Source organism: Pandoraea communis, assembly GCF_902459745.1.
In the GTDB taxonomy this organism is placed as follows: Bacteria; Pseudomonadota; Gammaproteobacteria; order Burkholderiales; family Burkholderiaceae; genus Pandoraea; species Pandoraea communis.
The window spans coordinates 170,047-225,183 of record NZ_CABPSJ010000005.1 but is presented as its reverse complement, the minus strand read 5'-3'; the positions used below and the strand labels follow the sequence as shown (position 1 = coordinate 225,183).

Here is a 55,137-nt window from a genome sequence, read left to right as displayed (position 1 = left end):
CGCTTGTCGGTCAGACGCGTGAGGCCGCCGGTGCCCGGCAGCACGCCCAACAGCGGCACCTCCGGCAGCGCGACGGACGACGAGCGATCATCGACCAGATAGATCTCGTCGCAAGCAAGCGCCAGCTCGTAGCCGCCGCCTGCGCATGCGCCGTTCACGGCGGCGAGGAACTTCAGGCCGGAGTGGCGGCTGGAATCCTCGAGGCCGTTGCGCGTTTCGTTCGTAAATTTGCAGAAGTTGACCTTCCACGCATGCGAGGACAGACCCAGCATGAAGATGTTGGCGCCCGAGCAGAACACGCGGTCCTTGGCGCTCGTCACCACCACCGTCTTCACTTCCGGATGCTCGAAGCGGATGCGTTGAACAGCATCGTGCAGTTCGATATCCACGCCGAGATCGTACGAATTGAGCTTGAGCTTGTAGCCCTCGCGAATGCCGCCGTCTTCCGCGATGTCGATCGCGAGGGTGGCAACCGGGCCTTCGAAGCTCAGTTTCCAGTGCTTGTACTGCGTGGGGTCCGTACGGTAGTCGACGCGGGGTTTGCCGAACATGATTGCCTCCAACACGAATAATGATCTTGTTGAATTGCAATATAGTGCAGCACACCCCAACCGTCAATCGTTTATTTGATAAAAAATGAATTATTTTGCAGATTCAAGGATCTCAGTCTGACGACAGCTGCACTGCAAGGCGTCCGCGCAGTTGCAGATAGGCGTCGGCCAGTGCACGGCCGCCGGTGTCGAAGCTCATGTCGGCCTTGGCGTAGAAGTCCTGCCGGCCCGCCAGAATGCGCTTGAGGTCGTCCATAGCTTCCGCATTGCCCGACATCGGACGCAGATCGCCCTGCGCCACCACTCGTTTCATGTGTTCTTCGGGCGACGCCTGCAACCACACCGTATAGCAGTGCGTCAGCAGGAAATTGAAGGTGGCGGCATCGCTCACGATACCGCCGGGCGACGCGATCACGGCACGCGGATGCTCCGCCACCACGGCTTCCAGCGCGCGCAATTCGTAGCGCCGGTACGCAGAGGCACCATACAACGAATAGATTTCCGTCGGCGGGCAGCCCGCCAGTTGCTCGATCACGCGATTGAGTTCGACGAACGGCACATGCATGTCGTCGGCGAGCATGCGGCCCAGCGTCGACTTGCCCGCGCCACGCAGGCCGATGAGCGCAATGCGCCCGCGCCGGTCCGGGTCGCGCTCGCTGCCGGCAAATAACTCACTCAATGCCTGACGCGCGCGCGTGAGCGCCTCGCCGTCGCGCCCGTGGAGGATCTCGCGGATGAGCAGCCACTCCGCCGACGACGTGGTCTCGTCGCCCACGATTTCCGCCAATGTGCAATTTAGTGCCTGCGCGAGCTGACGTAGAAACAGCACGGACGCATTGCCCACCCCCGACTCCAGATTGGCCACATGACGCTCGGAGACAGCCGCATCCAGCGCCAGCGCCTTGCGCGTCAGGCCCCGCCGAGCGCGCAGCGTGCGCACTCGCTCGCCCAGCGCGACCAGGAACGGGTCTTTCTCCCCGGCGCCCCGCCCCGTCGGCACCCCATCGGCTTGCGCACTCTTATTCATCAGGCGAGATCCTCGAAGCAGGTAACATGTAATATATTGCTTGACAGAGAAATTTGCATGCTCTAATTTTCACCATGCGTCGATAAAAAAGCAAACGCGGGCCAGACATTCTGCGCACCGCCATTGATCGGCGTCATATCAACAGACAGTGCGCAGACCGCGCTGCGCGAGCGACAGCGCATTGCACAGGCAATGCCGGCCCCGAACGATTCAGGCCCGCCACTGCCGCCGCGACCGGTACAGCGACTGCGACGTCCCCAGGAGACATGGATGGATGTGCCCCAATTTCAGGCGCTGATCGCCGAACTCACCCGGCAACTCGACGGCCGCGCCGTCGACGCCCCCCTCGCCGATTGGCTCAACGCGCACTACGGTGCCGGTTCTCCGGGTTATGAAGCGCTGGCCGACGCCTGCCGCACCGGTGTTGCCGAGGGCTGGCTGTGCAATCGCGAAGGCGGTGGCATTCGCTACGGGCGCGTCATCAAACCCACGCCCGACACGCACGGCTTTTCCGTCGACGTGGTGGACATGGCCGATCTGGCCGGCCCGCACCATGGGCATCCCCATGGCGAAATCGATCTGATCGTGCCGCTCACGCCGGGCGCGACCTTCGACGGGCATCCGGCGGGCTGGTGTGTCTACGGTCCCGGCTCGGCGCATCGGCCGACGGTCGCCAACGGACGCGCGCTCGTTCTGTATCTGCTGCCCGAAGGCGCTATCGAGTTCACGCGCAGCGCCTGATACGGCGTGCGCACGTTCCCCTGCTGGATTCACATCGGTTCATGGTCATGAGTACCCCTGCCTTGCTGGAAAACTACGTCGCCGGCCAATGGGTGGCCGGCGCCTCGCGCACGTCGAACACGAGTGAGCGCACCGCACTCATCGATCCCGTCACCGGCGAGACACTCGCCTACGTGTCGAGCGCGGGCCTCGATCTCGACGCGGCATTCACCTTCGCACGCGAGACAGCCGGCCCCGCACTCCGCGCCTTGTCGTATGGCGAACGCGCGCAACGGCTCTCGCAAATCGCCGCCACCTTGCAGACAAAGCGCGACGACTACTACGCCATCGCCACTGCCAATTCGGGAACGGTCGCCACCGACTCCGCCGTCGATATCGACGGGGCCATCTACACGCTGTCGACCTACGCAAAGCTCGGCGCCGCACTCGGCGACGCGCATACGCTGCTCGACGGCGCCGCCGTGCCGCTGGCCAAAGACGCATCGTTCGCGGTGCGTCACGTGTTCCGCCCAACGCCCGGCGTGGCGCTGTTCATCAACGCGTTCAACTTCCCCGCATGGGGACTTTGGGAGAAGGCGGCCGGCGCCCTGCTCGCGGGCGTGCCTGTCATCGTCAAGCCTGCGACGTCGACGGCCTGGCTGACGCAGCTCATGGTTGCCGACGTCGTCGCCGCAGGCATTCTTCCCCCGGGCAGCCTGTCGGTGATCTGCGGGAGCGCCGCCGGGCTGCTCGACCGGATCGGGCCGTTCGACGTGGTCTCCTTCACCGGCTCCGCCGACACCGCAGCCACGCTGCGCGCGCATCCGGCGTTCACGCAACGCTCGGCGCGCATCAACGTGGAAGCCGACAGTCTGAACAGCGCCATCCTGTTGCCCGACGCCGCACCGGGCACCACCGCCTTCGACCAGTTCGTGCGCGAAGTCGCGCGCGAGATGACCGTCAAGTCGGGCCAGAAATGCACGGCCATTCGCCGCGCGATGGTGAGCGTCGAACACTTCGATGCGGCCGCCGCCGCCATTGCCGAGCGTCTCGCCAAAACGGTCGTGGGCAACCCGCGCAACGAGACCGTGAAGATGGGGTCGCTCGTGAGCGCCGCGCAGAAGCGCGCCGTGCTCGACGGCATCGCCCATTTGCAGGCAGAAGCGGAAACGCTTTACGACGGCAATCGCGATGCCGTCTTCGTCGACGCCGGCCCGGACAGCGCCTGCGTCGCCCCGGTGCTGCTCGGCTTGCGCGATGGCGCGGCGGGCAAGCGCGTACACGACACGGAAGTCTTCGGTCCCGTGGCGACGCTCGTCGGTTATCGCGATCTCGATGAGGCCGTAGTCCTCGCCAAGCGCGGGCAAGGCTCGCTCGTCGTCTCGCTCTATAGCAACGACGCCATCGCCATGCGCGCGCCTGCCCTTGCACTGGCCGACGCCCATGGCCGCGTGCACGCAGTCGATCCGTCGGTCGGGAAAACGCAGACCGGACACGGCAACGTCATGCCGCAGTCGCTGCATGGCGGCCCCGGCCGTGCGGGAGGCGGCGAAGAACTGGGCGGCCTGCGCGCGTTGCGCTTCTATCACGTGCGCACGGCCGTGCAAGGCCCTGCGGCACTGGTCGAAGCGCTGACGCAGGACGCTGTCGAATTTCCGAAGTCTTAACCTATCACGTCAGTAGCCATCGCAAGCCGTCGCAGTCAAGGTGATTCAAACAGGCGCCGTCAGAGCGCCATAAAGCACTCACGCCACGCGTGCGCCGTTCATTTGTGAGCGGTGCGTCGCGCGGTGATCCACCGGAGGCAACATGCAAGCCGTACTCACCCCACCGCCGGCGAACTTCAACTTCGCTGCGCATCTGGAGGCGCTCAATCGCGGGCGCGCTGCCAAGACTGCTTATCTCGACGACACGCGTACGCTCACCTACGGCGAACTGGCGGAGCAAAGCCGGCGGTTCGCGACCGGACTCGTCCGCGCGGGCATCCATCGCGAGGAGCGCATCCTGCTCGTCATGCTCGACACCGTCGACTTGCCGGTTGCGTTCCTCGGCGCGCTGTACGCCGGTGTCGTGCCCGTGGTCGTCAACACGTTGCTCACGGACGACGATTACGCATTCATGATCGCGCATAGCAAGGCGCAACTCGTGATCGCGTCCGGCGCGCTCATGCCGACGGTGCAGGCAGCGCTCGGGAAAGTGCCTTCGCCCCCGCCGTGTGTCGTCTCGCAACCGATTGCCGCCGAGGCAGACGCCGCGACCGTCTTGCCGACGTTCGACGCGCTTGTCGACGGCCCGCCAAGCGCACTGCCGGCCGAGACCGCGGGCGACGACATTGCGTTCTGGCTGTACTCGTCGGGCTCGACCGGCAAACCCAAAGGCACGGTGCATACGCATGCCAACCTTTACTGGACGGCCGAGACCTATGGCCGCCACGTACTCGGCATCCGAGAGGACGATATCGCCTTTTCCGCGGCGAAACTCTTCTTCGCGTACGGGCTGGGCAACGGGCTGACGTTTCCGCTGTCGGTCGGCGCCACGGTCGTGCTGATGGCAGAACGCCCGACCGCGCAAGCCGTAGCGCAACGGCTTTGCCAACATCGCCCAACGATCTTCTACGGCGTGCCGACGCTCTACGCCAACCTGCTCGCATCGCCGCACCTGCCCGCGCGCGAAGACGTCGCGTTGCGTTTGTGCACCTCGGCGGGCGAAGCGCTGCCGCGCGAAATCGGCGAGCGGTTCACGGCGCATTTCGGTGCGGAGATTCTCGACGGCATCGGCTCGACCGAAATGCTGCACATCTTCCTGTCGAACCGCGCGGGACAAGTCGCCTACGGCACGACCGGCGAGCCGGTGCCGGGCTACGCCGTGGCGTTGCGCGACGAGAACGGCCAGCCTGTGCCCGATGGCGAGATCGGCGACCTGTACATCAAAGGGCCGAGCGCGGCGCTCATGTACTGGTGCAATCGCGAGAAGTCGCGCTCGACGTTCCTCGGCGACTGGCTCAAGAGCGGCGACAAATACCAGCGTCTGCCCAATGGGTATTACGTCTATGCCGGGCGCAGCGACGATATGCTCAAGGTAAGCGGCCAGTACGTCTCGCCCATCGAAGTGGAGATGGTGTTGATGCAGCACGACGCCGTGCTCGAAGCCGGGGTCGTGGGACGCGACGACAATGGCCTGACCAAGACGCAGGCATTCGTCGTCCTCAAGCCGGGCGTCACGGCGACCGAGGCGATGGCGACCGAGTTGAAAGCCTTCGTCAAGGCCCGGCTGGCACCGCACAAATATCCTCGCGAGCTGGTGTTCGTCGACGATCTTCCGAAGACGGCCACCGGCAAGGTGCAGCGCTTCAAGCTGCGCGAATTGCTTTAGGAGATGACAAGACGATGTCGGACGTACAGTTCGCCCGGATCGAGACGGCCTCGCACGGCCCGCTCTCGCTGGAGTATCGATGGATCAACCGCGAGCGCACGCACGCCCCGCTGCTGGTGTTTCTGCACGAGGGGCTCGGTTCCGTTGCGATGTGGAAGGACTGGCCGCAGCAGTTGTGCGACGCGGGCGGATATCGCGGCCTCGTGTATTCGCGCAACGGCTATGGCCGCTCCACGCCGCGCGCGCATGACGAGAAGTGGCCGGTGGATTTCATGCACCGTCAGGCGCGCGAGGTGCTGCCCGCGTTTCTCGATGCGGTCGGTGTCGGCCCCGAGCAGGCCGATCGCGTGTGGCTCGTCGGGCATAGCGACGGCGGTTCGATCTCGCTGCTGTTCTCGGCCGCGTTCCCGGACCGGCTCGCCGGTGCCGTGGTGCTCGCGCCGCACCTCTTCGTCGAGGATCTGTCGGTCGAGAGTATTGCGAAAACGAAGACCGTGTACGAGACGACCGATCTGCCCGCGAAGCTCGGCCGCTATCACGACGACGTCGAGTCGGCGTTCTGGGGCTGGAACGATATCTGGCTGAACCCGGCGTTTCGCGAATGGAATCTGGTAGGCGCAGTGGCAAGCATCTCGAAGCCGTTGCTCGCCATTCAGGGCGAAGACGACGAGTACGGCACGATGGCGCAGATGGACAGCATTGCTGCACATGTGCCGCATGCGAAGGTGGTGAAGCTGCCGGCGTGCGGACATTCGCCGCATCGCGATGCGCCGGCGCCGCTGGGTGAGGCCATCATCGCCTTCATTGGCGCTCACGCAGACCGTCAGGCAGCATGACGCGTGCGGGCGCCCCGCTTCGCAAGTTCGCGAGAAGCGCCCGCTGACAACGCGGCTCAGATCACGCGCACACCGGGGGTGCCCGGACGCATCGCACCGACGATGCCCGCTTCGTCGAAGCCGTCGGCACGGAACACCGCCAGCACATCATCGACCGCACCGGGCGCGCAGGACACCAGCAAGCCGCCTGCCGTCTGCGGATCGCACAGCAGATCGCGGTCACGCGCCGTCAGACGCTCGCCCATTTCCACGGACGCCCCATAGGACGCCCAGTTACGCCCGGACGCCCCCGTGATGCACCCGTTGTCGGCCAATTCCCGCACACCGTCGAACAGCGGCACATCGGACATGCGCAGATACGCCGCCAGATTCGCGCCGCGGCACATCTCCAGCGTGTGCCCGAGCAGACCGAAGCCGGTCACATCCGTGAGCGCATGCACGCCCGGCAACGCGGCGAGCGCCGGGCCGACGCGATTCAGGCGCGTCGTGGCGTCGATCATGCGGCGATAGCCCGCCTCGTCCAGTTGATTCTTCTTGAGCGCCGCCGACATGACGCCGACGCCGAGTGGCTTGCCGAGGACCAGCACATCCCCCGCCTGTGCGTCCGAGTTGCGCTTCAGACGCTTCGGATGCACCACGCCAAGGGCCGCGAGGCCATAGATCGGCTCGACCGAATCGATGCTGTGCCCGCCCGCAATCGGAATGCCCGCCTCGGCGCAGATCGACTCGCCACCGCGCAGAATCTCGCGAATCGTCTCGCGCGGCAGCACGTTGATCGGCATGCCGACGATGGCCAGCGCAAAGATCGGCTTGCCGCCCATCGCGTAAATATCGGACAGCGCGTTGGTCGCGGCGATACGGCCGAAATCGAATGGGTCGTCGACGATCGGCATGAAGAAGTCCGTCGTCGCGATGATGGCTTGCTCGTCGTTGAGCTGGTAGACCGCGGCATCGTCAGACGTCTCCGTGCCGACGAGTAGCGCTGCCGGCGCCGGCAGCGGCGCTTCGTTACGGGCGAGCAGTTCGGAAAGCACGCCCGGCGCGATCTTGCAGCCGCAGCCGCCACCGTGCGAGAGCGAAGTCAGACGCGGCGCGGCCGGTGCGGCGCCTGCTTGAGTTGCATCGATTGCGGTCATGGTCGTTGGTGTTCGTTGGGAATGGCCGGGAACCTGTCGCAAGGCGTACCGCAGTACCGCTCAAGGCGTCGTTGATACGCTCCGCTCCCGGAATGACAACAGTTTGCCAAAAGTCGACGTATTATGAAGCAGCTTTGGCGCATCGATAGGTTTCGGTCTGGTCGATAGACGTCTGTCGATGCCGCCATACTACCGATTCACATCGTCCCTGCATCGCGGGACGCCATTGCTGCCGTATTGCGGCACGCTATCGCAACGCCCTAACCACCATGCGCCGTGAGCGCTGACGCCAAAAGGGGATCTCATCATGCAACGCCGCCGTTTCCTCTCGCTGGGTGCCTGCGCCCTGCCCGCCTCTGTCCTGTCGACTTCGCTGCTGTCCGCCCATGCGCAGGCAGCACCCTCACGCACACCGGCAGGCACGCCGTCGGCCGGCCCCGGCGAAGGCTGGCGTACCTTCGAACTGACGACGCAGGTCGACCTGCCGGCCGGTAACGGTAACGGCCCGGCAAACGTCTGGCTGCCGGTGGCGGCCTCGCCGTCCGGAGGCTACCAGCGCGCGCTCGGCGCACGCTGGGAGGCGCCGGGGGCCAACGCCGAGCTGCGCACGGTGCGCGGCGCGTCAGGCATCGATGTGCCGATGCTGGCTGTAGTCTGGCCCGATGGCGCAACACAAGCCCCGCGCACGGTCACGCTGGTGAACACCTTCGCCACGCGCGACCGGCATGTGGATCTGGCGCAGCCGCCCTCGGCCAATGCGCCACGCGAAGCGCCCGAAGTGCTGCGTCAATATCTCCGCCCGACGGCGCTTCAGCCGACCGACGGTCTCGTGCGCGAGACGGCCGAGAAGATCACACGCGGCGAAAAGGGTGACGTGGAGAAAGCGCGCGCCATCTATCAGTGGATCGTCGAGAACTGCCGCCGCGAAGGTTCGGTGCGCGGCTGCGGCACCGGCGACGTGCGCTACATGCTCACCACCGGCAACCTCGCGGGCAAGTGTGCCGATATCAATGCGCTCTTCACTGCGCTCGCACGCTCGGTCGGCATTCCCGCACGCGACGCCTACGGGGTGCGCGTTGCGGCGTCGAATCATGGCTTCAACAGCCTGGGCAAGGCAGGCGACGTCACGCGTGCGCAGCATTGCCGCGCCGAGTTCTACGCCGCCGGCTACGGCTGGGTGCCCGTCGACCCGGCAGACGTGCGCAAGGTCGTACTCGAGGAAGTGCCGGGCGGCCTGCCGGTCGACGACCTGCGCGTGCGGGCGGCGCGTGCGATGCTCTTCGGGCAGTGGGAGATGAACTGGGTCGCGTTCAATCACGGCGCTGACGTGCCGCTGCCGGGCGCGCGAGCCGCGCAAGACAACACCGTCCCGTTCCTGATGTATCCGAACGGCGAAGTGGCGCGTGCCCAGCTCGACAGTCTCAATCCTGACACCTTCCGCTATCGCATGAACGCCCGCGAGATCACGGCCTGATACGAACCCTACGACCTCCGAAACATCACACGAAGGAGCGCATCGCCATGCAGCGCCGCCATTTTCTTCACACCCTCGGGGCTCTCGGGACAGCCGGCGCGCTAGGCGGCACCGGGGCACAGGCGTTGGCGGCCGGTCCGGCCAAGGGGGCGGCGGAAGTCGATGACAGCACGCTCGCCGGCACCTCCGGCGGCACGCTGTCGGCATGGCGCGGCACCACACCGGCGTTCTCGCTCGACGGACTCGATGGCAAGCCGTACGCGTTGTCGGAATGGCGCGGGCGCGTGGTCATCCTCAACTTCTGGGCAACGTGGTGCGGCCCCTGTCGCGAAGAAATTCCGGCGATGGGCGCGGTGGCGCGTCAATACCGTCAGCGAGGCCTCGCGCTGGTCGCGGTCAATTACAAAGAGCCGCTCGCCACAGTCAAGCCGTTCATCGACAAACTGCCTATCGACGGCACCGTTCTGCTCGATGCCGACGGCGCGGTCTACAAGCGCTTCGGATCGCTCGGCTTGCCCGCCACGTATCTCATCGATCGGGCGGGCAACGCGCGCTTCTGGCGCATGGGCGAACTGGAATGGAGCGACGTGGGCCTGCACGGCCACATCGAGGCGCTGCTCACGCAAAAGGGTGGCGCGACGGCCTGACGCTCCCCCACGCTGCGGCGCAGCCCGCATCGTTCGTCACTCGGCGGCGAGCGTCTGTGCCGTTTCATTGACGTGATCCAGCAGTCGCGCCGCCGGTCCGGCGAGCACGCCTTCGCGATGCGCGCAATACAGCGGTGCGCGCGGCGCCGGGGCGAGCGGCCGATAGACGATGCCCTCGACCTGCACGCGCATGAGCGAGGCGGGCACCACCGACACCCCCAGCCCGGCCGCCACGAGCGAGAGCGTCGTGAGCAGGCGCGGTGCTTCCTGTTCGATGTTCGGGCTGAAGCCCGCGCCGTGGCACGCCGCGATGATGGCGTCGTATAACCCTTGCCCGGTGCGACGGCGATAGAGAATCAACTTCTCCGCCGCGATGGATGTCATCGGCACGGCCGCCTTGCCGGCGCGCCCCGTAAGCGCCAGCGGGTGCGCCGAGGGCACCGCAAGCACCATCGACTCTTCGAGCACCGGCACGAAGACGATCTGCCCGATATCGCCCTGCGGCTGCCGAATGAACGCGACGTCCAGATGACCGTCTCGCAGACCGTCGAGCAATTCGCTCGTGCTGCTCTCGTCGAGCATCAACGACACCGACGGGGCATCGCGCCGGAACGCGCGAATCACCGTCGGCACGAACGGATGCAGCGCCGCCGAACTGGTGAAACCCACAGACAACCGCCCTTTGACACCCGCCGCGACACGGCGCACGTCGTCCACCGCCTGGTCGAGCTTGCGCACGACGTCATACGCGTCGCCGAGAAACGCCTGACCGGCGTCCGTGAGCGCCATGCCGCGCGGCAAACGCTCGAAGAGCGTCACGCCCAACTGCGTTTCGAGCACCCGGATCTGCTGCGAGAGCGGCGGTTGTCCAATGCCCAGACGCTCCGCCGCACGCGTCATGTGCCCTGTTTCGGCCACGGCAATGAAATAGCGCAGCAGACGTATGTCGATATTTGCCATATTGGTTCGATATGAATCAAGTCACTTCCATATATTGGACAATATAGCGCAATCGTCCTACGCTCAAGGGGTTCCGCGCGGCGACTCGTGCATCACTGCCCCGATGACACGCCCTGCCCGGCGGCCCCACCGCAGTTCAGTTTTTATATCGACCCCGCCATGAGCACTCCGGCCCCAACCGCCTCCTCCACATCCGGCACGGTACAAGTCTCGCCTGTCGCCGACGTCCCCGGCATTCGCGCCCTCTTCTTCGGTTTCCTCGGTCTCGGCATGACGGCGTTCGGCGGCGCGTTGCCGCTGGCGCGGCGCATGATCGTCGAGAAACATCGATGGCTCACGCCGGCCGAATTCACCGATCTGCTGGGCCTGTGTCAGTTTTTGCCCGGCGGCAACATCATCAATCTGTCGGTCGCGCTCGGCATGCGCTTTCGTGGCTGGCGCGGCGCGCTCGCGTCGATTCTCGGCCTGATAGCGGCGCCGTCTGCCGTGGTGATCGTGCTGGGCACGATCTATCGGCACTTTCAAAACGATCCGCATGTGAAGCATCTCTTCGCAGGACTCGCAGCGGCCGCAGCCGGCCTGTTGATTCAGATGGCGTGGAAAGTCGCGTGGCCACTGCGCAAGTCCCTCGCACTCGCCGGCGTGGCGGTCGCCTGCTTCATCGCGATTGCCGTACTGCGCGTGCCACTGGTGCTCACCATGCTTGTGATGACGCCGATCTCGATTTACGCCACGTGGCGGGTTTCGCAATGACCGGCACGCTCGTCTCGCTCGCGCTCATCTTCGCGCAGTTGTCGGTGCTGGCGTTCGGCGGCGGCAACACGATCCTGCCGGAGATGGAGCGTCAGGTCGTCGATCTGCACCACTGGATGACGTCGGAGGAATTCAGTGCGCTGTTTGCGCTAGGGCAGGCAGCCCCCGGCCCGAACCTCATGATCGTCACGCTCGTTGGCTGGCACGTGGCCGGCTGGCAAGGCATGCTCGTCACGTCGCTCGCAAAGTTCGGGCCGTCCTCGCTCATCACCGTCGGCGTGCTGCACTTGTGGGAGCGCTTCAAAGACCGGCCGTGGCGTCGCATTGTCCAGGCCGGCCTCGTGCCGATGACGGCCGGTCTGGTCGCCGCGAGTGCCGCACTCATTGTCGAAGCGTCGGCAACGTCATGGCTGCTCGCGGGCATCACTGCCAGCGTGGCAGTATTCGCGATCCGCACCCGCGTGCATCCGTTGTGGTGGCTCGCGGCAGGCAGCGTCGCGGGGCTGCTGGGCGGGGCATATCTATAACCCCGCGTGGGCGATGCCGGTTACGCCCTGCCTTCCTCGCACACCTGCGCAAAATCCGCACGCCAGTGGTCACGGCCTACCGCGCGAATACCATCGACCAGATGAATCCAGTCGTTGGACCCGATCACCAGCGACGGCGGGGTATCGCCGCGCGCCAATGCGGCGAGACGGGGTGGGCAACGTTCCCGTATCTCGGGCTTGCCGGCCACCAGCATCACGCGGGCAAGCCATTGCGAGACATCGACCGGGATCGTCGACGTGACGGCCTGCCCGGCCTGCGCCTGCGGCTCGTCGGACCAGCGCCATGCGAAGCGCGCACTGACGCTCGCGCGTATTGCGATACCCAGGGCGTCGAGCACGCGGTCGCAGGTCAGCCCTCGCTGGGCACCAGCCCTCAAGGCGAATTCGCCGATATCGCGCCAGTCGGCGGCACTCCCGCAATCCTCCCGCACGCTCGCCGCCATCAACGCGACGACACGAGACCGGACACGCCGCAGCGCGTCGGGATGGGTCAGTAGCCGCCGCTCCCTGCGCGTTTCTTTCGAAAGATCGTTCGTTGTCTCGGCCGGATCGAAAAGCTGAATGTCGACCGGATGAACGGTAAACGTCGGCGAGCCCGCGACGTCGTGGCGCCAGTCGGGTTCGAGACAGTCGCGCAGGAGCGCAAAGGCGCCGTCGAATCTGACCAGCGAGGGGTGAGCGTCGTTCACACGCAATGCCTCACGCATCGTCTGAGGCAGCCTGAAACCCAGACCGTGCGCCAGAAGCTGACACAGCGAGGCCACTCTGTCGCTTTGCGCAACGCAGGTTTGCGGCGCATCGGCGATGTGAAGAATGAGGGCCTCCGCGATCTTCCGCTCGGCCAGCTTGCGCCCCGACGATGCGGCGCCTTGCGTGGCCCCCTCCGGGAGTGACGCATTAGCGAACATCTGCGTCGCATCGAATGCCGCGAGGCATTGCCGCATCGAAGTGAGATCCGCCGGGGTACGGCGACGAAGTTGCGTCTGCGTCTGAAGCGCCCACTGACGCTGCGCTTGGGCGCCCTCCCCCAAGGCGTTCTCCAGCGCACGCCACTCCGGCCATAGATAGCGAACCGCCGCGCCAATGGTCAGCGCACTCAGCGCACAGGCAAACGCCACGTCCGCCGCGCCTGCCACGCCTGCCGCGCCCGGCACGCTGAGTGCGCGTTCCTGATAATGGCGGCCCGTGCTTTGCCATGCGTCGCTCAGAAAATGATGCAGGCCGCTGTCTCTCAGACATGCAGCGGCGCCTTTGAAGTCGCCCCGGAACCCGTCGTAGACACAGTTTGCCACCTCGTAAGCCAGGTGCAGGAACGTACTGGCGGATGAGGAGGCCGCATGAGGCGCAAATGGCATATCGCTTCCTTGTTTTGACGTCGGAAAAGCAAACATCCTCCGCTGAAGCCGCGCGAGAGGCTTCGGCATTCGCCCAGCCCCCTTTCGGGCACGTTGCCGCGGAATCTGGGATGATGTCGCCATTGCGTCGCCGCCGATTGCCCTGGAGAGAGCCCATGCCGACCTTCGCCACCCTCACCACGTTCGTTGTTGTCGTGCTCGGGCTGTTTCTGATTCCCGGCCCGGCGGTATTGCTGACCATCACCCGTACCGTGCAAGGCGGGCGGCGTGCAGGCATCATGACGGGGATGGGGATTGCGCTGGGTGACCTCGTGCACACGCTGTGTGCAGCCGTGGGGCTCTCGGCAGTGCTGATGACCTCGGCACTGGCGTTCGATGTAGTGAAGTATGTGGGGGCGGCGTATCTGATCTATCTGGGTATCAAGGCATTGCGCGAGCGCCCGTCCGATCCGCAACTGCCCGTGGCCCCGGAAGTCTCGCCCGGACGCGCCTTCGTGCAGGCCGTGGCCACCGAAGTGCTCAATCCGAAAACCGCCCTCTTCTTCCTCGCCTTCATGCCGCAGTTCGTGCATGCGAGCGAAGGCGATGTCTTCGCGCAGTTCTTGGGGCTGGGGCTGGTGTTCGTCGCGATGAGCGCGCTGTATACCGCAGCGATCGCGCTGTCGGTGCGCCCGCTCGGCAAGGTCGTTCGCCGCTTCAGAGGATTGCTGCGCTGGCAGGGCAAGATCATCGGCACGATCTTCATCGGCCTCGGTCTGCGGGTTGCCATGCAGCAGCGCTGATCCCCCTGCCGTTCAGTCGTCGATTGCCGTTGGTTTGGGGGGCGAGTCCCCCCGGAGGCACGGGTCAACCGGCCGGTGCCAGCGGTGTCCCTGCCTACACCGGAGTCGCTCACCATGCCTCGCATCGTCTCGCCGCTTCGCTTGCCGAGCCACGTAAGCTGCCCTGTGCGCGGACCATCACACCGGGCTTCCTCGCTCATGAGGCCCCTGGCGCTCGCGCTCAGCCTGATCGTCTGCGGGCTCGTGGCCAAGGCGGTCAACGCGGCCGATCCTGCCGCAGCCGCCGCCCCGGTAGCCATCTCCTTCTCCAAAGCGAATTCGGGTAACGCGCTGCCGCCCGGCTGGCAGAATTTGCCGGTCGTGAGCGGCAAGAAGCTCACCACCTACACGGTCGTCGCCGATGGCGGACGCAATGTCATCGAAGCCAACTCAGTCGATTCGGCTTCGGCACTGATGGCCAAGGGAGACAGTGTCGACATCGCTGCGACGCCGGGCGTGGCGTGGCGCTGGAAGGTCGACAAGGCCATCCCAGGCGCCGATAACCGCGTCAGCGACAAAGAGGATTCGCCCGCGCGGCTGGTGTTTTTCTTCGATGGCGATAAATCCACGCTGCCATTCGGCGACCGTGCGGCGATAACGCTGGCCAAGGTCGGCGGCGAAGATCTGCCCTACGCCACGCTGATGTACATCTGGTCTAACGACGCGGCACCGGGCAGCGTCATCCAGAACCCGCATACCGACCGGGTGCAGATGCTTGTGGTAGCGGGCGGCGATGGGTCGCTCGGCAAATGGCAGACCTTCTCGCGTAACCTCGCGGCGGACTACGAACGCATCTATCAGGAGAAGCCGGGCAAGCTGCTCGGCTACGGCATCTTCACCGACAGTGACAACACCCATGCAAGTGCGCATGCATGGTACGGAGACATCCGGTTCGGCCCGGCAAAGTAGCGCGCGATGTCCTCCCCGGCAGACGAACCCTCTCGCCGGGAAAATCCGCTTCTGGTTTCACTAGCCGACACCCATGCGAGAAGTGTGCGCGAAAGCATCGAAAATAACGCTGAAAGCCCCGTCCGACGGGGCTTTTGCGCTATTGCAACAGTCGCTTGCATGCTACGCTATCTCGCCTAGAATCTGAGCCAGAGTTTGTCGATCGGCTCATTGCTGTTCACGCCTCTCACCGCCTTCGCGAGCGCCATGCAAAAGAATCGCCAGCCCAAGGACGTCACGTTCGCCTCCAGTCCGGTATTGCAGTCGCGCATGTCGTTGTGGCGCTCCAAACTCGTCGTCATCATGATCACCCTCGCGTTCATCGGGTTGGTCGTGCGAGCGTTCTGGATTGCCGGCCCCGGCAACGGTTTCTATATAGCGCAGGGCGAAAAACGTTACGAGCACACTATCGTCATGCCTGCGGTGCGCGGCAAGATCGAAGATCGGGATGGGCGCGTGCTCGCGACCAGTCTGCCGATGCGCACCGTCTGGGCGGTGCCCGCCGAAGTGCCCGACGACCTGTCCGACAGCGACATTCAGAAGGCCAGCAAGCTGCTCGACATCCCCGCGAAGGAACTGCGCACCAAGCTCATCGGCGAGAAGAAGTTCGTCTATGTGAAGCGGCAAGTGTCGCCGGAAATCGGCAAGCAGGTCGAAGCGCTCGGCATTCCGGGCGTCTACGAAAGCAGCGAATACAAGCGGTTCTACCCCGAAGGCGACGTTGCGGCGCACGTCGTGGGCTTCACCAACGTTGAAGACAAGGGGCAGGAAGGCATGGAACTGGGCGAAGAGCCGCTGCTCGAGGGGACGGCGGGCGTGCGGCGCGTCATCAAGGACCGCATCGGCCGTACCATTCAGGACCTCGACGACTCCAGCCCGCCGCGCGACGGCAAGGACATTCACCTCACGCTCGACACCCGCGTGCAATACATCGCCTACGCGGCGCTGAAAAACGCGCTGGATCGCACAGGCGCGAAAGCTGCCATGGCGGTCGTGATCGATGCCAAGACGGGTCAGGTGCTCGCGTTGGCCAACTTTCCGACATACAACCCGAACGACCGCGAGCATCTGACGGGCGAACAACTGCGCAACCGTGTGTTCACCGACGTCTTCGAGCCGGGCTCGATTCTCAAGCCCTTCACCATGGCGCTGGCGCTGGACCTGCATCGTCTGACGCCGGCTACGCTCATCGACACTGGTCCGGGGCGATATGTCTTCGAAGGCGCGACCATCAGCGACGACAGCGCGAACGGCGTGCTCACGGCGGCGGGCGTGATCCAGAAGTCGAGCAACATCGGCATGACCAAGGTGTCAACCATGCTGCGCGCCGAGGAAATGTGGGACATGTTCACGGAGATCGGTCTGGGTCAGCAGCCGAAGCTGGGCTTCCCGGGAGCGGTATCGGGCCGTTTGCGTCCGTATAAGTCGTGGCGGCGCATCGAGCAGGCGACGATGGCCTACGGCTACGGGATTTCCGCGTCGCTGTTCCAGTTGGCACGCGCTTACACGATCTTCGCCAACGACGGCGTGCTCGTGCCCATCTCCATCATCAAGCCGGATACACCGGCGCAGCCCGAGGGCGTGCGCGTGATCGATGCGCGCACGGCTGTCGAGATGCGCAAGATGCTGGCCGCCGTGGTCGATACGGGTGGCACTGCCACCACGGCACAGGTAGCCGGTTACAGCATCGGCGGGAAGACCGGCACGGCCTATAAGGCGGGCGCACACGGTTACGACCATTCGAAGTATCGGGCGTCGTTCGTGGGGATTGCGCCGTTGTCGGCGCCGCGTCTGGTGATTGCCGTGTCGGTGGACGAGCCCAAGGCGTCGCAGCACTTCGGCGGGCAGGCCGCCGGGCCTGCATTTGCGGAGATCGCGTCGCAGGCGTTGCCGTTGCTGGGCATTCGACCGGATCTGCCGGTGCGTCCGGGGGTGATTCTGGCGGCACCGACCTCGGATACGCCGCCGGACGACAAAGCGCCTCACGGATAAACCTCTCGCCGGTTCGGTGAGGCATCGGCGCTCAACGCCCTCCGTCCTCCCCGAATACCCATCACGAATACCCATGAAAAAAGGCGGCTCGGAATTCCGAAGCCGCCTTTTTCACTTGCCCCGAACTGACGGGCAAGTCCGGGAACTTACATCCCCGGCATCATCAAAGAGTTGGCGTTGTGCATGATCCACAGCGAGCCGACCAGCACGATGGCCACGATCAGCACGGTGAACAGAAACGCCATCACATTCCAGCGCTGTTCCGACGAGCGGTCCATGTGCAGGAAGTAGATCAGGTGGACGATGATCTGCACGAGGGCAGCGCCGAGAATCAGCGGCAGCACCGTCGACGGCGGCATCGTGCCATCCATCACCAGCTTGAACGGCACGACCGTCAGGATCACCGCGAGCACGAAGCCGATCAGGTACGACTTCACGCTGCCGTGGCTGCCACCGGCCGCATTGTGGCCAGCGTCGTGGCCGTGCGATTGCACCGATTTGCTATTGCTCATTTACATCGCTCCCATCAGGTACACGACCGTGAACACGCCGATCCAGACCACGTCCAAGAAGTGCCAGAACAGCGACAGGCATTGCAGACGCGTGGTGTTGGTGGCGCTCAGGCCCTTCTTGCCGATCTGGAACATCAGAACGGCCATCCACAGCAGGCCCGAGGCCACGTGCAGACCGTGGGTCGCCACGAGCGCGAAGAACGACGACAGGAAACCGCTGCGGTTCGGGCCGGCACCTTCGAGAATCAGGTGGTGGAACTCATACAGTTCCATCGCGATAAACGCAGCGCCCAGCAACCACGTGATCGCCAGCCAACCCTGCACAGCGCCCTTCTTGCCGTTGTGCAGACCGATCATGGCAAAGCCATAGGTGATCGACGAGAACAGCAGGATGAACGTTTCGACCAGCACGAACTTCAGGTCGAAGAGTTCCTTGCCGGTCGGGCCGCCGGCCGTCGCGTCGCGCAATACGGCGAACGTCGCGAACAGGCTGGCGAACAGCACCAGGTCGGTCATCAGGTACACCCAGAAACCGAAGATCGTGTTGCCCCCGGTGTCGTGGTGCGCGTGGTCGTGCGCATGCGCATCGGCATGCGCGCCAGAGTGTTTGAGAACTTCGCTCGTCATGATTAAGCCTTTGCTGCTGCGGCCAGTGCCTGATGGTGAGCCGATTCAATGGCCACCACTTCCGGCGACTGCACGTAGTAGTCGATCGAATCGTCGTTGCTGCGGCAGATGAACGTCAAGATCATGCCGGCGAAGCCAACGATAGCCAGCCACCAGATGTGCCAGATGGCCGCGAAACCGAACACCAGCGAGAACGCACTGATGATGAAACCGGCACCGGTGTTCTTCGGCATGTGAATCGGGGCGTAGCTCGTCTTCAGATCGCTCTTGATGCCGTGCGCCTTGCGATAGGCCAGCTCGTCGACGTCATGCACGCGCGGCTCTTCGGCAAAGTTGTAGAACTGCGGCGGCGACGACGTCATCCACTCCAGCGTACGGCCGTTCCAGGGGTCGCCCGTGGTGTCGGCCAGCGCCTTGCGGTTCTTGATCGAGACAACCAGTTGCAGCACCTGGAAACCGATACCGGCGGCGATGAACAATGCACCGATCAGCGCGGCGATCAGCCACGGCTGCCAATCCGGGTTGCTGTAGTGGTTCAGGCGACGGGTCATGCCCATCAGGCCCAGCACGTACAGCGGCATGAACGCGAGGTAGAAGCCGATCAGCCAGCACCAGAAGCTTGCCTTGCCCAGACGTTCGTCGAGCTTGAAGCCGAAGGCCTTCGGGAACCAGTAGTTCATACCGGCGATGTAACCGAACAGCACGCCGCCGATGATCACGTTGTGGAAGTGAGCAATCAGGAACAGCGAGTTGTGCAGCACGAAGTCGGCGCCCGGCACGGCCAGCAGCACGCCGGTCATACCACCGATCACGAACGTGACGATGAAGCCCAGCGTCCACAGCACCGGCACGGTCATTTGCACGCGACCGCGGTACATCGTGAACAGCCAGTTGAAGATCTTCACGCCGGTCGGGATCGAGATGATCATCGTCGCGATACCGAAGAAGGCGTTCACGTTGGCACCGGAGCCCATCGTGAAGAAGTGGTGCGCCCACACGAGGAACGACAGCACCATGATCGCGGACGTGGCGTACACCATCGACTTGTAGCCGAACAGCTTCTTGCCCGAGAACGTCGAGATGATTTCCGAGAAGATACCGAACGCCGGCAAGATCAGGATGTACACCTCCGGGTGACCCCAGATCCAGATCAGGTTGAGGTACATCATCGGGTTACCGCCCAACTCATTCGTGAAGAAATGGAAGTCGAGGTAGCGGTCCAGCGAGAGCAGCGCCAGCGTCACCGTCAGCACCGGGAACGCAGCGCACACCAACACCATCGTGCACAGCGAGGTCCAGGTGAAGATCGGCATCTTCATCAGGTTCATGCCCGGCGCGCGCATCTTCAGAATCGTGACGACGAAGTTCACACCGGTGAGCAACGTCCCCAGACCCGATATCTGCAAGGCCCAGATGTAGTAATCCACCCCCACGCCCGGACTGTATTGAATGCCCGAGAGCGGCGGGTATGCCAGCCAGCCCGTGCGGGCGAATTCACCCACGCCCAGCGACAGGTTCACCAGCGCAGCGCCGGCCACGAACAGCCAGAACGACAGCGTGTTCAGGAACGGGAACGCCACGTCGCGTGCGCCAATCTGCAGCGGCACCACGAGGTTCACCAGCCCCGTCATGAACGGCATCGCCACGAAGAAGATCATGATCACGCCGTGGGCGGTGAAGATCTGGTCGTAGTGATCCGGCGGGAGAATGCCGCCCGAGTTGTGGGCGAGCGCCAGTTGCGTACGCATCATCATGGCGTCGGCAAAGCCGCGCAACAGCATGACGAGCGAGACGAGCACGTACATCACGCCGATCTTCTTGTGATCGACCGACGTGACCCACTCGTTCCACAGGTACTTCCATTTGCCGAAGTAGGTGAGCAACGCGACGATGCCCAGTACCCCGAGCACCATCATGCCGACCGCGCCGACGATGATCGGCTCGTGGTACGGAATGGCTTCGAGAGTCAGTTTGCCAAACAGCGTTGACATTGTTGTTTACTCCTTGTGCGCGTGCGCGGCCGTACCGGCGTGCATCGCGTGCGCGCCGGCGTTGTCCATGGCCATGGTCATCGACTGGCCGTTCTGCCCATTCGCAGCGGCGGCCGGAGCCATCGCGGCGTCAGCGCCCGCGCCCTTCATTTCCATCTTCATGTCCATGCCCTTCATTTCCATGGCGCCGTGGTTTTCATGGCCTTCGTGCTGCTCGGCCATGCCAGTTGCCATCGGGGCGTGCAGGATCGATTCGAACATCTTCGCGTCGACCGAGCTGTAGTACGTGACCGGCGTGTTCTCGCTCATCGGCACGAGCGAAGCGTAGGTATCCTTGTCCAGGACCCTCTTCGACTCACGCACCTTGGCGACCCATTGCTGGAAGTCGCTGTCGGTCATCGCCAGCGTCTTGAAACGCATGCCCGAGAAGCCGCCGCCGCTGTAGTTCGCCGAAATGCCGTCGTACGAGCCGACATGATTGGCGATCAGGTGCAGCTTCGTTTCCATACCGGCCATCGAGTAGATCTGGCTACCCAATTGCGGAATGAAGAACGAGTTCATGATCGATTCCGAGGTGATCTTGAAATTCACCGGGGTATCGACCGGAACGGCCAACTCGTTGATCGACGCAATGCCCTGTTCCGGGTAGATGAACAACCACTTGTAGTTCATCGACACGACTTCGACCGTAATCGGCTTTACTTCGCTTTCCAGCGGCTTGTACGGATCGAGTTCGTGGGTGGAGACCCAGGTGATGCGCGCGAGAATCGCAATGATGATGATCGGCACGAGCCAGACCACGACCTCAATGGCCGTCGAGTGCGACCAGTTCGGCTCATAGCGCGCCGACTTGTTGCTCGCGCGATACTTCCACGCGAACCACAGCGTCATCAGGATGACCGGAATCACCACAATCAACATCAGCCAGGTGGCCGTGAGGATCAGGTTCTTGTTCTCTACTCCGATCTGCCCCTTAGGGTCGAGCAGCGTCATGCCGCAGCCAGCCAAAAGCAGCGGCGAGCACAAGGCGAGGAGCCTAAACAATCGCGGGTTTCTGTGTTTCTTCATGTCACACGACAGGGTTGAGTTGGCCAGCGAACGGCGCAACACGGGCTTACCGGCCTGATGCAGGGTCGCAGAAGGTTGGCAAGGGTTAAGGTGGGACGGGAGCAGTCGTCGCGCCGGTATTGCACCGGTCGAACTACGACGACTGTGTCATCGAAAAGACGGGAACCGGGGCAGATTGCCGACCGCAGACCTCAAGTCACTGTCCGACTTCTTGTCTTTTACTTCCATCACGGTGCGGCATTATGCCGAAGTTTAATTAGACCGGACATCGCGCACCCGCCGGCGCGACAATGTGTCGCGCAGGGCTCACGCGTACGCGCGCGACGATTTCCAAGCAGATCGGCACCTGTTTGGCGGTAAACGCTGTGCAATGCAGCAATTCGGGAAGGTTCTTGGATTTCAAGAGGTGCGACGTTGTGTCGCACCTCGTTTTGCGGTGTCGCAGCGAAATGCACCAATTTAGTGCGAAAGATCGCTGGAATGTAGGTGTGATGTATTGTGCCCGGCTTTTCAGTCGAGCGACAAGCGCACGGCAAATGCCATGAGCGCGGCGCCGAACGACCAGCGTTGTACTTTTTGTGCAAGCGGACGGGTGCGCAGCCAGTGCGCGATGCGCGCCGCACCGAACGCGAGCGTGGCATCGAAAATCGCCCCCACGACCAGCAACAGCGCGCCGAGTTCAAGCACCTGGGTCCAGACCGGGCCGGCTTCGGGGCGGATGAACTGGGGCAGCAGCACCGAACAGAACAGCAGCGCCTTCGGATTGAGCACGCTCGAGAGCACACCGCGTCGCACGGCGTGCGAAAGCGGCACGGCCGCCTGCGGCGGCGCCTCGGCCATCTCCATGCCGAAGGCCGGCGAGCGCCAGATCTGGATGGCCACCCAGGCAAGATAGAGCGCGCCGGCGATACGCACCGTCTCGAATAGCCACGGCGCCGCGCGCAAGAGCGCCGCCACACCGCACGCCGAGAGGGTCACATGTCCGGCGCGCGCCAGCGCCAGTCCGCCGGCAGTGGCCAGGCCGTGTCGCACACCGCGCGTCATGCTCGTCTGCATGACCAGCGCCATGTCCGGACCAGGCAATGCGTAGACGACGATCAGAGCGCCGATGAAAACGGTGAGCAACTGCAGCGAAACCATGATTTTCCCCCTGACGGCAAGAGTGGCTAAAACGAGCTCAATGATCTCGCCAAATCACAGGAGATAAATGGCGTTTTCCACCCACTATGATTTACATATATGGTGTATTCCACCAACATATAGCGTCACACCGAAAAATCCCCCGACATCCCCATGTACCGCATTACCGCCAGGCTTAATCCGGACGGATGAGGGCAACACTTTCCCGCCATCGCAGATCGTGGTGGAATGCCATCTTTGCAGCAGCTTTTGTAGCGGGATACCGACAATGAACGAACTCGACGCCATCGATCAGGCGATTCTCGCCATCGTCCAACGCGATGGCCGCATCTCCAACGCCCGGCTAGCCGAGCGTGTGGCGCTCTCCGAAACGCCCTGCGCACGGCGTTTGAAACGGCTCGAAGCCGAGGGCTACATCACGGGCTATCGGGCCGAACTGTCGCATCGCGCGCTGGGTCTGGGCGTGACGGCCTTCGTCCATGTGCGCTTTGCCGTGCACGACCGCGCGCTGTCCGAGCAATTCGAGCGCGAAGTGCAAGCCATCGACCGTATCGTGTCGTGCCACAACATCTCCGGCAGCGCCGACTATCTGCTCGGGGTAGTCGCCACCGATCTCGACGACTACGGCATGTTCACGCGCGACGTACTGCGCGCCCTGCCCGGCGTGTCGTCGATCGAATCGATGCTGTCGCTGCGCGAGGTCAAACGCGATACCGGCGCGCCGTTGCTGTAATCCGACTCACAGTGGCGTGGCGCGAGTTTGCCCGTAAAATGTCGGGCTGACCCGACCTTAGGTGCCTCATGCCGGACGCCATGCCTGCCGTACCTTCCCAGCCGACCGCCTCGCCTTACGCTGCCAGTGGCGCGAGTGACGACGCGCTGATGTTCGACCTCGCGCCGGTCTCCCTCTGGCTCGAAGACTTCAGCGGCGTAAAGCAGTTGTTCGACGAATGGCGTGCGCAGGGTGTCACCAACCTGCGCGCCCACTTCAAGACCGACCCGGCGCACGTCTCGGCATGCTCGCGGCGCATTCGCGTCATCAAGGTCAATCGCCGGACATTGACGATGTTCAACGCATCGTCGCTCGATACGCTCGTGGCCAACCTGCCGCGCGTGTTCCGCGACGACATGCTCAAGACCCACGTCGAAGAGCTTTGCCAACTGTGGGACGGCCGCACGCACTTCACGAGCAAGACCGTCAACTACACGCTCGACGGCCGCCGTCTGGATGTGCTGCTCAACGGCTCGGTGCTGCCCGGCCACGAAGGCACCTTCGAGCGCGTGCTGATCTCGCTCGAAGACGTGACCGAACTCGAACACGCACGCCAGCGCGTGACAATGGGCGAGGAATACGCGCGAGGCCTCTTCGAGTACTCACCGGTCTCGTTATGGGTCGAGGATTTCAGCGCGATCAAACTGCTGCTTGACGATGCCCGCTCGCGCGGCATCACCGACTTCCGCACTTTCACCGACGTTCACCCCGAATTCGTCGAGCGCTGCATGAACGAGATTCACGTGCTCGACGTGAACCGCCACACGCTGGCGATGTTCGTCGCGCCCGACAAGGCCACCCTGCTCGCCCGCCTGCCCGACGTGTTCCGCGACGACATGCGGCACAACTTCCGCGAGCAGTTGATCGACCTGTGGGACAACAAGCTCTTCCAGCAACGCGAAGTCATCAACTACGCGCTCGACGGCAACGAGATCAACGTGCATCTTCAATTCGCGGTGCTGCCGGGTCACGAGTCGCGCTGGGATCTGGTGCTCGTTGCCCTCACCGACATCACCGCGCGCAAGAAGGCCGAGTCGTATCTCGAATTCCTCGGCAAGCACGACGTGCTTACCAAGCTGCGCAACCGCTCGTTCTATGTAGACGAACTCAACCGGCTCGAACGCAAGGGGCCGTACCCGGTGACGGTGATCGTGGCCGATCTGAATGGGCTGAAACTCGTGAACGATCAGTTAGGGCATGCCGCCGGCGACGGGCTGCTGCGACGCGCCGGTGAAGTGCTGAGCAAAGCCATTGCCGCACCGCAGATTGCTGCGCGCATCGGCGGCGACGAGTTCGCCTTGCTGCTGCCCTCCACCGACACCAGCGGCGGCGCGGCGATGATCGAGGGCATTCGCCAACTCGTGGAGTTGAACAATTCGTTCTATCCGGGCACGCCGCTCTCATTCTCGATGGGCATGGCGACCTGCGAAGCCGGCGAGCGGCTCGAAGCCACGATTCAACGTGCCGATCTGCTGATGTACGAAGAAAAACGCAGTCACTATGCCGGTAGCGTGAACGAGCGGCGTGCGACCGGCGGCACAGGCGGCAGCGGCGCGTAATCTCGTGCGTTGCCTAACGGCTCGCAGATTTGCGCGAGCCAGTCGACGAATGCGCGCACCCGTGGCGACACCCGCTTTTGCGCCGGATACGCCGCCGAGAGGCGCAGCGGTGGCGGCGGACACTCCGGCAGCACCGGCACCAGACGCCCCGACGTGAGATAGGGCGCGGCGGCCAGCAGCGTCGGTTGAATCAGCCCGAGGCCTTCGAGTCCGGCCGCCAGATACGCCACTTCATCCCCCACATGCAACTGACCGCGCGTGCGCACGCACGTCGCGCGTCCACCGACCATCAACCTCAGATCGCCGCAGCGCGTTGTGAGCGAGGTCGCCGGGGCGAGCGCTGACGGCGACGCCAGAGACTCCGCCGGCGCCGTCAGCCATTTCACCGACGTATGCATCGCGAGGGCATCGAGATCGGCGGGTGTGCCTTGCATGTCGAGATAGCGACGGCTCGCACATGTCACGCGCGGCAGATCGCCCAGATGGCGCGCCACCAGCCGCGAGTCGGGCAACTCCCCCAACACCACACCGCAATCCACGCCGTCACCGCGCCAGTCGCCGTGCGCCGGTGTAGCATCCAGCGCGATCTCGAGGCCCGGATAGCGCGCCTGGAATTCGACGAGCGACGGCATGACGACCTCGCGCGCGATGACCGGCGGCAGCACGACGGCGAGGCGTCCACGCAGTTGCGCCTGCGCGCCGAAAAGGCCGGACTCCACCTCCTCGACATCCGCCAGAATCGCCGCACACCGCTCGAAGTACGCGGCCCCCTCCATCGTGAGGGCGACACGCCGCGTCGAACGCGTGAAGAGCGCCACGCCGAACCATCGCTCCAGATGCTGCACCTGGGTGGTTGCGGTCGTACGCGGTATGTCGAGCGACGCCGCCGCCTTGGTGAAGCTGCCGACTTCGGCTACACGCACAAAGGTGCGCATCGCGGTGATGCGATCGATCATGCTGCCTCCTGCTTCGTGACGGGAACGGCTACCCTGCCGCGCAAGGTAATGACTGCCGCGCCCGCCGGTGCGAGGGCGAACAGCGCGAACAGCCAGACCGACGCACGCTGCGCTTCGTCCAATGCGCCTTGCGCCAGCCCCGCAGAGTTCGCCACAAGCCCCGCGAGGGCCGACCCCAGCGCCATCGAATACAACTGCACTGTCGTGATCGACGCCGACGCAAGTGCCGCCTCGCCGGGACGCGCCGCCGTCATCACGCGTGTGAGCAAATGGGGCCAGCCGATACCCACTCCCACGCCCACGCCGAACAGCGCCACGCAAATGCTCGCCACACCTGCGGCACTCGCGAAGAGCGACGGTTGCGGCAGCAGCCACGCGAGGGCCAGCATGCCGAGCGCGACAATCACCGGGCCGAGACGCACGCGCCGCTCGGCGGCATCGCCATGTCGCCCCGCACTCGTCATCGCCCCCACCGACCAGCCCGCCGCCATGAGCGCGGCGAGATATCCGGCGGTGAACGGTGTCTGAGCGTGAATCGTCTGCAGGAAATACGGGATATAGATTTCGCTCGTCATTGCCAGACCGAGCAGACTCATGACCGCGTACAGTCCGCCCAGCCGCGTGCGCAGCGAATACGCCCCCGTCGGCATGAGTCGCGGCAGCGCGTGCCGCGCGCTACGCTCGCGTTGCGCGAGCCACCAGGCGAACACGAGTCCCACGAGCATCCATATCGCCGCCAGCAAGTACGAGCCAACCACGGCGCCCAGCGATATCGCCACGGCCGACGCACACAGCAAGACCACTTTGAACCACGGGATGACATGCGCGTCGCCGTGAGACGGCGACGACTCACTCTCGCTCGCCACGGTGCGTCCGGCAGGCACCTGCGCGCGAATGATGAGGCCGAGTCCGACCACCACCGGCAGCAGCGACCAGAATGCCCAGCGCCAGTGACCGAACTGCGCAAAGACGCCGCCCACGGCAGGCCCGCAAAGCGTCGCGACACCCCACATGCCGGAGACGAGCCCCATCGCCCGCGACCACAGGGCCGGTGCGAAGACGATGCGGATCAACGCATAGCTGAGGGCCAGCAAAATGCCGCCGCCGAAGCCCTGCAAGGTGCGCCCCGCGAGCATCCACGGCATGCTCGGTGCGGCCGCACACAGGATCGTGCCCGCGCTGAAGCCCAGCAATGCCGCGACGTAGGCGGGGCGAGGACCCAGCGCCGTGAGCATCTTGGATGCCAGCACCGAGCCGAGAATCGATGCCACCACAAACAGCGTGGTGTTCCACGAATACAGATCCAGCCCGCCGATCTCCTTGACGATGGACGGCAGCACGGTCGTCGCCACATAGACGTTGGTAGCATGCAACGCCACCCCGCCCGCCAATGCCAGCGAACGCCAACCGTTACTGCCGCTCAACAGATCGCGCCAGCCCGGCGCTGTGAAATTCGTCGTGTTCGTTGTCATAGATGGACAGCCGCGTGTCGGGCGACTAATATGCAAGAAAGTTCTTGGATATTACATGCCTCACCATGAATTACCCAAATAACCACTTGGATAATAGGGCGGCGACACCCGGCCCCGGCTACGAGCGCGTGCTGCATTGGTTGAAGACGCAGGGCCCGGCCTCGACGGCGGAGGTCGCTTCTGCGTTGGGGATCACAGCGGAGGCGGCACGTCAGCAGGTACAGAAGCTGGTGGCGGATGGGCTGCTCGCCGGCGAGGCGATGCCGTCACGCGGCGCGGGCCGTCCGCGTCAGGCGTGGGCACTCACGGAGGCGGGGCACAGCCGCTTTCCCGACGCCCATTCCCATCTCACTATTCAGTTGATTGGCTCGATTCGTCAGCTCTTCGGCGAAGACGGGCTGGACCGTCTGATTACGCAGCGTGCCGAGGAAACACGTGCGCAATACCGGCAGGCCGTCGACCCGCTGCCGGGCCTGTCGGCACGGCTGGAAAAGCTCGCGGAGATTCGCTCGTCGGAGGGCTATATGGCGCGCGTGGAGCGCGACGGCGACGACTGGCTGCTCATCGAAGATCACTGCCCGATCTGCGCAGCCGCCAAGACGTGTCAGGGCTTTTGCCGCACGGAGCTTGAGCTGTTTCAGGAACTCGTCGGCGAGCGCGGCACCGTGACACGCGAGACGCATATCCTCGCGGGCGGGCAGCGTTGCACATACCGCGTGCGCACGCCGTGACTCACCGCCGCCTAGCGCGGCTGAAACGCAATCAGGCTCATGCCCGCAAGGGCGACGGCCACACCGGCAACGTCCCACGGTGTCGGACGCATGCCGTCCACCAGCCACAACCATACGATGGCCGCGCCAATGTACACGCCGCCGTATGCGGCATAAACACGTCCGGCCGCTGCCGGATGCAGCGTGAGCAGCCACGCGAACAGCGCCAGTGAAATGGCACCGGGTACGAGCAGCCATGCACTGCGATCCTGCTTTAGCCACAGCCAAGGCAGATAGCATCCGACGATTTCCGCCACGGCGGTCAGGATATAAAGCAGAAAGGTTTTCATCGCGCAATTATGCCCGGCGCCAATGCCACGCGTCATGTCGCACCCGGTGCGGGCTCGCGAAGCACGCAATGACCTACAATGCCGCGTTCACCGGAGAAGCCCATGGAATCGTTGGAAACACGCGTCGTCGAACTCGAAGTCAAGGCCGCGTTTCAGGAAGACCTGCTCGAGACGCTCAACGAGATCGTCACGCGTCAGGAGCAGCAAATCGATCTGCTGCAAAAGCAGCTCAAGGCGTTGTACCAGCAAATGCAGTCGCAGGGACAGAGTGGCCCCGACAGCAACCCGCGTCACGAAATCCCGCCGCATTATTGAAACGCGGAGAAAAATTGAGCCCGCGTGGCCGCAGCACCACGGCCGGCACGCTTGCGCGGTCCCTTTCGTTGCCAGCGCGGGTCGACGCGGTGTTCAGAACGAATCCGCGCCGTCCGGGTCACAATCTTCATTGACGACTCAGGCTCGACCGCGCCCTGCCCGTCCTTCGGACCTTCGCCCTATGATCTCTCGCCGCAAGCCTCTCACGACTAGCCTCGTCGATACCGTCGACGCCCTCGAGTCTGCCGTGGCCTCACGCCGCGACGCGCTGCGCCTCGCCGCCGCCGGGCTGGTCGGCCTGACGCTCGCCCCGCTCATGCGTTCCGCCGATGCCGCGTACAACATCTGGACCGGCGAGTACACGATGACGCGCAAGGAAATCGAGACGGCTATCGACAAGCGGTTTCCGACGACGCTCAATTACGGTCAATTGCTCTCCGTCGCACTGGCCCATCCGCAGATTGGCTTCAATCCGCAGACCAATCGCATCACCACACAGGTCGATGCGCAGGTGCAGAACGTGTTGCTGCAAGGCCAGCCACTGGCCGGAGTGCTCGCCATCTCCAGCGCGCTGAAATACGACCCGGTCAAACGCGCCGTGCTGCTCGACAACCCGAACGTCGAGCGCGTGGACCTGAACGGCATGCCCGCTGCGTACAGCCAGCAGTTGACGTCCGTTGGCGGCACCGTCGCTCAGCAGGTACTCAACCAATATCCGATCTACACGTTCAAACCCGAGCAATTGCGTTACGGCGGACGTGACGTCGAGCCGGGAGCCATCACCGTGCTGCCCGACGGCATCAAGGTCGAAGTGAAAACGAAGTGATCGGCGCCACGACGCGCGTCGCATAATACAAAAAGGGCAGCCCTGGAGCTGCCCTTCTTTCATCCGGCTACGTTCACCGGTGTACGACCAGGCCCTCGACGAACTCAGACCACCGTCAGCGTCACATCGATGTTGCCACGCGTGGCGTTGGAGTACGGGCACACGATGTGAGCCTTCTGCACCAAGGCTTCGACCGTGGCGCGATCCACGCCCGGCACGCTGATCTTCAGTTCAGCCTGAATGCCGAAGCCGGTCGGGATCTGGCCAATACCGACGCTGCCATCGATCTTCGTGTCGGCGGGCAACGCGACCTTCTCTTTGCCGGCGACGAACTTCAGTGCACCCAGGAAACAAGCCGAGTAACCGGCGGCGAAGAGTTGCTCCGGATTGGTGCCGCCAACGCCGGGGCCGCCCATTTCCTTGGGAACGACCAGCTTGACGTCGAGCACGCCGTCGGAGGAAACGGCACGGCCGTCGCGGCCTCCAGTTGCGGTGGCGTGGGCGGTATACAGCACTTTTTCGATCGACATGACGAACTCCTGGTAAGTAGAAAATTTCACTTCCAAACTTCGACCGCCCCGGACCGGCACGCCATCGTGGCGTTGCCTTCTGGCCGGACGATCAACCTGACATACGCGCGTCGGATAACTGTCTTGACGCCTGCCCGTGCGCGTGTGTTCCTGTGTCAACGGTGCCGATGCGAGGTCCGTGCTTCGCGTGCCGCGCTTCGTTCAGCGGCTCGCATGCACGGCGCTCAACGCCGTCAACGATCTTAATCCACCTGCGGGACACCGTTCGTGAACGCCGGTCTGAACCCCGGCACCCGCCGTCCCGTTTCTCGACTATCCACGCAATCTATCTATTGACAGATAGATAACTTGACCCAAATAAACGGGAGGCCAACTCCCGTTGTTCTGCTTCCCCCACCTGGCCGGCCTTTCTCAGGCCACGCCGCAAACGGAAGCCACCACATCCTCCACCCGCGAGGGCGCCCGAAACAATCGCGAGGCCATCACACTGCCCTGAAACCCTGCGAACAGCGCACGTGCCGTGGCGTCGGGCGACGAACTCAGTGTGAGCGATCCGTCTGTCACCCCCTGCGCCAACACGCGCGCCAACCAGGCTTCGTGGTGCGCAAAGAAGCGCTGTACAGCGTCACGAACCGTCTCGGGCAACGTCTCGATGTCAGCGGCCAACATGCCGCACAGACAGATCCGATGACCGTCGGCCACGATGCGCCCGAACCCTTGCGCATATAGCGCCAGCTTCTGTGTCGGCGGCAACGCATCGTCGATACCGGCCAGCCCTTCGTCGACGAACGCGTCATATACCTTGATCGCCTCAAGCACCAGATCTTCCTTGGCCGGAAAGTAATAGTGGATGCTCGACGTCTTCACGCCCACCCGCTCGGCCAAATCCCGATAGCTGAAGCCGTTGTAGCCTCGCGTCATCAGCAACATCTGCGCATGTTCTAGCAGTTGCTCCCTGACGGTCGGTGCAGCCGGCGATGTGGTTGTGCGGTTCATGAAACGAACTTTATCTACTAGTAGGTAGACAGTCAAGCCCTTTCGTGAATCCGGTCGATTGATTTTGTCGATGGCGGCGATAGCTCACGAGACCGCGCTCGCGGCATTACCGGTCGTCACTCCACCGTCGAAGGTTGCTTCGGTGTACTCACCAACGCCGACATCACGTCACGCATCCAGACGTTGGCCGGATCGTTGTGAAATCGCGAATGCCAATGCAGATGGAGGTCGTAGGCGGGGACATTGAACGGCAACGGCATGAGCCTTACCCGCGCGAAGTCGGCAAAGCGGCGTCCGACCATGAGCGGCACCGTGGCAATCATGTTCGAGTCGGCGACGATGAACGGCACCCCCATGTAACGAGGCAGGGACAATCGCACATTGCGATGCACACCGAGCCGCTCCAGAGTCTTCTCGAACTGGTCGGCGCGACGCCCCTCCGGACGCACCGCTACATGGTCGGCCGCCTCGTATTCTTCCTTCGTCATCGTTTGCCCAATGTCCGGATGATCGATCCGCATCACGCAGACAAACGAGTGCTGATACAACAGCTTCTGACGGATCGATGCGCTCTCCAGATCGGGGAACACGCCCACCGCCAGCGCGATATCGCCTTCGGTCAGTCCCACCTCCAACTCCTGCGGTGTGGGAGCAACCGTCTTGATCTTCACATGCGGCGCCACGCCGTCGAGATGTCTGAGCAAGCGCGGCAAGAACACCATTTCTCCGATGTCCGACATGCACATCACGAACGTCTCACGCGAAGACGCCGGGTGGAACGTCGGACGCGGCAGGATTTCATCCTGAATCAGATACAGCATGCGCGTCACCGGCTCCGCCAGTTCCTGCGCACGCGCCGTGGGTTCCATGCCACGTGCGGAGCGTACAAACAGCGGATCGTCGAACATCTGACGCAATTTCGACAGCGCAAAACTCATGGCCGGCTGACTCAACCCGAGCACGATGCCCGCCTGCGTCACGCTGCGCGTGCGCATCATCGCGTCAAAGGCCTTCAGGAGATTCAGGTCGACCTGATGAATATCCATATTTTGGATTTGCCAAATAAATTGAATCGAATTGACGGATTATATTCGGCTACCTAGCATGAGTCACCGTCTTCGAGAGGCTCCGGAGAGTGCGTCCGAGACGGCGTTTTTCACCTAGAAAAAACGTTGGAGTGAGACACCATGCCTCGTCGTTTGCGAAGCAATTTCCCCCGTGGTTCCTATCTGTGGGCGGTGCGTGCCGCCCAATGGCGTGCCTTGGGCATCGCCGAAGAAGATCTCGAAAAACCGAAGATCGCCATTGTCAACTCATCTTCCGAGCTTGCCAGTTGCTTCAGTCACCTCGACGGTGTCGCGGCCGCGCTCAAGGAAGCCATTCGCGCCGCCGGCGCTCTGCCCTTCGAAATCCGTACGGCCGCGCCGAGCGACTTCATCACCGGTGCCGGAGCACGCGGCGCGTACATCCTGTCGGCACGCGACCTCGTCACCAATGACATCGAAGTCGCCGTCGAAGGCGCACTGCTCGACGGCATGGTATGTCTGGCCTCGTGCGACAAGACCGTACCCGGTCAGTTGATGGCGGCAGCCCGGCTGGACATTCCGAGCCTTATCGTGGCTTGCGGCTATCAGGCCAGTGGCGAATATCGTGGCAAACACGTCGATATCGAAGACGTTTTCGTCGGCGCGATGCATGTGGTCACCGGCGGCCTGCCGGTGGACGAACTCGTCGGCATGGCGCGCAATGCGATTCGCGGGCCCGGCGTGTGCTCGGGTCTGGGTACGGCGAACTCGATGCACCTGGTGTGCGAAGCCCTCGGCATGGCGCTGCCGGGCAGCACACCGGTGGCCGCCAACAGTGCGCAAATGTTCGAGACGGTGCGTCAGGCAGGCAAACGCATCGTCGAAATGGTGGAGGCCGACCTCACCCCCCGCAAGATTCTCAGTCCCGGTGCATTCGCCAACGCCGCGATGGCGGTGCTCGCCGTCGGCGGCTCGATCAACAGCGTCAAGCATCTGCAAGCGATTGCCAGCGAAGCGCAATGCGATGTCGACGTCTATCACTTGTTCGAATCGCTGGCCGACCAGATTCCGGTACTCACGGGTATTCGCCCGGTCGGAGACGACACCATCGAAGCGTTCGATGCGGCGGGCGGGTCACGCGGCGTGCTGCGCCGTCTATTGCCGTGGCTGCATGGCGACGCGATCACGGTCACCGGAACGACCATGGCGCAGAACGTGCAAGACGCGCCCATTCACGACGACAACGTCATACGTCCGATCGAGCGCCCCTTCGCGTCGCGCCCGGCCATCGTGCTCGTGCGCGGCAATCTGGCGCCGGAGGCCGGCATTGTGAAGTTCGGCATCTCCCCCGGCAAGGCCCGCCGCTTTGAAGGCTCGGCGGTGTGCTTCGATACCTCCGACGCCGCGGTCGAGGCCCTGCGCCGTGGCGACATCCGTCCCGGTCACGTGGTGGTCATGCGCGGCGCGGGCGTCTGTGGCGGTCCTGCGATGGGCGGCGGCGCGTCGCGCGTGGTGTTCGCTATCGACGGCGCGGGGCTCAGCGAGTCGGTCGCGCTGCTCACCGACGGGCACCTCTCGGGACTCGTGTGCAAGGGCCTGGTCGTTGCGGAGATCTCGCCCGAAGCCGCGACCGGCGGACCGCTCTCCCTCGTGCGCGACGCAGACACCATCGTCATCGATCTCGACACCCGCCGTTGCGACGTGCAACTGAACGACGCGCAATGGGCCGAGCGCAGCGAACAGCCGCGCGCACCGTCTGCCTCATCGGCACGCGGGTGGCTCAAGCTGTATCGCGAGAACGTGTCATCGATGCCGCAAGGCGCCGTGCTGAGCGGTCGGCGTGACGACGGAGATCGCTCATGAGCGCCGCGGCCACTGTCGACGTCGATCAGGCGATCGAAACGCAGAAGGTTGGGAAGTTCTCGATTCGCATCATCGTCCTGATGGGCCTGATGATGCTCACCGAGGGCTACGATCTCGGCGCGCTCTCGTTTGCCGCGCCCGCCATCGGCCGTGCCTGGGGCATTGGTCGCGGCGCACTGGGTCCGGCATTCGGCGCGTTCGTCTTCGGCACGATGCTCGGTGCATTTGTCCTCGGTTATCTGGGCGACGTCATCGGACGCAAGCGCACGATTCTCATCGGCTCCGTCATCCTCGCCGTGCTCACGCTCGCCGTCGTCTTCGCCAGCGACCTGCGCACCCTGCTCGTGTTGCGCTTTATCGCGGGCATCGGCATCGGCGGTGTCGTGCCCAATGCCATCGCGTACATGACGGAATTCGCCCCTCGCCGGTTGCGGGCCACCTGGGTCACGTTGATGTACACGGGATACAGCATCGGTACCGGGCTGGGCGGTGTGGTCGCGGCGTGGATGATTCCGCACTTCGGCTGGCAGGCCATTTTCGTCATCGGCGGTGTCGGGCCGTTGCTGGCCGCTGTCATGCTCGCCCTATGGGTGCCGGAGTCGATCCGCTTTCTCGCGCTGAAGGGCCGCCGTGCCGACGAGATCGCACGCGTGATTTCACGGCTTCATCCTGGAAAGGTCTTCAACGCGCAGATGCGTTTCGTCGTCGGCAGCGAAGCCTCGGGGGCGCAACATGCCCGGCTGCGACAACTCTTCGCCGGGCGTCTGCGACGCATCACCCCCGTGCTGTGGGCCGTGTATGTCGCAAACTCCATGGCGCTGTTCTTCCTCGTGAGCTGGCTGCCGATGCTCATCGAAGCCATCGGTGTGCTTCCGGCGCGTGCGGCCCTCGTGTCCAGCGCATTCTCGGTGGGCGGCACCATCGGAGGACTCGCCCTGATGCGATTCGTCGACACACGCGGCGCACTGATCGTCGCGGTGTTGCCCGTCATCGGCTGCCCGCTTGTCGCCGCGCTCGGCGCCAGTATTCCCGAGGGCATGCTGATCGCGGCGGTCTTCATGATCGGGTTTTGCGTCATCGGCACGCAATTCGGCCTCAACGCGGTGGCAGCGATGGTCTATCCCACCGCCTTGCGCGCCAAGGGCGTGGGCGTGGCGGTGGGCATCCAGAAAATCGGCGCGATTGCAGGCCCGGTCATCGGCGGCGCCCTGCTCTCGCTTCACTGGCCTGTCAGCGCCTTGTTCTACTTCGGCGCGGTGCCAGTGGGCCTCGTGGCGATCTTCGCCTTCGCGCTTGGCATGCTCCAACGGCAAGACGATCCCGAACGCGCGGAGCACGCACCGCACGCCGCAGGTTCCGCGTGACATCGCCCCTCAACGAAATGCGCAAGAGGAACCAACATGCTTGACATCACACCGCTGCGCGCGCCGACGGCGAACGCGAGCCGAACAGGTGAAGCGAATGGGACGAGCGAGACCGCCTTCGCTTTCGATTTCGTCGGTCAGGTGCATGGCTTCGACACCGCCGCGCCGGTCGACGCGGACACCGCGCACGCCATCGACGACGCGATGACCCGCTACGGTGTCCTCGTCTTTCGCGGCCAGTCGCTCACACCGCAGCAGCAACTGGATTTCGCCAGCGCGCTGGGTCCGCTCGATATCGGCTTCAAACGCGTCGCCAAACCGCACAACCGCCTCGGGTACGACACGCTCGCCGACATCTCCAATCTCGACGAAAGCGGTGCCGTCGCCAGTCGCGAGCATCGCCGCATCGTGGGCAACATCGCCAACCAGTTGTGGCACAGCGATAGTTCGTTCCAGCGCCCGTCTGCCCGCTACTCGATGCTCTATGCCGTGGTAGTGCCACCGGAGGGCGGGGAAACGGAGTTCGCCGACATGCGCGCTGCGCTCGAGGCATTGCCTGCGTCTCAGCAAGCGTCGCTGCGCGAGTTGCAGGCCGAACACGACGCCTTGCACTCGCGCATTTTTCTCGGCGATACCGAGTACGACGCCGCCCAACGCGCCGCCATTCCCCCAACGGTCTGGCCGTTGGTGCGCCGGCACCCCGGTGGCCGATCGTCGTTGTTCATCGGGGCGCATGCCAGCCGCATTCTCGACATGACCCTCGCCGAGGGCCGCATGCTGCTGCTCGATCTGCTCGAACACGCCACGCAACCCGCCTTCGTCTATCGCCATACCTGGCAACCGGGCGATCTGGTGATCTGGGACAACCGATGCACGTTGCATCGCGGCCGGCGTTTCGACCTGACGCAGCGGCGCGAATTACGACGGGCCACCACACTCGACGCCTGAACGGCCCTCATCATATTCAAGGAGACACCCCCATGCGACTGACCCCCGACGAGCAAGCCATGCTCGACGGCACACAGGGCCCCGCCGTGCAGAAGGCGATGGATCTGCTGGTGCGTTACGGCGAAGCGCTCGGTGCCGAACGCTTCGTCGATACCAACAACGTGTGCGGCACGCTCGGCGCCACCACGCCGTTTCTGCGCGACTTCGGCACGCGCGGCGGCGCGCTCGATCTCGACGCCGTCTTTTCCGAGTTCAACCTCGACAGCGCCGAAGTCGTGCCCGTGCCACGGATGAAGGCCTACAGCAGCCATCTCCAGCAAGGCTTCGATCCCGAGCATGCCGAGCGCCAGGGCATTGCCCCGGAAGTCGTCAAGCTGTATCGCGCAGGCGAAGCGTATGCGGGCCGGCTTGGCGTTCAGCCCCTGCACACCTGTGCGCCATATCAGGTCGGCAACGTGCCAGTGCGCGGCGAGCATTGCGCGTGGATGGAGTCGTCGGCAGTGGTGTATATCAACGCCGTGCTCGGCGCACGCAGCAACGCCGAAGGGCGCGAGAGCGCAGGCGCCGCCATGGTCACCGGCAAGATTCCCTACTGGGGCCTGCATCTGACGGAGAACCGCTACGGCACCGACCTCGTGCAGGTCGACGTGCCGATCGACAACGTCTTCGAATGGGGACTGCTCGGCTATTCCGTCGGCGAAGTCGTCTCTGAAGGCATTCCCGTTTTGCAGGGCATTCAAGGGCCGGCCAACCTGCCGCGCCTCAAGCACTTCGGCGCAGCGGCGGCATCGTCGGGCGGCGTGGAGATGTATCACATCGTTGGCACGACGCCGGAAGCGCGAACGCTCGACGAAGCGTTCGGCCCGCGCAAGGCCCGCCAGACGCTGCGTTACGGCGCGGCCGAACGGCGTCTCGCTTACGAACGCGTGAACACGACGGCGCGCGACAGCGACGTCGACTTCGTGATGCTCGGCTGCCCGCATTACTCCATCGAACAGATCTGGGAAGTCTGCCAACTGCTCGAAGGCCAAAAGGTGCATGAGAACACCGAACTCTGGATCTTCACCCCGCGCGCCACACGTCACCTGGCCGATCAGGCGGGCTACACACGCATCATCGAAGCCGCCGGCGCGCATCTCATGAGCGACACATGTTCCGCGCTCGGGCGAGTCATGCCCAAGGGGACGCGAGTGGCCGCTGTCGACTCGGCCAAGCAGGCGCATTACCTGCCGGCCATCATGAACATTCAGGCCTGGTGCGGCACCACGGCCGAGTGCATTTCGGCCGCCGTCAGCGGTCGCTGGACAGGAGCACTGGCATGAACGCCACGACACACATCGAACGGCAGGACACCCCGCAAAGCGCCACGCAGACCTTCGTGCTGCACGGCCGGCGCGTTGTCGGCGGGCGCACCGAGGGCGAGGCGCTCGTCACCCATGACCGCATCTCCGGCTGGGGCGGCATCGACCCGCGCACCGGCACGGTCATCGAAACGCGTCACGAACTTCGCGGCGTGAGCTTCGCGGGCAAGGTGCTGGTGTTCCCCGGCGCGAAGGGTTCGTCGGGATGGTCGAGCCAGTTTCACATCGCACGACTGGCGGGCACCGCGCCGATCGCCATGTTGTTCAACGAGATGACGACCAAGATGGCGCTCGGTGCCGTGGTCACACACGCCCCCGCGTTGACGGACTTCGATCGCGACCCGCTTTCGCTCATCCAGACGGGCGACTGGGTGGTGGTCGATGCCGATCGCGGCGTGGTCGAAGTGACCCGGCGCGTCGCCGGCGCTTAAGCGTTTCCATGCGCATGGCGAGGGGCTTCCGCCCCCGCCATGCGCGAATCGTTGCCCGTCTTATTTCCCTGACCTAGCTTTACTGGAGATGCAATTGGACACCAATACTCGCGTGGTACGCCGCGCGACCCACACCCCCGCGTGGCACGTCGATGCCGATATCTGCATCGTGGGCGCCGGTATTTCGGGCACCTCCGCCGCGCTGGAAGCTGCTGCGCTCGGCCGCAAGGTCGTTCTCGTCGACAGCCTTCCCTCGCTTGGCGGTCAGGCCGTCAATTCCATCATCGGCACCTTCTGCGGGCTGTTCTCCAACGGCCCGAAGCGCTTTCAGGTCACGCACGGCATCGCCGACGGCATTCTGCGCGACCTGGGCGTCCAAGGCGCATTGCACTACAAGGAAGGCCCGCTCACGACGGTGGTGCTGTACGACGAAGTCGCGCTCTCGCGCTGGATCGAGCAGAAGATTCTCGACGCGGGGATCACCGTGATTCTCGGCGCCGTCATCGGGCATGTGGCCACCGAAGGCCGCCGTGTGCAGCGCGTGACGCTCGCCACGCGGTACGGCGACGTGCACGTCGATGCCAAGGGCTTTGTGGACGCCAGCGGCGACGCAGCGCTTGCCTGGAACGCCGGACTGTCGTGCCGCGAACCGATCACGCCCGTGCACGGCACGCAAATGGTCGTGATCGAGGGGCTCGACGAGACGCACGCGCCAACCCAGGCCGAGTTCAAGGAACGCGTGGCGAGCCGCGCGAACACTTACGGACTGGAGCGCAAGGACGGTCTCGTCTTCTATTTCCGCGGCCGCAACATCGGTATCGCGAACATGACGCACATCGAAACGCCGCTGGAGCCGGTGGCCGCATCGCACACGGCGCTGGTGGGGCGCGACCAGGCAGACCGCGCCTTCGAATTCCTCAAGGCGGAATACCCCGAGGTGTATCGCAACGCACGCATTCGCAGCTACGGGCTGCCGGGTATCCGGCAAACGCGCTGGATCGTCGGTACCCACACGCTCACTTCCGAAGAAGTGATTGCCGCGAAATCGTTCCCCGACGCGGTGGCGCGCACCGCCTGGCCCATCGAGCTGCACGATCGTCCGGAAGGGTACGTGTGGCAGCCGTTCGGCGACGACCACCTGCACACCGTGCCGCTGGGCAGCCTGCTCGCTGCCGACGCCGATAACGTGGTGGCCGCGGGCCGCTGCATCGACGCAGACTCCAGTGCGCTGTCGAGCGTGCGCGTGATGGGGCCGTGCATTGCGATGGGCGCCGCCGCCGCGCACGCGCTCGATCTGGCCGATACGGGCAGCGTTCACGACATCGACCGTGCGGCGTTGCGCCAGCGAATTGCCGACAACGTCGACCGGATCGATCCACCGCATTTGTCATGAAACAGCGCGAGCATCGCGGCAGGACTACATAACGACATTTGCCGGGAACGCACGCGAATCTGCGCGGCGTCCCGGTTTCCTGAAGCCGGCGCTCACGGGCGATTCGGCATATGGAGGAGACATGGCAACGCTGCAAACGATGGACATTTCGCGTCTCATCGACGCGCAAAAGCCCGGGCGCTTCGCATTTCTGACGATCTTCTGCGCCTGGATTCTCATGCTCACTGATGGGTACGAGCTCACGGCCCTCGCCTATGCGGCCCCATCGTTGGTGCGAGACTGGCAGATTCCTCGCGCGGCGCTGGGCCCCGCCTTCGGCATCAACGTGTTCGGGATCATGGTCGGCTCGATCCTGTTCGGTTTCCTCGGCGATCGCTACGGACGCAAGCGCGCGCTGCTCTGGGGCACGGTTTGGTATGGCGTTCTCACACTGGTGACGGTGAAGGCAACCACCATCGATCATCTGCTGGTTCTGCGGTTTCTCGCTGGCATCGGCATCGGCGGCGCCGTCCCCAACGCGTTCGTGCTCATTTCGGAGTTCGCCCCCAAGCGCCTGCGCGCAACCTGGGTGACGCTCATGTTTACCGGCTACACGATCGGCGCGAGTCTCGGCGGTGCCGTCGCGGCCACGCTCATCGGGTCGTACGGATGGCACGTCATCTTCCTGATCGGCGGCATCGCGCCGCTCGCGGTGGCGGCCGTGCTGGCGCTCGTGATGCCCGAGTCGCTGCGCTTTCTCGTGCTCAAGGGCTGGCGTCCCGCAGAGGTCGTGCGACTGGTGCGCAAAATCGATCCGGCGGCCAATGTGGATACGTCCACTCGCTTCTACGCCGGCGACGAACCCGCGCCGTCGCCGTTTCGTTGGGCAATGCTGTTCGAAGGACGCCTGCGCACGCTCACACCGGTGCTGTGGCTCGCCTACATCGCCAATTCGATGGCTCTGTTCGCGTTGCAGAACTGGCTGCCGATCCTGGTCGAAGCCGTGGGGGTGCCCGCACGACAAGCCGCGCTGGTGTCGGCCATGTTCTCCATCGGCGGCACGGCGGGCGGCCTTGCGCTGATGCGTTTCATCGACCGCTACGGCGCCCGCATGATCGTGTTTCTGCCGCTCTTCGGATGCCCGCTCGTTGCCCTGCTAGGCAGTGGCATGCCCGCCATGCTGCTGACCGCCGCGGTGTTTCTCGTGGGATTTTGCGTGGCCGGGACGCAGTCAGGTCTGAACGCCGTGGCACCGACCGTGTACCCCAGTACGATCCGGGGCAAAGGCACGGGTATCGCCATCGGCGTGGCCAAGGTCGGGTCCATCTCGGGGCCGATGATCGGCGGCCTGCTGCTCTCGCTCTCGCTACCGGTGTCGACGCTGTTCGTCGCGGCTGCCGTGCCGGTGGCTGTCGTCGTGTTGCTGGCGCTCGTGCTGGGGCGCACGACACGCCGTGCCAACCCGGACGACGGCGCGGGGCCGCACCCGGCCTCGGCGGCCGCAAAAAGTTGACCTGGTTGATCTGAGCCTGCCAGGGAACACAAGACACCGCCTAATCATTACAAGACATTCTGGAGACAACATGATCCAACGCCATTCGCGCGCGGGACGGCCCTTCTCGTCCCCGCGTTTGCACAAACGCCGATCCGCCCGTACTTCGACCCGGGCCTTGCTGAGCATTTCCCTCGCCATTACGTCACTGCCCGCCCTCGCACAAAGCTCGGTTCAGCTTTACGGCATCATCGACAACGGCATCAGCTATACCAACAACGTCGCGTCTGCGGTCGGCGGCAAGGGCGCGAGCCGTGTGGGCCTGGCCACCGGCTTCGGCAGCGGCGACCGCTTCGGTCTGACGGGCAGCGAAGATCTCGGCGATGGCAACAAGGCCATATTTACGCTCGAGAACGGTTTCAGCGGCATCACCGGATCACTCGGTCAAGGCGGGCGCATGTTCGGACGGCAAGCATTTGCCGGTCTGTCGAATCCGCGCTGGGGCACCCTCACCTTCGGACGCCAGTACGAGTTCGGCTTCGTCTATCTGTCGCCGTTCGAATCGTGGACACAGTTCGGCAGCATCTACGGCGCTCACATCGGCGACGTCGACAACACCTTCTCGACGTTCCGGCTGAACCAGTCTGTGAAGTACGAATACTCACCGATGGCGGGCCTCACGCTCGGCGCCCTGTACGCGTTCAGCAATCAGAGCGCGACCAGCGGCAGCACCGGCTTCTCGAATAACCGGGCGCTCGGTCTTGGTATTCAGTATCAGCGCGGGCCGATCGGTGCAGCGGCGACCTTCCTGCATCTGAGCAATCCGTCGGCATCGGCGGCCAACTCGACCAATCCGGGCGGCGCCATCGGCGACGAATACACGTTGTCGACGAGCCTGTTCTACAACTCGGCCTTCGTTTCGCGTCAGGACGTCATCGGTGTCGCCGGCAGTTACAGCTTCGGTAACGCGCGCGTGAGTGCGGTCTTCACCGACACACGGCTTCGTTATCAGAACGGGCAGGACTTGCGTGTCGACAACTACGAAATCAATACGCGTTATCAATTCTCGCCGGCCGTCGTTGCCGGGATCGGCTACATCTTTACCGACGCATCGGGTTACACCGGTACGGGGGCGACGTCGTTCGCCTCGGGCACGCGCCCGCGCTGGCATCAGATCGACGCGGGAGCGGCGTACTACTTCTCGAAGCGCACCGACCTGCATGCGTCAGTGATCTATCAGCGTGCCGCAGGCGACGCGACAGTGGCCGCCATCAACGCGTTCGGCCCCGCCGGGGCCGGCGTGAAGAATCAGGTGGCTGTGCTCGCGGGTCTGCGTCATCGGTTCTGATCGTTTGCGATACGTGCTCTCCCCCACCGATACCTTCGGCATCGCTTTCGGTATCGGTGGGCCCCGCGTTTTTTTAGCGACCGCAGCCAAGCACGTCGTTGGCGAGAAAGCATGCCTGTCGATTGGCGAACCGATAAATAAGCTAGTATTGCGGCACTGTCGCCTACCGAGCGGCTAATCGACTGGAACGCCGGCCCCCATCCGGGGCGCGTGCGCAATGTGGTATGGAACTCGACGCCATTGATTTGAAGATTCTGCGGGAGCTGCAAGCCGACGCCCGCCTCACCAATGTGGAACTCGCCTCGCGAGTCAGCCTTTCGCCGTCGCCCTGTCTGGCGCGCGTGAAGGCGCTCGAAGCGGCGGGCTATATTCGCCAGCGCGTCACGCTGCTGGACCCGTCCCGGCTCGGGCTGCATATCAACGTTTTCATCCACGTCACGCTCGAGAACCAGAATCGTGACCGCCTGGATGCCTTCGAAGCAGCCGTCACCGCACTGCCGAACGTCATGGAGTGTTACCTGATGTCGGGAGACGCCGACTATCTGTTGCGCGTCATGGTGAGCGACATGAGCGCTTACGAAACGCTGATTACCGATCGTCTGTCCCGCATCCCCGGCATCCGCAACATCCGCTCGAGCTTCGCGCTCAAGCAGGTCATGTACACCACGGCAGTCCCGGTGCCGGACACCTCAGGCGATGCCTGAGGCGGCCGCTGCCGGCAAACCCGCGACACCCCAAGCCGGCCAGCCCCCGCATGGCGGGGCCCGCCAGCAGATCGCACTGCATGTCGCAGCGATGTTGTTCGGCGCGTCGGCACTGTTCGGCGAACACATCGCCGCGAGCAGCACCCTGATCGTCTTCGGTCGCGGCCTCTTCTCATGGCTTGCGCTGAGCGCCATCGCCCTTGCCGGGCTGGCGGGCATGCGCAGCGCGTCACGACTCTCAGGCGGGGCACCGTGGCGGGGACTTTCCTGCGCATCGGCGTTGCGACTCATCGTGGCTGGCGTGTTGCTCGCCGTGCACTGGCTCGCCTTCTTCCTCGCGATCAAAGCGGGCGGCGTCGCCGTCGGCACGCTCGGTTTCGCGTGCTTCCCCGCGTTCGTGATCCTGCTCGAATGGCCCCTGCGCCGCGAACGTCCAACGCTTGGCGACGCCTGGGTCATCGGACTCGTGTGCATCGGACTGGCGCTCGTCACACCGGCGTTCGACTGGCAGGCAGGCGCCACAGTGGGCCTCGCATGGGGCGTACTTTCCGGCGCCATCTACGCAGTAATCGCGCTGTCCAATCGTGTGCTGGGTGCGCAAGCGTCGCCGTTGCAGGCCAGTTGGTGGCAGTGCCTGGGCATCCTTCTCGTGCTCGGCCCGTTTGCATGGCGCGAGGCACTCACACTGCCCGCCCCCCAATGGGGATGGCTCGCGTGCCTTGGCGTTGTCTGTACCGCGCTGGCGTACACCCTTTTCATTCACGCACTGCGCACGGTCAAAGCCAGTCGGGCGGCAGTCGTCATCGCCCTCGAACCGGTGTATGCCATTGCCTTCGCCTGGGTGCTGTTCGGCACCTCGCCCACGCTCAAGATGGCGGTGGGTGGCGTGTGCATCGTCGGTGCCGTCGCCTGGTCCGGTTCGATGCGCTCGCGCCGCAGCCCTCACTGATGCCCTCGCCCCTCAGACGAACATACCGCCCGACGCTTCAATGCGCTGGGCGTTGATCCAGCCCGTCTCCTCTGCCAGCAGTGCCGCCACCATGCCGCCGATATCGTCAGCCTCGCCCACGCGGCCGAGTGCCGTATTCGCCGCGACCATCTGATTGACGCCCGGATTGTCACGCACCGTACCGCCGTTGAAATCCGTGGCGATGGCCCCCGGCGCGACGGTGTTGGCCCGAATGCCGCGCGCCCCCAGTTCCTTCGCCAGATAGCGCGAGAACACCTCGATACCGCCCTTCATCATCGCGTAGGCCGAAGCGCCCGGCAGCGAGAAGCGTGCCAGACCGCTCGACACGTTCAGAATGCGCCCGCCGTCGGCGATCAGCGGCAGCAACGCCTGCGTCAGGAAGTACGGCCCCTTCAGATGAACACGCACTAGGTCGTCGAACTGAGCTTGCGTCGTTTCGGCAAATGCGCTGTGCAAGCCCGTGCCGGCATTGTTGAGCAGGAAGTCGAACGTGTCGCGCTTCCACACGTCGCTCAACACGCGTTTGATCTCTGCAGCAAACGAGGCGAACTGCGACGCGTCCGACACGTCGAGCGGCAGCGCCACGGCATTCGCCCCAAGCTTGACGATCTCGGCCACGACCGCATCGGCTTCTGCGTGCTGGCTGCGATAGGTGAGGATGACGTCGATACCGCGACGGGCGGCAGCCAGTGCCGAAGCACGGCCCAGGCCGCGGCTGCCACCGGTGATGAGAACGATTTTGCGGGTCATGGTAATTCTCCTGAATGCTGAGGGCAGTGCACGCTGGCAGCACCCCGTCGAACAATGTCGGCTGCCCGTTCTATCCGGGCCGTTTCATCCCCGCACCTGCCGGCTCTCGCCTGCGCGCTTGGTCATCGATTGCCGACAGAGCGCTTCAGGTGCTGCGATATGTTCAACATGCTATTGCAACGAATTTAACCAATAAACCCGTCTAATTTGATTAAACTGATCAAATTCAAATAACAATGGATCGGCCGATCAACGCGCCGATCCTCTCTCTCCATGCATCAGCTCGACGCCATGCGCATCTTCGTGCGCGTCACCGAAACGGGCAGCTTCACGCAGGCCGCCGACAGTCTCGGCCTGCCGCGCGCCAGCGTTTCCAACGCCATCAAGCAACTCGAAGCCAAGTTGGGCACGCGCCTGCTGCATCGGACCACCCGGCGTGTGCAGCTCACGCAGGACGGTCAGGCGTGTCTCGAGCGATGCATGGATTTGCTCGCCGACATGGAAGAGTGGGAGACGATGTTCGCCGCGCGCGACGAAGCACTCACGGGCCGCCTGCGCATCGATCTGCCCGCCACGCTCGCGCGTACGACCGTCATTCCGCAATTGCCCGGGTTTCTGGCACAGCACCCGGCGCTACGCGTGGAATTGTCGAGCACCGACCGGCGCGTCGACCTCGTGCGCGAAGGGTTCGACTGCGTGTTGCGCGTGGGTGCCATCGCAGACTCGACGCTGATTGCGCGTCCGCTCGGTCACATGCGTCAGATCAACGTCGCAAGCCCGGCCTACCTCGAACGTTACGGCGTGCCACACACGCTCGACGATCTGCGCAAGCATCAGTTGATTCACTACACGACGACACTGGGCACTCGCCCGGTCGGCTGGGAGTACTTCGATGGCGAGCGCTACACGCAATGGCCGATGGAAGGCGTGCTCACCGTGAACAATGCCGACGCCTATCAGGCGGCGTGCCTCGCCGGGCTCGGGCTGATTCAGGCGCCGGAGAGCGGCGCGCGCGAGCATTTGGCCATCGGCGCGCTCCAGGAAGTGCTGCCCGAGCATCAGGCAGAGCCGTTGGCCGTGACGCTGCTCTATGCGAACCGGCGTCACTTGCCGCGGCGCGTACACGCGTTCATGAACTGGCTCACCGACTTGCTGACACCCCGTCTGACCCATCTCTGAGGCGGCGGGGACGCGCCCCGCACTTGGGCGTCTACAGCCCGCGCTCGACCATGGCGACGAGCCGCTGCCCCAGCACGTCGACCTGATCGCCGGGCAGATCGCGCAGCGGGCCGTCGATCACCAGCACCGCCAGGCCATGCACGGCGGCCCACGCCAGATACTCCGCGCCGGGCCGCTGCGCCGCGCCGATAATGCCGGCGGCAACCATCCCGTCGAGTGCCGCCCCCAAAAGCTGGAAGGGATTGAGCCCGCTCGTTCCCGCTTTCTCCGGCGTCGCCGCCGAACGCACATTCTCCGACGGTGCAAACGCCGTACGGAACAGCCCCGGCTGCGCACGCGCAAAGTGCAGATAGCCAATGCCGACAGCCCGCAAGCCCGCACGGGCACGGCCGGCGGCGTCGAGCGCCGCCATCCCCGGTGCCGCCATCTCGTGCTCAATCGCCAGCGCCAGTTCGGCCAACGCCGCCGAGCGCACAGCATCGAGCAAATCCTGACGATTCGCAAAATGACGATACGCCGCATTGGGCACCACCCCGGCGCGACGCGTGGCCTCGCGCAGAATCACAGCGTCCGGCCCCCCATCGCGTGCCAGCGCTATCCCCGCCTCCAGCAACGCCCGGCGAAGGTCGCCATGCCGGTATGTCGTGCGTGCCGGCCCGGTCGCTGCGTCTTGTTCTGTCATGACAACTCCTTGTGGACAGTGTCCATTATGTCTGCTATTGTTTGTGTACACTGTCCACAAAGGCAAGTTGCAGCGCGACATATCAGCGCAACACGGGAGGAGGCACTATGGTGGAGACATATCCGGCACATGGCGACGAAGCGGCCATTTGTGCGATCAATGCGGCATGGCTCGACGCCGTGCGCAACAAGAAGGTCGGCACATTGCTCGATCATTACGACCCCGATGTCGTGGTGTTCGACGTGATGCCGCCTGTCGAGCATCGCGGCCTTGAGGCGTATCGCCGTTTGCTCGAGGGTTGGTTCGGCCATACGGCCGGGCCGATCCATTTCGAAGTCACGCAATGGCATCTCGAGCACGCCGGCGATCTGGCGTTCAGCCACAGCGTGAATATCGTGCGCAACACCGGTGCCGACGGACAGACATACGGCGCCACCGTGCGTGCGACGGTGTGCTATCGCAAGACACAAGGCCGTTGGCGTGTGGTGCATGAGCATGCCTCGGTACCCATGTCGTTCGCGCCTTAGCACTTTCCTGCCGGGGCGTCGTCATGCCCCTTTTTAAGACATCGAGAGGAGCGCTCCATGCAAGTCCATTCCTATTTGTTTTTTGAAGGTCGTTGCGAAGAAGCCATTACGTTTTACGAGAAAACGCTGGGGGCGAAGCGCGGCATGCTCATGCGCTACAGCGAGAGCCCCGAGCGTTGCCCGGAGGGGATGCTCCCGCCGGGAAGCGAGAACAAGATCATGCACGGCGAATTCACCATCGGCGAATCGATGGTGATGGCCTCGGACGGCAGGGTGAGCGGCAAGCCCAAGTTCGACGGCTTCTCGCTGTCGGTCGACTTTACGGAAGTGGGCGCGGCCGAAAAGGCCTTCAACGCCCTCGCGGACGGCGGTGAAGTCAACATGCCGCTCGCCGAGACCTTCTTCGCAAAGACGTTCGGCATGGTCAAGGATCGCTTCGGCATGAACTGGATGGTGATCGTGCCGAAGGAAATGCCGAAGGGCTAAAGATTCAGGATGCACCGGGGGCCAACGCGGTTGCTTGGCTGCCTGCGGGCGGGCATGCGGGGACAGACGACACCCCCCGATGCCCGCCGTTCTTTTGCCTGCGCAGCCTACCCAACAAGTTCCGCACGCCTGTGCTATCGTCGCCGCCATGCCATCCGTGATCTCAATCCAGAATCTGTCGAAGACGTACGCGACCGGCTTCCAGGCACTCAAGAACATCAACCTGGAAATCCAGCGCGGCGAAATCTTCGCCCTGCTCGGCCCGAACGGTGCCGGCAAAACGACCCTCATCAGTACCATCTGCGGCATCGTGCGCCCAACCTCGGGCACGGTCACCGTCGACGGTCACGACATCGTCACGGACTACCGCGCCGCGCGTGAAGCCATCGGCCTCGTACCGCAGGAACTGACCACCGACTCGTTCGAATCGGTGTGGGCCACCGTCTCTTTCTCGCGTGGCCTGTTCGGCAAGCCCGCGAATCCCGCATACATCGAAAAGGTGCTGCGCTCGCTCTCGCTGTGGGAGAAGAAGGACAGTCGCATCATGCAGCTCTCGGGCGGCATGAAGCGACGCGTGCTGATCGCCAAGGCGCTCTCGCACGAACCGCGCGTGCTGTTCCTGGACGAGCCCACGGCGGGTGTCGACGTCGAGCTGCGCCGCGACATGTGGCGTCTCGTGCAATCGCTGCGCGAGACCGGCGTCACCGTGATCCTCACCACGCACTACATCGAAGAAGCCGAGGAAATGGCCGACCGCGTGGGCATCATCACCGGCGGTCAGATCACGCTCGTGCAGGAGAAGACCGAGCTGATGCGGCACATGGGCAGCAAGCAGCTCACGATGCAACTCGCCGAGCCATTGTCTGCCGTGCCCGAATCGCTGGCCCGCTACGGCCTTGCGCTCGGCAACAACGGCACCGAACTTGCCTTCAACTACGACGCCAATATCGAGCAAACCTCCATCGCGACCCTGCTGCGCGACATGGAGCATGCCGGTCTCTCGGTGAAGGATCTGCACACGACGCAAAGCTCGCTCGAAGACATCTTCGTCTCGCTCGTACACAAAAAAGAAGGATGAGCCGCGCCATGAATTTCTACGCCGTCAGGGCGATCTACAACTTCGAGATGGCTCGCACGCGTCGCACGCTGATGCAGAGCATCATCTCGCCCGTCATCTCGACGTCGCTTTACTTTGTGGTGTTCGGCGCAGCCATCGGCTCGCGCATTCCCGAGATCGAGGGCGTGCCGTACGGCGCGTTCATCGTGCCGGGCCTCATCATGCTTTCGCTGCTTACGCAGAGCGTGACGAACGCCTCGTTCGGCATCTATTTCCCACGATTTACCGGCACGATCTACGAGGTACTCTCCGCGCCCGTGTCGTATATGGAGATCGTGGTGGCGTATGTGGGGGCCGCGGCGACCAAGTCGATCATTCTCGGTGTCATCATGCTCGGCACCGCCGCGCTGTTCGTGCCGCTGCGCATCGAGCATCCGCTCTGGATGGTGCTGTTTCTGGTGCTCACCGCCGTGACGTTCAGCCTGCTCGGCTTCATCATCGGTATCTGGGCCGACGGATTCGAGAAGCTGCAACTGGTGCCGCTGCTCATCATCACGCCGCTCACGTTCCTCGGCGGCAGCTTCTATTCGACAAGCATCCTGCCGCCGTTCTGGCGCACGGTCACGCTGTTCAATCCGGTCGTGTATCTCATCAGCGGTTTTCGCTGGAGCTTCTACGGGCTGGCAGACGTGAGCGTGGGTGTCAGTCTCGGCATGACGATCGTCTTCCTTGCCGTCTTCCTCGCCATCGTTGCCTGGATGTTCAAGACAGGCTACCGGCTCAAGAACTGATGCTGCGTGCCGGACGGTGAATCGTCCGGCACCGCCCATCCCTCCCCTCCCTGCACCGGCCCTGCGCTCCGGCCATCCGCATCAGAGCGGCGGCGTTTCCCGGAATGCAGGCAGCGCCTCGGCCTGCGCGGAGAACTTGGCGACTTCCGGAAAGTCGTTGCCGAAGTCGATTTCCGGCAACATCAATTGATGGAAGCGCCACGCCACGGCAATCGCCACACCATGCTCGCCGATACCGTCCGGCGTCGCCAGCACGGGCTTGCGCGCCAGTTCGGTCTCCAGTTCGCGGAACGCCGCGTGCACCTGTTTGCGAACGCGATCCGTCCAGGGCGTGTGGCGCTTCTCGCTCGGGCGCAGCTCGCGCTCGTACACCAGTTGCACCGACTTCTCGCATGCCGCCAGTGCCAGCCCCGTGAGGCGCAACGCGCGCAGGTGTTCGGCGGGGTCGACGGGCACGAGCCGCCGCGCCGGTTCGACCAGCGTCTCGGCGTATTGCAGGATGAGCGTCGAGTCCATGAGCACCGTGCCGTCGTCGGTCACAAGTGTCGGGGCTTTCACGACCGGGTTGATCGTCGAGAATTCGTCGAACGTTCGAAAGACGGACAGCGAGCGATGTTCGTACGGCAACCCCAGCAGCTTCAGACAGATCGCCGTGCGGCGCACGTACGGGGAATCCAGCATTCCAATCAATTGCATGTCTTGCTCCTGTGGTCGGCAGTCTCTGCCGGTGCTCATGTGATCGGTTCGGTTGTCATGCGACGGGCAGCGCCCGCATCCGCACAAGCATAGCGGACGTCCAACGCCGCGCAAATCGAATTCGATTGCGGTTTTCTGTGAATCCGGCTCACAAGCGGCCTGTGGCGCGACACCGGGCCGGAAACCTGTCGCACCGCTTGCCGACACCTGCGAGCGCGTCGCATGACAGGTAGAATGTGCCGCATGGCCGACTCGACAGGGAGACATCTCATGAACATCCTGATGGTTCTGACCTCGCACGACCGCCTTGGCGACACGGGCAAGAAGACCGGCTTCTGGCTCGAAGAATTCGCCGCGCCTTACTACGTATTCATCGACGAAGGGCTGGATGTCACGTTGGCATCCCCCGCAGGCGGTCAGCCGCCGCTCGATCCGAAGAGCGACGAGCCCGATGCGCAGACCGACGCAACGCGGCGCTTTCGTGAAGATCCCGAGGCCCAGAAGGCGCTTGCCAACACCCTCCGGCTGGCCGACGTCAAAGCCACCGACTACGACGCCCTCTTCTACCCCGGCGGCCACGGCCCGCTGTGGGATCTGGCGCAAGACCCGAACTCCATCCATCTGATCGAATCCTTCGAGCGCGCGGGCAAGGCGACCGGCTTCGTCTGTCACGCACCGGGAGTGCTGCGACAGGTGCGCAGCGAGAACGGCGAGCCGCTCGTACGTGGCCGTCATGTGACCGGTTTCACCAACGCCGAAGAGGCGGCGGTCGGCCTCACCGATGTGGTGCCGTTCCTCGTCGAAGACGAACTCAAACGTCTGGGGGGTCTGTACGAGAAAGCCGGCAACTGGCAATCGCATGTGGTCGGGGACGGACGGCTCGTGACGGGCCAGAATCCCGCCTCGTCGGAAGAAGCGGCGCGTACCGTACTTGCAATGATGGAGCCTCGTCTGCCATGAATTCGCGGGCGCCATCCGTCGACGTGCGGCGTCTCGTGCCGAGCGATGCGCTCGCATTTCAGGCATTGCGGCTCGCAGGTCTGCAAGCCCACCCCGAGGCGTTCGGATCGACTTACGAGGAAGAGAAGGACTTGCCGGTCGAACGGGTGCGTGAACGGCTGGTGGCGCGCACCGATGGCGGTGTCTTCGGCGCGTTCGAGAACGAACGGCTGATTGGCGTGCTGGGTCTGGGACGCGGGGAGCGCACGAACTTCGCGCACGTCGGCTTTTTGTGGGGAATGTATGTGCACTCGGACGCAGCGGGGCGCGGCGTCGGGCGTGCGCTGGTCGAAGCGGCGCTCGCGCTCGCGCGCTCGCAGCCGGGGCTACGTCACGTCACCTTGCAAGTGAGCGCCGACAATCGCCCTGCGATCGCGCTTTATCAATCGTTCGGCTTCGTCGAAATCGGGCGCGAGCCCGACGCCATGCGCGCCGGCAACGGTTTCCAGGACGAACTGCGCATGTACCTCCCCATCGCCACGCGCTAACGTGCGGGAGCCTCCGGGCCCCCGCGCCGCCGCGCCGCCGCGCCGCCGCGCCGCCGCGCATCGTACATCGCGCAAGTCAGATCTTTTCCATCTCGTACGGGCCGAGATAATCCTTCTTGCCCACGTCCACCCCTTGTGCACGCAGGATGTCGTGCGTGGTCGTCACGTGGAAATAGAAGTTCGGCAGCGCGAACTTGAACAGATAATCGACCGCATCCATCGTGGTCTGATATTCCTTGAACTTCAGCGTGATCTGGCGCGATTCGGCGCCGTCGAAGCGGTCTTCGAGCATACCGGCAATGAACGCCTCGGTATTTGCGATGCGATCACGCAATTGATCGAAGGTCGTCTCGTTGTCGTCGAACTTCGGCGACTCCACGCCCGTGAACCGAGCCACGGCAAACTTCGCCGTGTCGCTCACGCGCTGCACCTGCGCGACGAAGTCGAGCATGTCGGGGGCGAGCTTCGCTTTCAGAATCGTTTGCGGGTCGAGTGACTTCGCCTCGCAATGGGCACGGGCCGTCTTGATGTAGTCGGCCATCACGGTCAGACCACGTAGATAGACGGGGATGGTGGCGCGATAGAGTGAAATCGACATCATGAAACTCCTCGGGGGGATGGCGTTGCGGGTAATGCGCACAAGTCGCGCAGACGCCCATGCTATCAGCGCCCGGGAATTCTCGCCGTGCACCGGACGGCTTACGGAAACTCGACAGGAGCGCTCGCCGGGCGCAAATGCGCGAAGCATTCGCCGTAAGCCTCGCACCCCGGACATCCCGGCGCGGGTGCGGGCGCACGGCCATACGCTCTGGCCCACGCCTCGGCGAGGAAGCGCTTCCAGCGCAGGTTGGCGGTGTTCTCAATCACCAGCGACGGGAAGCAATGCGTGAGCAGGGCCGTCACATCTTCACGACCGGTCAGGCCGAGGTCTCGCCACAGATGATCGGGACGCAGACACGCCGTGGCGAGAATCGTCGCCATATCGGCCGCATCCGCCGGGTGCAGGATCGGATCGGCCCGGCGGCGCAGCATCTCGCGCATCTCCGCGACGAAGGTGGCGTGCGATGCCCAGGCGGGCGTCGGCAAATCGGCCGCGAGTGCGTGCCACGCCTGGGGCACCGGTGCGAAATGGCGACGCAGCAACGCTGCCATTGCCGCGCCCGAGAGCCCCAGACGCGCCACGCGCTCGGGCGTCGCATTCGCGCGCAATAGCGACGCGAACAGCGCCGCCTCGGTGCGCGAATGCGATGGGGTCAGCGAAACGCTCATGGCCATTCAGTCCCTCGACACGTCGAATGGGTAGGGGATGAGGCAAGACGGGGCGTCGTCAGGCAGCAATGGCGCCCAGTAGCATGCCGAAGTATAGCGGGTCGGTGCAACGCCGCCCGTCACGGGGCGATGATATGCTCCATCAGCGCCCGGAGCCGCTCCCGCACGCCGCTCCACAGGGACAAGATCCACACAACAGCAGTCGTCAGAGGAGCCATCATGGGTACCCCGCGCCACATCCCCACACCGACCGAGGCCTCCAGTTTCGCCCGCGCATGGGTCAGTCATTTTTCCAAACCGGCCGCCATCGGCATGGCGCTCGCGTTCGTGGCGGGTTACATCGACGTCGTGGGCTTCATTGCACTCTTCGGGCTTTTCACCGCGCATGTGACCGGCAACTTCGTGATGATCGGCGTACAACTGGTCGCCAGCACGCATGTGGGCGTGCTGGCCAAACTGCTGGCGCTGCCCGTGTTCGTTGTCTTCGTCGCGCTCGTGAAGCTGGTCGTGCAAGGCTTTTCGCGCACCGAGCGCCGACCGCTGCGCCTGCTGCTCGCGGTGCAGACGCTACTGCTGCTCGGCTTCATGATCGTGGGCATGGCGGCACAGCCCATCGTCTCGGCAGACGCACCGCTCGCAATTCTGTCGGGCATGTTCGGCGTGGCCGCCCTCGCCATCCAGAACGCCGTCGGACGCCTCGTGCTCGCCGACCTCGCACCAACGACGATCATGACCGGTAACACCACGCAGATCGTGATCGACATGGTCGAGTTGGCAAGCGGCAGTTGCGGCGACGACAAGGCCGCACGCGCCCGTTTGCGCAAGATGATTCCGGCGCTTGCCGCGTTTGCGGTCGGAGCCGTTTTCGGCGGCTTCGCGTATCACGGCGCGGGCTTCTGGTGCGTGATGCTGCCGGTGGTATTGCTCATCGCACTGGCGGTGGCGAACGAGTGACTTGCCGGTGCCCGCCGTCTTCGCGCGAAGCGAGGCCCGCCCGACGCGTTCGCCGGCGGCAGGCGGGTCAAGCGTTGACGCCCGGGTCTCCCTACGCAATACGGCGAACCCGTCCGCGCCTCGGCCGGACGCGGTAAAATCACCGCTTTCGCAAGCCCACGTCCCGACGCGCCTTGCGCATACCGCACTCATCTCCCCAAGCCCAGATTTCCGACAGTGACTGCCACCTCCACCGACCTTCATCCGACCGACGACACCGATGCCATCCACGAAGATCGCCTGTGGCGCGACGACGGATGGACGGCCAAGGTCGTCAAGAACGAGGAAGACGACGGATGGGCCGTCGCCATGTACCGGGATGGGGAGTCGGAACCGGCGCTCGTCGGGCCGTGGACGATGGGGCGCGACAAGAAGAATCCGAAACCGCTCGACGTCAACGCGTTTCACACGCTCGTGAAGACGGCTGACGAAGTGCTGCGGCGTCACGAACAGCAATTGCGCGCGCAGTTGCACAAACGTGTGAGCGTCGACGGTCCCGACGGCGACATCGACGTCACGCTCGACATCGTGCCCGACGACTACGATCCGTACGCCATGCTGAGCGCCATCGACCGCTTCGGTGAAACGCTCGCCTCGGTCAAGGTGCCACCCACGTTCAAGCTCTCACGCAACAGCGCCCGCGCGTGGGTCGAGAACGACTTCCAGCGCCCCCAGTAAGCGCCCGCTCACTCACGCCTCCCCCTGTCACGACGCCGGCTCGATTCCAGCACGACGCCAGCGAAATCGGCTGGCCATCCGCGCCATCCAGTTACGCCGGATACCGGGATAACCTGCCGTCTGGCAGAGCGTCCTGACGACATCTAGGATAGGCCTCGTCGATCCTATCGATCTGATCGACCTCGATAGCTCGCATCGCGAGCGGGCACTCACATCGCCCTGCGTCGATGCATTGCCATACCCATGTCAGGAGCCCCCATGAAACGCTTTCACATCGCGCTCGCCGTGCGCGATCTCGACGAGTCCATTCAAGACTATTCGACGCGTCTCGGTCAGCCGCCTGCGGCGGTCGTGCCCGGCGCCTACGCCATGTGGCGCACCGACCTGCTGAACTTCTCGATCAACCAGTCGCCCGCGCAAGCCGGTACGCTGCGGCACATCGGCTTCGAAGACGACAGCGTCCCCGAATATTCCAGCAGCACCGACTGCAACGGCCTGCTCTGGGAAGCGTTCTGCGCAGCAGAGCAGGACCGTCGCATAGTGAGCACTTACGGGGTCGCGGTACGTGGTTCGTAACGCGTAGCCCCCTTCCCTTGCTGCCGCAGCATCGCCGCGCGGCAGCGGGCTTACGCCGCCTCAGGGGCTGTACCGAAACCAGGCAACGGCCGCTGCCAGCGCTGCGCAATGAACACCCCGGCAA

General features: G+C 64.1%; 58 protein-coding genes (2 of these 58 cut by a window edge). 36 read left to right on the top strand and 22 right to left on the bottom strand.

Going from position 1 to position 55,137, the window contains the following annotated elements:
* Positions 1-551: the beginning of a 2,3-epoxybenzoyl-CoA dihydrolase gene (boxC, locus tag PCO31110_RS19055; protein ID WP_150691151.1), read on the bottom strand. 1,105 nt of this gene lie to the left of the window's left edge; only the first 551 of its 1,656 coding nucleotides appear in the window; its start codon is at positions 549-551; the stop codon falls past the left edge of the window.
* Between the two features lie 112 nt (positions 552-663).
* Positions 664-1,578, bottom strand: a complete 915-nt coding sequence (locus tag PCO31110_RS19050; RefSeq protein ID WP_010808629.1) for a helix-turn-helix transcriptional regulator — start codon at positions 1,576-1,578, stop codon at positions 664-666.
* 270 nt (positions 1,579-1,848) lie between these two features.
* On the opposite strand from PCO31110_RS19050, the gene PCO31110_RS19045 reads away from it, so the two are divergent.
* The 4 genes from PCO31110_RS19045 (at position 1,849) to PCO31110_RS19030 (ending at position 6,506) form a co-directional block, all read left to right on the top strand.
* Positions 1,849-2,319 (top strand): DUF4863 family protein, encoded by a 471-nt coding sequence (locus PCO31110_RS19045; protein WP_150691150.1) that lies wholly within the window; start codon positions 1,849-1,851, stop codon positions 2,317-2,319.
* A gap of 41 nt (positions 2,320-2,360) precedes the next feature.
* Positions 2,361-3,965 carry a 3,4-dehydroadipyl-CoA semialdehyde dehydrogenase gene (locus tag PCO31110_RS19040; RefSeq protein WP_150691149.1) on the top strand — a complete coding sequence of 535 codons (1,605 nt, stop codon included), beginning with the start codon at positions 2,361-2,363 and terminating at the stop codon, positions 3,963-3,965.
* A 142-nt stretch (positions 3,966-4,107) separates the two neighbouring features.
* On the top strand, positions 4,108-5,670 hold the full coding sequence (locus PCO31110_RS19035) for a benzoate-CoA ligase family protein (protein WP_150691148.1): 1,563 nt from the start codon (positions 4,108-4,110) through the stop codon (positions 5,668-5,670).
* 14 nt (positions 5,671-5,684) lie between these two features.
* Positions 5,685-6,506 (top strand): alpha/beta fold hydrolase, encoded by an 822-nt coding sequence (locus PCO31110_RS19030; RefSeq protein WP_150691147.1) that lies wholly within the window; start codon positions 5,685-5,687, stop codon positions 6,504-6,506.
* A gap of 56 nt (positions 6,507-6,562) precedes the next feature.
* Here PCO31110_RS19030 and selD read toward each other — a convergent pair whose 3' ends face one another.
* Positions 6,563-7,642, bottom strand: coding sequence for a selenide, water dikinase SelD (gene selD, locus PCO31110_RS19025; protein WP_010808624.1), 1,080 nt, complete (start codon positions 7,640-7,642; stop codon positions 6,563-6,565).
* 307 nt (positions 7,643-7,949) lie between these two features.
* On the opposite strand from selD, the gene PCO31110_RS19020 reads away from it, so the two are divergent.
* Positions 7,950-9,116: a transglutaminase-like domain-containing protein gene (locus PCO31110_RS19020; protein ID WP_150691146.1), complete on the top strand. Its 1,167-nt coding sequence runs from the start codon at positions 7,950-7,952 to the stop codon at positions 9,114-9,116.
* Between the two features lie 47 nt (positions 9,117-9,163).
* Positions 9,164-9,763, top strand: a complete 600-nt coding sequence (locus PCO31110_RS19015) for a TlpA family protein disulfide reductase (RefSeq protein ID WP_010808622.1) — start codon at positions 9,164-9,166, stop codon at positions 9,761-9,763.
* A 36-nt stretch (positions 9,764-9,799) separates the two neighbouring features.
* Here PCO31110_RS19015 and PCO31110_RS19010 read toward each other — a convergent pair whose 3' ends face one another.
* Positions 9,800-10,723, bottom strand: coding sequence for a LysR family transcriptional regulator (locus tag PCO31110_RS19010; protein ID WP_010808621.1), 924 nt, complete (start codon positions 10,721-10,723; stop codon positions 9,800-9,802).
* 159 nt (positions 10,724-10,882) lie between these two features.
* Here PCO31110_RS19010 and PCO31110_RS19005 point away from each other — a divergent pair, with 159 nt between their 5' ends.
* Together PCO31110_RS19005 and PCO31110_RS19000 are read left to right on the top strand one after the other, a co-directional pair.
* A complete protein-coding gene (locus PCO31110_RS19005) occupies positions 10,883-11,476 on the top strand; it encodes a chromate transporter (protein WP_150691145.1) in 594 nt (197 codons plus the stop codon).
* Positions 11,473-12,003 (top strand): chromate transporter, encoded by a 531-nt coding sequence (locus PCO31110_RS19000; RefSeq protein WP_150585944.1) that lies wholly within the window; start codon positions 11,473-11,475, stop codon positions 12,001-12,003. The genes PCO31110_RS19005 and PCO31110_RS19000 overlap by 4 nt, the downstream gene beginning before the upstream one ends.
* A 20-nt stretch (positions 12,004-12,023) precedes the next feature.
* Here PCO31110_RS19000 and PCO31110_RS18995 read toward each other — a convergent pair whose 3' ends face one another.
* Positions 12,024-13,379, bottom strand: a complete 1,356-nt coding sequence (locus tag PCO31110_RS18995; RefSeq protein ID WP_150691144.1) for a hypothetical protein — start codon at positions 13,377-13,379, stop codon at positions 12,024-12,026.
* 155 nt (positions 13,380-13,534) lie between these two features.
* On the opposite strand from PCO31110_RS18995, the gene PCO31110_RS18990 reads away from it, so the two are divergent.
* From PCO31110_RS18990 to PCO31110_RS18980, 3 genes are all read left to right on the top strand, one after another.
* Positions 13,535-14,161, top strand: a complete 627-nt coding sequence (locus PCO31110_RS18990; RefSeq protein ID WP_010808617.1) for a LysE family translocator — start codon at positions 13,535-13,537, stop codon at positions 14,159-14,161.
* 198 nt (positions 14,162-14,359) lie between these two features.
* Complete coding sequence (locus PCO31110_RS18985; RefSeq protein ID WP_150691143.1) at positions 14,360-15,109, top strand: DUF3047 domain-containing protein; 750 nt, start codon at positions 14,360-14,362, stop codon at positions 15,107-15,109.
* A 246-nt stretch (positions 15,110-15,355) separates the two neighbouring features.
* A complete protein-coding gene (locus PCO31110_RS18980; protein ID WP_150691142.1) occupies positions 15,356-17,140 on the top strand; it encodes a peptidoglycan D,D-transpeptidase FtsI family protein in 1,785 nt (594 codons plus the stop codon).
* Positions 17,141-17,286: 146 nt separating this feature from the next.
* Here PCO31110_RS18980 and PCO31110_RS18975 read toward each other — a convergent pair whose 3' ends face one another.
* The 5 genes from PCO31110_RS18975 to PCO31110_RS18955 form a co-directional block, all read right to left on the bottom strand.
* The gene (locus PCO31110_RS18975) at positions 17,287-17,652 is read right to left on the bottom strand and encodes a cytochrome o ubiquinol oxidase subunit IV (protein WP_010808614.1); all 366 of its coding nucleotides are present in this window, start codon (positions 17,650-17,652) and stop codon (positions 17,287-17,289) included.
* On the bottom strand, positions 17,653-18,279 hold the full coding sequence (locus PCO31110_RS18970) for a cytochrome o ubiquinol oxidase subunit III (RefSeq protein WP_010808613.1): 627 nt from the start codon (positions 18,277-18,279) through the stop codon (positions 17,653-17,655).
* A 2-nt stretch (positions 18,280-18,281) separates the two neighbouring features.
* The gene (gene cyoB / locus PCO31110_RS18965; RefSeq protein WP_036662191.1) at positions 18,282-20,261 is read right to left on the bottom strand and encodes a cytochrome o ubiquinol oxidase subunit I; all 1,980 of its coding nucleotides are present in this window, start codon (positions 20,259-20,261) and stop codon (positions 18,282-18,284) included.
* Between the two features lie 15 nt (positions 20,262-20,276).
* Positions 20,277-21,338, bottom strand: a complete 1,062-nt coding sequence (gene cyoA / locus PCO31110_RS18960) for a ubiquinol oxidase subunit II (protein ID WP_150691141.1) — start codon at positions 21,336-21,338, stop codon at positions 20,277-20,279.
* A 510-nt stretch (positions 21,339-21,848) separates the two neighbouring features.
* The gene (locus PCO31110_RS18955) at positions 21,849-22,478 is read right to left on the bottom strand and encodes a LysE family translocator (RefSeq protein ID WP_010808610.1); all 630 of its coding nucleotides are present in this window, start codon (positions 22,476-22,478) and stop codon (positions 21,849-21,851) included.
* Positions 22,479-22,746: 268 nt separating this feature from the next.
* Between PCO31110_RS18955 and PCO31110_RS18950 the strand changes: the two genes are divergently transcribed.
* Complete coding sequence (locus PCO31110_RS18950) at positions 22,747-23,211, top strand: Lrp/AsnC family transcriptional regulator (protein WP_010808609.1); 465 nt, start codon at positions 22,747-22,749, stop codon at positions 23,209-23,211.
* Positions 23,212-23,291: 80 nt separating this feature from the next.
* Positions 23,292-24,809 (top strand): sensor domain-containing diguanylate cyclase, encoded by a 1,518-nt coding sequence (locus PCO31110_RS18945; RefSeq protein ID WP_051126202.1) that lies wholly within the window; start codon positions 23,292-23,294, stop codon positions 24,807-24,809.
* Here PCO31110_RS18945 and PCO31110_RS18940 read toward each other — a convergent pair.
* Together PCO31110_RS18940 and PCO31110_RS18935 are read right to left on the bottom strand one after the other, a co-directional pair.
* Positions 24,749-25,765, bottom strand: coding sequence for a LysR family transcriptional regulator (locus tag PCO31110_RS18940; protein WP_010808607.1), 1,017 nt, complete (start codon positions 25,763-25,765; stop codon positions 24,749-24,751). The two genes, PCO31110_RS18945 and PCO31110_RS18940, sit on opposite strands and share 61 nt — an antisense overlap.
* On the bottom strand, positions 25,762-27,237 hold the full coding sequence (locus PCO31110_RS18935) for an MFS transporter (RefSeq protein ID WP_010808606.1): 1,476 nt from the start codon (positions 27,235-27,237) through the stop codon (positions 25,762-25,764). The genes PCO31110_RS18940 and PCO31110_RS18935 overlap by 4 nt, the downstream gene beginning before the upstream one ends.
* A gap of 65 nt (positions 27,238-27,302) precedes the next feature.
* On the opposite strand from PCO31110_RS18935, the gene PCO31110_RS18930 reads away from it, so the two are divergent.
* On the top strand, positions 27,303-27,968 hold the full coding sequence (locus tag PCO31110_RS18930; protein ID WP_150691140.1) for a helix-turn-helix transcriptional regulator: 666 nt from the start codon (positions 27,303-27,305) through the stop codon (positions 27,966-27,968).
* An 11-nt stretch (positions 27,969-27,979) separates the two neighbouring features.
* Here the strand turns inward: PCO31110_RS18930 and PCO31110_RS18925 are convergent, their stop codons facing one another.
* On the bottom strand, positions 27,980-28,297 hold the full coding sequence (locus PCO31110_RS18925) for a YnfA family protein (protein WP_010808604.1): 318 nt from the start codon (positions 28,295-28,297) through the stop codon (positions 27,980-27,982).
* A gap of 111 nt (positions 28,298-28,408) precedes the next feature.
* Between PCO31110_RS18925 and PCO31110_RS18920 the strand changes: the two genes are divergently transcribed.
* Together PCO31110_RS18920 and PCO31110_RS18915 are read left to right on the top strand one after the other, a co-directional pair.
* Entirely contained in the window at positions 28,409-28,612 is a 204-nt protein-coding gene (locus tag PCO31110_RS18920) for a SlyX family protein (RefSeq protein WP_010808603.1), read from the top strand.
* Between the two features lie 181 nt (positions 28,613-28,793).
* Positions 28,794-29,438 (top strand): DUF1439 domain-containing protein, encoded by a 645-nt coding sequence (locus PCO31110_RS18915; RefSeq protein WP_010808602.1) that lies wholly within the window; start codon positions 28,794-28,796, stop codon positions 29,436-29,438.
* Between the two features lie 104 nt (positions 29,439-29,542).
* Here the strand turns inward: PCO31110_RS18915 and PCO31110_RS18910 are convergent, their stop codons facing one another.
* The 3 genes from PCO31110_RS18910 to PCO31110_RS18900 form a co-directional block, all read right to left on the bottom strand.
* Positions 29,543-29,968 carry an organic hydroperoxide resistance protein gene (locus PCO31110_RS18910; RefSeq protein ID WP_010808601.1) on the bottom strand — a complete coding sequence of 142 codons (426 nt, stop codon included), beginning with the start codon at positions 29,966-29,968 and terminating at the stop codon, positions 29,543-29,545.
* Between the two features lie 411 nt (positions 29,969-30,379).
* Entirely contained in the window at positions 30,380-30,964 is a 585-nt protein-coding gene (locus PCO31110_RS18905; RefSeq protein WP_150691139.1) for a TetR/AcrR family transcriptional regulator, read from the bottom strand.
* Between the two features lie 116 nt (positions 30,965-31,080).
* Positions 31,081-32,010, bottom strand: a complete 930-nt coding sequence (locus tag PCO31110_RS18900) for a LysR family transcriptional regulator (RefSeq protein WP_010808599.1) — start codon at positions 32,008-32,010, stop codon at positions 31,081-31,083.
* 141 nt (positions 32,011-32,151) lie between these two features.
* Here PCO31110_RS18900 and ilvD point away from each other — a divergent pair, with 141 nt between their 5' ends.
* From ilvD to PCO31110_RS18850, 10 genes are all read left to right on the top strand, one after another.
* Entirely contained in the window at positions 32,152-33,852 is a 1,701-nt protein-coding gene (gene ilvD, locus PCO31110_RS18895; protein WP_150691138.1) for a dihydroxy-acid dehydratase, read from the top strand.
* Complete coding sequence (locus PCO31110_RS18890; RefSeq protein WP_010808597.1) at positions 33,849-35,216, top strand: MFS transporter; 1,368 nt, start codon at positions 33,849-33,851, stop codon at positions 35,214-35,216. The genes ilvD and PCO31110_RS18890 overlap by 4 nt, the downstream gene beginning before the upstream one ends.
* Before the next feature lie 36 nt (positions 35,217-35,252).
* Positions 35,253-36,164, top strand: coding sequence for a TauD/TfdA dioxygenase family protein (locus PCO31110_RS18885; protein ID WP_010808596.1), 912 nt, complete (start codon positions 35,253-35,255; stop codon positions 36,162-36,164).
* 32 nt (positions 36,165-36,196) lie between these two features.
* Positions 36,197-37,486 carry an aconitase X gene (locus tag PCO31110_RS18880; RefSeq protein ID WP_150691137.1) on the top strand — a complete coding sequence of 430 codons (1,290 nt, stop codon included), beginning with the start codon at positions 36,197-36,199 and terminating at the stop codon, positions 37,484-37,486.
* Positions 37,483-37,956 (top strand): aconitase X swivel domain-containing protein, encoded by a 474-nt coding sequence (locus PCO31110_RS18875; protein WP_010808594.1) that lies wholly within the window; start codon positions 37,483-37,485, stop codon positions 37,954-37,956. Before PCO31110_RS18880 ends, PCO31110_RS18875 begins: the two co-directional genes overlap by 4 nt.
* Positions 37,957-38,044: 88 nt before the next feature.
* On the top strand, positions 38,045-39,349 hold the full coding sequence (locus PCO31110_RS18870) for an FAD-dependent oxidoreductase (protein WP_150691136.1): 1,305 nt from the start codon (positions 38,045-38,047) through the stop codon (positions 39,347-39,349).
* A gap of 121 nt (positions 39,350-39,470) precedes the next feature.
* On the top strand, positions 39,471-40,841 hold the full coding sequence (locus PCO31110_RS18865; protein ID WP_150691135.1) for an MFS transporter: 1,371 nt from the start codon (positions 39,471-39,473) through the stop codon (positions 40,839-40,841).
* Between the two features lie 157 nt (positions 40,842-40,998).
* Positions 40,999-42,168: a porin gene (locus PCO31110_RS18860; RefSeq protein ID WP_036662173.1), complete on the top strand. Its 1,170-nt coding sequence runs from the start codon at positions 40,999-41,001 to the stop codon at positions 42,166-42,168.
* A 224-nt stretch (positions 42,169-42,392) separates the two neighbouring features.
* Complete coding sequence (locus PCO31110_RS18855; protein WP_010808590.1) at positions 42,393-42,872, top strand: Lrp/AsnC family transcriptional regulator; 480 nt, start codon at positions 42,393-42,395, stop codon at positions 42,870-42,872.
* Positions 42,865-43,821, top strand: coding sequence for a DMT family transporter (locus PCO31110_RS18850; protein ID WP_150691134.1), 957 nt, complete (start codon positions 42,865-42,867; stop codon positions 43,819-43,821). The genes PCO31110_RS18855 and PCO31110_RS18850 overlap by 8 nt, the downstream gene beginning before the upstream one ends.
* A gap of 12 nt (positions 43,822-43,833) precedes the next feature.
* Here PCO31110_RS18850 and PCO31110_RS18845 read toward each other — a convergent pair whose 3' ends face one another.
* Positions 43,834-44,592 (bottom strand): SDR family NAD(P)-dependent oxidoreductase, encoded by a 759-nt coding sequence (locus PCO31110_RS18845; protein WP_010808588.1) that lies wholly within the window; start codon positions 44,590-44,592, stop codon positions 43,834-43,836.
* A 273-nt stretch (positions 44,593-44,865) separates the two neighbouring features.
* Between PCO31110_RS18845 and PCO31110_RS18840 the strand changes: the two genes are divergently transcribed.
* Positions 44,866-45,771: a LysR family transcriptional regulator gene (locus PCO31110_RS18840; protein WP_010808587.1), complete on the top strand. Its 906-nt coding sequence runs from the start codon at positions 44,866-44,868 to the stop codon at positions 45,769-45,771.
* Between the two features lie 31 nt (positions 45,772-45,802).
* On the opposite strand, the gene PCO31110_RS18835 is transcribed toward PCO31110_RS18840, so the two are convergent.
* The gene (locus PCO31110_RS18835) at positions 45,803-46,453 is read right to left on the bottom strand and encodes a TetR/AcrR family transcriptional regulator (RefSeq protein WP_010808586.1); all 651 of its coding nucleotides are present in this window, start codon (positions 46,451-46,453) and stop codon (positions 45,803-45,805) included.
* A gap of 107 nt (positions 46,454-46,560) precedes the next feature.
* Between PCO31110_RS18835 and PCO31110_RS18830 the strand changes: the two genes are divergently transcribed.
* The 4 genes from PCO31110_RS18830 to PCO31110_RS18815 all read left to right on the top strand — a co-directional run bounded on the left by PCO31110_RS18830 (position 46,561) and on the right by PCO31110_RS18815 (position 49,314).
* Positions 46,561-46,980: a YybH family protein gene (locus PCO31110_RS18830; protein ID WP_150691133.1), complete on the top strand. Its 420-nt coding sequence runs from the start codon at positions 46,561-46,563 to the stop codon at positions 46,978-46,980.
* A 57-nt stretch (positions 46,981-47,037) separates the two neighbouring features.
* Positions 47,038-47,466, top strand: coding sequence for a VOC family protein (locus PCO31110_RS18825; RefSeq protein WP_150691132.1), 429 nt, complete (start codon positions 47,038-47,040; stop codon positions 47,464-47,466).
* Positions 47,467-47,614: 148 nt separating this feature from the next.
* Positions 47,615-48,544: an ABC transporter ATP-binding protein gene (locus PCO31110_RS18820; RefSeq protein ID WP_010808583.1), complete on the top strand. Its 930-nt coding sequence runs from the start codon at positions 47,615-47,617 to the stop codon at positions 48,542-48,544.
* Positions 48,545-48,552: 8 nt separating this feature from the next.
* Complete coding sequence (locus PCO31110_RS18815; RefSeq protein ID WP_010808582.1) at positions 48,553-49,314, top strand: ABC transporter permease; 762 nt, start codon at positions 48,553-48,555, stop codon at positions 49,312-49,314.
* An 81-nt stretch (positions 49,315-49,395) separates the two neighbouring features.
* Here PCO31110_RS18815 and PCO31110_RS18810 read toward each other — a convergent pair whose 3' ends face one another.
* Positions 49,396-50,010, bottom strand: a complete 615-nt coding sequence (locus PCO31110_RS18810) for a glutathione S-transferase (RefSeq protein ID WP_010808581.1) — start codon at positions 50,008-50,010, stop codon at positions 49,396-49,398.
* A gap of 270 nt (positions 50,011-50,280) precedes the next feature.
* Between PCO31110_RS18810 and PCO31110_RS18805 the strand changes: the two genes are divergently transcribed.
* Positions 50,281-50,970 (top strand): type 1 glutamine amidotransferase domain-containing protein, encoded by a 690-nt coding sequence (locus PCO31110_RS18805; protein ID WP_150691131.1) that lies wholly within the window; start codon positions 50,281-50,283, stop codon positions 50,968-50,970.
* Entirely contained in the window at positions 50,967-51,497 is a 531-nt protein-coding gene (locus tag PCO31110_RS18800; protein ID WP_150691130.1) for a GNAT family N-acetyltransferase, read from the top strand. Before PCO31110_RS18805 ends, PCO31110_RS18800 begins: the two co-directional genes overlap by 4 nt.
* 76 nt (positions 51,498-51,573) lie before the next feature.
* Here PCO31110_RS18800 and PCO31110_RS18795 read toward each other — a convergent pair whose 3' ends face one another.
* Together PCO31110_RS18795 and PCO31110_RS18790 are read right to left on the bottom strand one after the other, a co-directional pair.
* Positions 51,574-52,098 carry a DUF1993 domain-containing protein gene (locus PCO31110_RS18795; RefSeq protein ID WP_306439166.1) on the bottom strand — a complete coding sequence of 175 codons (525 nt, stop codon included), beginning with the start codon at positions 52,096-52,098 and terminating at the stop codon, positions 51,574-51,576.
* 98 nt (positions 52,099-52,196) lie between these two features.
* Positions 52,197-52,766, bottom strand: coding sequence for a nitrogen fixation protein NifQ (locus PCO31110_RS18790; protein WP_174979645.1), 570 nt, complete (start codon positions 52,764-52,766; stop codon positions 52,197-52,199).
* Between the two features lie 219 nt (positions 52,767-52,985).
* On the opposite strand from PCO31110_RS18790, the gene PCO31110_RS18785 reads away from it, so the two are divergent.
* From PCO31110_RS18785 to PCO31110_RS18775, 3 genes are all read left to right on the top strand, one after another.
* Complete coding sequence (locus PCO31110_RS18785) at positions 52,986-53,720, top strand: YoaK family protein (protein ID WP_010808576.1); 735 nt, start codon at positions 52,986-52,988, stop codon at positions 53,718-53,720.
* 216 nt (positions 53,721-53,936) lie between these two features.
* Entirely contained in the window at positions 53,937-54,437 is a 501-nt protein-coding gene (locus PCO31110_RS18780) for a hypothetical protein (protein ID WP_150691128.1), read from the top strand.
* 258 nt (positions 54,438-54,695) lie between these two features.
* On the top strand, positions 54,696-55,013 hold the full coding sequence (locus PCO31110_RS18775; RefSeq protein WP_010808574.1) for a VOC family protein: 318 nt from the start codon (positions 54,696-54,698) through the stop codon (positions 55,011-55,013).
* Between the two features lie 50 nt (positions 55,014-55,063).
* Here the strand turns inward: PCO31110_RS18775 and PCO31110_RS18770 are convergent, their stop codons facing one another.
* Positions 55,064-55,137 carry the 3' portion of a DMT family transporter gene (locus PCO31110_RS18770; RefSeq protein WP_010808573.1) on the bottom strand. 832 nt of this gene lie beyond the right edge of the window, so the window shows 74 of its 906 coding nt (coding positions 833-906); the start codon falls outside the window, past its right edge; it ends in the stop codon at positions 55,064-55,066.

What these genes read in the sequence shown, in the direction of transcription:
- PCO31110_RS19050 (WP_010808629.1), bottom strand. Translation starts at nt 1,578, where the DNA reads ATGAATAAGAGTGCGCAAGCCGATGGGGTGCCGACGGGGCGGGGCGCC.
- PCO31110_RS19045 (WP_150691150.1), top strand. Translation starts at nt 1,849, where the DNA reads ATGGATGTGCCCCAATTTCAGGCGCTGATCGCCGAACTCACCCGGCAA.
- PCO31110_RS19040 (WP_150691149.1), top strand. Translation starts at nt 2,361, where the DNA reads ATGGTCATGAGTACCCCTGCCTTGCTGGAAAACTACGTCGCCGGCCAA.
- PCO31110_RS19035 (WP_150691148.1), top strand. Translation starts at nt 4,108, where the DNA reads ATGCAAGCCGTACTCACCCCACCGCCGGCGAACTTCAACTTCGCTGCG.
- PCO31110_RS19030 (WP_150691147.1), top strand. Translation starts at nt 5,685, where the DNA reads ATGTCGGACGTACAGTTCGCCCGGATCGAGACGGCCTCGCACGGCCCG.
- selD (WP_010808624.1), bottom strand. Translation starts at nt 7,642, where the DNA reads ATGACCGCAATCGATGCAACTCAAGCAGGCGCCGCACCGGCCGCGCCG.
- PCO31110_RS19020 (WP_150691146.1), top strand. Translation starts at nt 7,950, where the DNA reads ATGCAACGCCGCCGTTTCCTCTCGCTGGGTGCCTGCGCCCTGCCCGCC.
- PCO31110_RS19015 (WP_010808622.1), top strand. Translation starts at nt 9,164, where the DNA reads ATGCAGCGCCGCCATTTTCTTCACACCCTCGGGGCTCTCGGGACAGCC.
- PCO31110_RS19010 (WP_010808621.1), bottom strand. Translation starts at nt 10,723, where the DNA reads ATGGCAAATATCGACATACGTCTGCTGCGCTATTTCATTGCCGTGGCC.
- PCO31110_RS19005 (WP_150691145.1), top strand. Translation starts at nt 10,883, where the DNA reads ATGAGCACTCCGGCCCCAACCGCCTCCTCCACATCCGGCACGGTACAA.
- PCO31110_RS19000 (WP_150585944.1), top strand. Translation starts at nt 11,473, where the DNA reads ATGACCGGCACGCTCGTCTCGCTCGCGCTCATCTTCGCGCAGTTGTCG.
- PCO31110_RS18995 (WP_150691144.1), bottom strand. Translation starts at nt 13,379, where the DNA reads ATGCCATTTGCGCCTCATGCGGCCTCCTCATCCGCCAGTACGTTCCTG.
- PCO31110_RS18990 (WP_010808617.1), top strand. Translation starts at nt 13,535, where the DNA reads ATGCCGACCTTCGCCACCCTCACCACGTTCGTTGTTGTCGTGCTCGGG.
- PCO31110_RS18985 (WP_150691143.1), top strand. Translation starts at nt 14,360, where the DNA reads ATGAGGCCCCTGGCGCTCGCGCTCAGCCTGATCGTCTGCGGGCTCGTG.
- PCO31110_RS18980 (WP_150691142.1), top strand. Translation starts at nt 15,356, where the DNA reads ATGCAAAAGAATCGCCAGCCCAAGGACGTCACGTTCGCCTCCAGTCCG.
- PCO31110_RS18975 (WP_010808614.1), bottom strand. Translation starts at nt 17,652, where the DNA reads ATGAGCAATAGCAAATCGGTGCAATCGCACGGCCACGACGCTGGCCAC.
- PCO31110_RS18970 (WP_010808613.1), bottom strand. Translation starts at nt 18,279, where the DNA reads ATGACGAGCGAAGTTCTCAAACACTCTGGCGCGCATGCCGATGCGCAT.
- cyoA (WP_150691141.1), bottom strand. Translation starts at nt 21,338, where the DNA reads ATGAAGAAACACAGAAACCCGCGATTGTTTAGGCTCCTCGCCTTGTGC.
- PCO31110_RS18955 (WP_010808610.1), bottom strand. Translation starts at nt 22,478, where the DNA reads ATGGTTTCGCTGCAGTTGCTCACCGTTTTCATCGGCGCTCTGATCGTC.
- PCO31110_RS18950 (WP_010808609.1), top strand. Translation starts at nt 22,747, where the DNA reads ATGAACGAACTCGACGCCATCGATCAGGCGATTCTCGCCATCGTCCAA.
- PCO31110_RS18945 (WP_051126202.1), top strand. Translation starts at nt 23,292, where the DNA reads ATGCCTGCCGTACCTTCCCAGCCGACCGCCTCGCCTTACGCTGCCAGT.
- PCO31110_RS18940 (WP_010808607.1), bottom strand. Translation starts at nt 25,765, where the DNA reads ATGATCGATCGCATCACCGCGATGCGCACCTTTGTGCGTGTAGCCGAA.
- PCO31110_RS18935 (WP_010808606.1), bottom strand. Translation starts at nt 27,237, where the DNA reads ATGACAACGAACACGACGAATTTCACAGCGCCGGGCTGGCGCGATCTG.
- PCO31110_RS18930 (WP_150691140.1), top strand. Translation starts at nt 27,303, where the DNA reads ATGAATTACCCAAATAACCACTTGGATAATAGGGCGGCGACACCCGGC.
- PCO31110_RS18925 (WP_010808604.1), bottom strand. Translation starts at nt 28,297, where the DNA reads ATGAAAACCTTTCTGCTTTATATCCTGACCGCCGTGGCGGAAATCGTC.
- PCO31110_RS18915 (WP_010808602.1), top strand. Translation starts at nt 28,794, where the DNA reads ATGATCTCTCGCCGCAAGCCTCTCACGACTAGCCTCGTCGATACCGTC.
- PCO31110_RS18910 (WP_010808601.1), bottom strand. Translation starts at nt 29,968, where the DNA reads ATGTCGATCGAAAAAGTGCTGTATACCGCCCACGCCACCGCAACTGGA.
- PCO31110_RS18905 (WP_150691139.1), bottom strand. Translation starts at nt 30,964, where the DNA reads ATGAACCGCACAACCACATCGCCGGCTGCACCGACCGTCAGGGAGCAA.
- PCO31110_RS18900 (WP_010808599.1), bottom strand. Translation starts at nt 32,010, where the DNA reads ATGGATATTCATCAGGTCGACCTGAATCTCCTGAAGGCCTTTGACGCG.
- ilvD (WP_150691138.1), top strand. Translation starts at nt 32,152, where the DNA reads ATGCCTCGTCGTTTGCGAAGCAATTTCCCCCGTGGTTCCTATCTGTGG.
- PCO31110_RS18890 (WP_010808597.1), top strand. Translation starts at nt 33,849, where the DNA reads ATGAGCGCCGCGGCCACTGTCGACGTCGATCAGGCGATCGAAACGCAG.
- PCO31110_RS18885 (WP_010808596.1), top strand. Translation starts at nt 35,253, where the DNA reads ATGCTTGACATCACACCGCTGCGCGCGCCGACGGCGAACGCGAGCCGA.
- PCO31110_RS18880 (WP_150691137.1), top strand. Translation starts at nt 36,197, where the DNA reads ATGCGACTGACCCCCGACGAGCAAGCCATGCTCGACGGCACACAGGGC.
- PCO31110_RS18875 (WP_010808594.1), top strand. Translation starts at nt 37,483, where the DNA reads ATGAACGCCACGACACACATCGAACGGCAGGACACCCCGCAAAGCGCC.
- PCO31110_RS18870 (WP_150691136.1), top strand. Translation starts at nt 38,045, where the DNA reads ATGCAATTGGACACCAATACTCGCGTGGTACGCCGCGCGACCCACACC.
- PCO31110_RS18865 (WP_150691135.1), top strand. Translation starts at nt 39,471, where the DNA reads ATGGCAACGCTGCAAACGATGGACATTTCGCGTCTCATCGACGCGCAA.
- PCO31110_RS18855 (WP_010808590.1), top strand. Translation starts at nt 42,393, where the DNA reads ATGGAACTCGACGCCATTGATTTGAAGATTCTGCGGGAGCTGCAAGCC.
- PCO31110_RS18850 (WP_150691134.1), top strand. Translation starts at nt 42,865, where the DNA reads ATGCCTGAGGCGGCCGCTGCCGGCAAACCCGCGACACCCCAAGCCGGC.
- PCO31110_RS18845 (WP_010808588.1), bottom strand. Translation starts at nt 44,592, where the DNA reads ATGACCCGCAAAATCGTTCTCATCACCGGTGGCAGCCGCGGCCTGGGC.
- PCO31110_RS18840 (WP_010808587.1), top strand. Translation starts at nt 44,866, where the DNA reads ATGCATCAGCTCGACGCCATGCGCATCTTCGTGCGCGTCACCGAAACG.
- PCO31110_RS18835 (WP_010808586.1), bottom strand. Translation starts at nt 46,453, where the DNA reads ATGACAGAACAAGACGCAGCGACCGGGCCGGCACGCACGACATACCGG.
- PCO31110_RS18830 (WP_150691133.1), top strand. Translation starts at nt 46,561, where the DNA reads ATGGTGGAGACATATCCGGCACATGGCGACGAAGCGGCCATTTGTGCG.
- PCO31110_RS18825 (WP_150691132.1), top strand. Translation starts at nt 47,038, where the DNA reads ATGCAAGTCCATTCCTATTTGTTTTTTGAAGGTCGTTGCGAAGAAGCC.
- PCO31110_RS18820 (WP_010808583.1), top strand. Translation starts at nt 47,615, where the DNA reads ATGCCATCCGTGATCTCAATCCAGAATCTGTCGAAGACGTACGCGACC.
- PCO31110_RS18815 (WP_010808582.1), top strand. Translation starts at nt 48,553, where the DNA reads ATGAATTTCTACGCCGTCAGGGCGATCTACAACTTCGAGATGGCTCGC.
- PCO31110_RS18810 (WP_010808581.1), bottom strand. Translation starts at nt 50,010, where the DNA reads ATGCAATTGATTGGAATGCTGGATTCCCCGTACGTGCGCCGCACGGCG.
- PCO31110_RS18805 (WP_150691131.1), top strand. Translation starts at nt 50,281, where the DNA reads ATGAACATCCTGATGGTTCTGACCTCGCACGACCGCCTTGGCGACACG.
- PCO31110_RS18800 (WP_150691130.1), top strand. Translation starts at nt 50,967, where the DNA reads ATGAATTCGCGGGCGCCATCCGTCGACGTGCGGCGTCTCGTGCCGAGC.
- PCO31110_RS18795 (WP_306439166.1), bottom strand. Translation starts at nt 52,098, where the DNA reads ATGATGTCGATTTCACTCTATCGCGCCACCATCCCCGTCTATCTACGT.
- PCO31110_RS18790 (WP_174979645.1), bottom strand. Translation starts at nt 52,766, where the DNA reads ATGAGCGTTTCGCTGACCCCATCGCATTCGCGCACCGAGGCGGCGCTG.
- PCO31110_RS18785 (WP_010808576.1), top strand. Translation starts at nt 52,986, where the DNA reads ATGGGTACCCCGCGCCACATCCCCACACCGACCGAGGCCTCCAGTTTC.
- PCO31110_RS18775 (WP_010808574.1), top strand. Translation starts at nt 54,696, where the DNA reads ATGAAACGCTTTCACATCGCGCTCGCCGTGCGCGATCTCGACGAGTCC.